Source organism: uncultured Thalassolituus sp., assembly GCF_950066645.1.
GTDB lineage: Bacteria > Pseudomonadota > Gammaproteobacteria > Pseudomonadales > Oceanobacteraceae > Thalassolituus.
On record NZ_CATMFB010000011.1, the window covers coordinates 114,660 to 162,303 of the forward strand.

At 51.8% G+C, this 47,644-nt stretch carries 38 protein-coding genes, 1 tRNA gene and 1 rRNA gene (1 of these 40 running past the window's edge); 12 read left to right on the plus strand and 28 right to left on the minus strand.

Features of this window, described 5'->3' with window-relative positions; genetic code table 11:
- The 3 genes in view from Q1L85_RS11480 to Q1L85_RS11490 are tightly spaced (at most 1 nt apart) and all read right to left on the minus strand, a layout consistent with a single transcriptional unit that may run on beyond the window.
- On the minus strand, positions 1–637 hold the 5' portion of the coding sequence (locus tag Q1L85_RS11480; protein WP_300427884.1) for a type 4a pilus biogenesis protein PilO. It extends 20 nt beyond the left edge of the window; only the first 637 of its 657 coding nucleotides appear in the window; its start codon is at positions 635–637; its stop codon lies off the left edge, out of view.
- A 1-nt stretch (position 638) separates the two neighbouring features.
- A complete protein-coding gene (locus Q1L85_RS11485) occupies positions 639–1,196 on the minus strand; it encodes a PilN domain-containing protein (RefSeq protein WP_300427885.1) in 558 nt (185 codons plus the stop codon).
- On the minus strand, positions 1,196–2,257 hold the full coding sequence (locus Q1L85_RS11490; RefSeq protein WP_300433202.1) for a pilus assembly protein PilM: 1,062 nt from the start codon (positions 2,255–2,257) through the stop codon (positions 1,196–1,198). The genes Q1L85_RS11485 and Q1L85_RS11490 overlap by 1 nt, the downstream gene beginning before the upstream one ends.
- Positions 2,258–2,493: 236 nt before the next feature.
- Between Q1L85_RS11490 and Q1L85_RS11495 the strand changes: the two genes are divergently transcribed.
- Positions 2,494–4,995 (plus strand): penicillin-binding protein 1A, encoded by a 2,502-nt coding sequence (locus Q1L85_RS11495; protein WP_300433183.1) that lies wholly within the window; start codon positions 2,494–2,496, stop codon positions 4,993–4,995.
- A 55-nt stretch (positions 4,996–5,050) separates the two neighbouring features.
- Here the strand turns inward: Q1L85_RS11495 and hisF are convergent, their stop codons facing one another.
- From hisF to hisB, 4 genes are read right to left on the minus strand one after another with little or no spacing between them, the layout of a single operon-like run.
- On the minus strand, positions 5,051–5,812 hold the full coding sequence (gene hisF / locus Q1L85_RS11500) for an imidazole glycerol phosphate synthase subunit HisF (RefSeq protein WP_300427635.1): 762 nt from the start codon (positions 5,810–5,812) through the stop codon (positions 5,051–5,053).
- 2 nt (positions 5,813–5,814) lie between these two features.
- Complete coding sequence (hisA, locus tag Q1L85_RS11505; RefSeq protein WP_300427633.1) at positions 5,815–6,555, minus strand: 1-(5-phosphoribosyl)-5-[(5-phosphoribosylamino)methylideneamino]imidazole-4-carboxamide isomerase; 741 nt, start codon at positions 6,553–6,555, stop codon at positions 5,815–5,817.
- Between the two features lie 48 nt (positions 6,556–6,603).
- Entirely contained in the window at positions 6,604–7,248 is a 645-nt protein-coding gene (gene hisH / locus Q1L85_RS11510) for an imidazole glycerol phosphate synthase subunit HisH (protein WP_300427630.1), read from the minus strand.
- A gap of 9 nt (positions 7,249–7,257) precedes the next feature.
- Complete coding sequence (hisB, locus tag Q1L85_RS11515; protein WP_300427629.1) at positions 7,258–7,848, minus strand: imidazoleglycerol-phosphate dehydratase HisB; 591 nt, start codon at positions 7,846–7,848, stop codon at positions 7,258–7,260.
- A 135-nt stretch (positions 7,849–7,983) separates the two neighbouring features.
- Here hisB and Q1L85_RS11520 point away from each other — a divergent pair, with 135 nt between their 5' ends.
- The 8 genes from Q1L85_RS11520 (at position 7,984) to Q1L85_RS11555 (ending at position 14,359) form a co-directional block, all read left to right on the plus strand.
- Entirely contained in the window at positions 7,984–8,379 is a 396-nt protein-coding gene (locus Q1L85_RS11520) for an acetyl-CoA sensor PanZ family protein (protein WP_300427627.1), read from the plus strand.
- 108 nt (positions 8,380–8,487) lie between these two features.
- Positions 8,488–9,126 carry an ABC transporter substrate-binding protein gene (locus Q1L85_RS11525; RefSeq protein WP_300427626.1) on the plus strand — a complete coding sequence of 213 codons (639 nt, stop codon included), beginning with the start codon at positions 8,488–8,490 and terminating at the stop codon, positions 9,124–9,126.
- 140 nt (positions 9,127–9,266) lie between these two features.
- Entirely contained in the window at positions 9,267–11,741 is a 2,475-nt protein-coding gene (locus Q1L85_RS11530) for an EAL domain-containing protein (RefSeq protein WP_300427624.1), read from the plus strand.
- 45 nt (positions 11,742–11,786) lie between these two features.
- Complete coding sequence (gene mutY, locus Q1L85_RS11535) at positions 11,787–12,845, plus strand: A/G-specific adenine glycosylase (RefSeq protein WP_300427622.1); 1,059 nt, start codon at positions 11,787–11,789, stop codon at positions 12,843–12,845.
- Positions 12,842–13,120, plus strand: a complete 279-nt coding sequence (locus Q1L85_RS11540) for an oxidative damage protection protein (protein WP_300427621.1) — start codon at positions 12,842–12,844, stop codon at positions 13,118–13,120. Before mutY ends, Q1L85_RS11540 begins: the two co-directional genes overlap by 4 nt.
- Positions 13,121–13,199: 79 nt before the next feature.
- Positions 13,200–13,275, plus strand: a tRNA-Phe gene (locus Q1L85_RS11545).
- Between the two features lie 382 nt (positions 13,276–13,657).
- Positions 13,658–13,960, plus strand: a complete 303-nt coding sequence (locus Q1L85_RS11550) for a hypothetical protein (protein ID WP_300433187.1) — start codon at positions 13,658–13,660, stop codon at positions 13,958–13,960.
- Between the two features lie 51 nt (positions 13,961–14,011).
- The gene (locus Q1L85_RS11555; protein ID WP_300427618.1) at positions 14,012–14,359 is read left to right on the plus strand and encodes a hypothetical protein; all 348 of its coding nucleotides are present in this window, start codon (positions 14,012–14,014) and stop codon (positions 14,357–14,359) included.
- A gap of 147 nt (positions 14,360–14,506) precedes the next feature.
- Here Q1L85_RS11555 and Q1L85_RS11560 read toward each other — a convergent pair whose 3' ends face one another.
- The 8 genes from Q1L85_RS11560 to Q1L85_RS11595 all read right to left on the minus strand — a co-directional run bounded on the left by Q1L85_RS11560 (position 14,507) and on the right by Q1L85_RS11595 (position 29,649).
- Positions 14,507–17,950: an SNF2-related protein gene (locus Q1L85_RS11560; protein WP_300433189.1), complete on the minus strand. Its 3,444-nt coding sequence runs from the start codon at positions 17,948–17,950 to the stop codon at positions 14,507–14,509.
- The gene (locus tag Q1L85_RS11565; protein WP_300433191.1) at positions 17,950–19,386 is read right to left on the minus strand and encodes an EH signature domain-containing protein; all 1,437 of its coding nucleotides are present in this window, start codon (positions 19,384–19,386) and stop codon (positions 17,950–17,952) included. The genes Q1L85_RS11560 and Q1L85_RS11565 overlap by 1 nt, the downstream gene beginning before the upstream one ends.
- The gene (locus tag Q1L85_RS11570; protein ID WP_300427773.1) at positions 19,383–20,144 is read right to left on the minus strand and encodes an OmpA family protein; all 762 of its coding nucleotides are present in this window, start codon (positions 20,142–20,144) and stop codon (positions 19,383–19,385) included. The genes Q1L85_RS11565 and Q1L85_RS11570 overlap by 4 nt, the downstream gene beginning before the upstream one ends.
- Positions 20,141–22,348 (minus strand): anti-phage ZorAB system protein ZorA, encoded by a 2,208-nt coding sequence (zorA, locus tag Q1L85_RS11575; RefSeq protein WP_300427771.1) that lies wholly within the window; start codon positions 22,346–22,348, stop codon positions 20,141–20,143. The genes Q1L85_RS11570 and zorA overlap by 4 nt, the downstream gene beginning before the upstream one ends.
- A 123-nt stretch (positions 22,349–22,471) precedes the next feature.
- The gene (locus Q1L85_RS11580; RefSeq protein ID WP_300427769.1) at positions 22,472–25,708 is read right to left on the minus strand and encodes a type I restriction endonuclease subunit R; all 3,237 of its coding nucleotides are present in this window, start codon (positions 25,706–25,708) and stop codon (positions 22,472–22,474) included.
- A gap of 50 nt (positions 25,709–25,758) precedes the next feature.
- Entirely contained in the window at positions 25,759–26,406 is a 648-nt protein-coding gene (locus Q1L85_RS11585) for a hypothetical protein (RefSeq protein ID WP_300427767.1), read from the minus strand.
- A gap of 101 nt (positions 26,407–26,507) precedes the next feature.
- The gene (locus Q1L85_RS11590; RefSeq protein WP_300427765.1) at positions 26,508–27,881 is read right to left on the minus strand and encodes a restriction endonuclease subunit S; all 1,374 of its coding nucleotides are present in this window, start codon (positions 27,879–27,881) and stop codon (positions 26,508–26,510) included.
- Entirely contained in the window at positions 27,871–29,649 is a 1,779-nt protein-coding gene (locus tag Q1L85_RS11595) for a class I SAM-dependent DNA methyltransferase (RefSeq protein WP_300427762.1), read from the minus strand. Before Q1L85_RS11595 ends, Q1L85_RS11590 begins: the two co-directional genes overlap by 11 nt.
- Before the next feature lie 289 nt (positions 29,650–29,938).
- On the opposite strand from Q1L85_RS11595, the gene Q1L85_RS11600 reads away from it, so the two are divergent.
- Positions 29,939–30,805, plus strand: a complete 867-nt coding sequence (locus Q1L85_RS11600) for a DUF4382 domain-containing protein (protein WP_300427759.1) — start codon at positions 29,939–29,941, stop codon at positions 30,803–30,805.
- 282 nt (positions 30,806–31,087) lie between these two features.
- On the opposite strand, the gene Q1L85_RS11605 is transcribed toward Q1L85_RS11600, so the two are convergent.
- From Q1L85_RS11605 to Q1L85_RS11620, 4 genes are all read right to left on the minus strand, one after another.
- A complete protein-coding gene (locus tag Q1L85_RS11605) occupies positions 31,088–31,954 on the minus strand; it encodes an alpha/beta hydrolase (protein ID WP_300427756.1) in 867 nt (288 codons plus the stop codon).
- 52 nt (positions 31,955–32,006) lie between these two features.
- Positions 32,007–32,552, minus strand: coding sequence for an SPOR domain-containing protein (locus tag Q1L85_RS11610; RefSeq protein WP_300427754.1), 546 nt, complete (start codon positions 32,550–32,552; stop codon positions 32,007–32,009).
- 23 nt (positions 32,553–32,575) lie between these two features.
- Positions 32,576–34,261, minus strand: coding sequence for an arginine--tRNA ligase (gene argS / locus Q1L85_RS11615; RefSeq protein ID WP_300433196.1), 1,686 nt, complete (start codon positions 34,259–34,261; stop codon positions 32,576–32,578).
- A gap of 78 nt (positions 34,262–34,339) precedes the next feature.
- Positions 34,340–35,344 carry a fatty acid desaturase gene (locus tag Q1L85_RS11620; RefSeq protein ID WP_300427866.1) on the minus strand — a complete coding sequence of 335 codons (1,005 nt, stop codon included), beginning with the start codon at positions 35,342–35,344 and terminating at the stop codon, positions 34,340–34,342.
- Between the two features lie 113 nt (positions 35,345–35,457).
- On the opposite strand from Q1L85_RS11620, the gene Q1L85_RS11625 reads away from it, so the two are divergent.
- Entirely contained in the window at positions 35,458–36,672 is a 1,215-nt protein-coding gene (locus tag Q1L85_RS11625) for an ATP-binding protein (protein ID WP_300427864.1), read from the plus strand.
- Entirely contained in the window at positions 36,669–37,181 is a 513-nt protein-coding gene (locus Q1L85_RS11630; protein WP_300427862.1) for a response regulator transcription factor, read from the plus strand. The genes Q1L85_RS11625 and Q1L85_RS11630 overlap by 4 nt, the downstream gene beginning before the upstream one ends.
- 4 nt (positions 37,182–37,185) lie before the next feature.
- On the opposite strand, the gene Q1L85_RS11635 is transcribed toward Q1L85_RS11630, so the two are convergent.
- From Q1L85_RS11635 to rrf, 9 genes are all read right to left on the minus strand, one after another.
- Entirely contained in the window at positions 37,186–37,848 is a 663-nt protein-coding gene (locus tag Q1L85_RS11635) for an energy-coupling factor ABC transporter permease (protein WP_300427860.1), read from the minus strand.
- A complete protein-coding gene (rimI, locus tag Q1L85_RS11640) occupies positions 37,848–38,294 on the minus strand; it encodes a ribosomal protein S18-alanine N-acetyltransferase (protein ID WP_300427858.1) in 447 nt (148 codons plus the stop codon). The genes Q1L85_RS11635 and rimI overlap by 1 nt, the downstream gene beginning before the upstream one ends.
- Entirely contained in the window at positions 38,294–39,037 is a 744-nt protein-coding gene (locus Q1L85_RS11645; protein ID WP_300427857.1) for a hypothetical protein, read from the minus strand. The genes rimI and Q1L85_RS11645 overlap by 1 nt, the downstream gene beginning before the upstream one ends.
- A 4-nt stretch (positions 39,038–39,041) precedes the next feature.
- On the minus strand, positions 39,042–40,592 hold the full coding sequence (locus Q1L85_RS11650) for a 2-isopropylmalate synthase (RefSeq protein ID WP_300427856.1): 1,551 nt from the start codon (positions 40,590–40,592) through the stop codon (positions 39,042–39,044).
- Positions 40,593–40,667: 75 nt separating this feature from the next.
- On the minus strand, positions 40,668–43,136 hold the full coding sequence (locus tag Q1L85_RS11655) for a DUF6160 family protein (RefSeq protein ID WP_300427855.1): 2,469 nt from the start codon (positions 43,134–43,136) through the stop codon (positions 40,668–40,670).
- Between the two features lie 2 nt (positions 43,137–43,138).
- On the minus strand, positions 43,139–43,771 hold the full coding sequence (locus Q1L85_RS11660) for a DUF6160 family protein (protein ID WP_300427853.1): 633 nt from the start codon (positions 43,769–43,771) through the stop codon (positions 43,139–43,141).
- Positions 43,772–43,803: 32 nt separating this feature from the next.
- A complete protein-coding gene (locus Q1L85_RS11665) occupies positions 43,804–45,477 on the minus strand; it encodes a hypothetical protein (RefSeq protein ID WP_300427852.1) in 1,674 nt (557 codons plus the stop codon).
- A gap of 2 nt (positions 45,478–45,479) precedes the next feature.
- Positions 45,480–46,622, minus strand: coding sequence for a hypothetical protein (locus Q1L85_RS11670; protein ID WP_300427850.1), 1,143 nt, complete (start codon positions 46,620–46,622; stop codon positions 45,480–45,482).
- A gap of 688 nt (positions 46,623–47,310) precedes the next feature.
- A 5S ribosomal RNA gene (gene rrf / locus Q1L85_RS11675) occupies positions 47,311–47,426 on the minus strand.
- Between the last annotated feature and the right edge of the window lie 218 nt (positions 47,427–47,644).

Sequence of the window (47,644 nt, forward strand, 5' to 3'; positions counted from 1 at the left end):
CACCAGGTGCAGCCGGTTTAGCATCGGCATCATACTGATAGGTTTTCGCAAGAATTTTCATAGACAGGCGATCAGACTTCCCGTCTTTTTTAATAGAAAAATCGTGCAGAGTTACGATACGGGGCAGAGCCGCGACTGCTGAAACAAACGCCCCCATCTCGTGGTATCCACCTACCACTTCGATATCAATCGGCAGCTCATTATAAAACTCAGTCGCAACGATTGCCCGAGGGTCGATCGCCCTCAGTTCGAGACCTGAATTCAAAGCAGCAGCACTGATATCATCAATCAACCCGGGAACTTCTGTATCTCGCGGAAGCTGTTTCAAGAGCGAACCAAACGTCGTCTCCATTTCGGTCATCTGAGCCTTGTACTCTTCCAGATTCGCTACCCGGAACGCTTTGGATTCGAAGTCTTTTTTCAGCTTCACTTCCTGGTTCTGTGCCGAAGCCAGTCGATCCCGCTCATCAAGCACAGCAAGAAAGTAGCCCATCGTACCAATAGCAGCCACAACTGAGACACAGAGAACGGCCTTACCGATAATCGGCCAGGACCCCATGTTATTCCAGTCGATGTCATTGGGATCAAAGCTGCGGATCTGCTCAAGAGTGTCTGCGAGGAAATTGTTATCAGCCATTTCAGCTCTCCCCCTCTTCTTCACTCTTAGGTTCAATACGGGTCATGATAATCTCGAACTCATTCACACCCTGCCCCTTAGCCTCGACCTTAAGAAGCGAGGGATTCATAAACCAGTCCGACCGATCGAAGTTACGCATCAGTGCTGACACCCGATTATTCGATCCTGCCACCCCTTTCACACGCACTTTATTACCGCTGACATTGACCTCGGTAAAATAGAGTTCATCGGGAACAGCACGGGCTACCTCATCAAAAACACGGACAATTACGGGGCGATTCCCCTGCAGATTCTGAATCAGTTCCATGCGTTCAATCAGCTGGTTACGCGTTTCGCGCAAGGCCAGAATTTCTGAAATCTGCGCATCCAGCACTTTGGTTTCTTTACGTAGGTAGTTATTACGGGTGTCCTGGGCCGAAACAGCACCACTGTAGAACTGCACCGCCATAAACACACCAACAAGAGAGAGCGCAACAACACCGCCCAGGACAACATAGAACGCTTTATTACGGGTTTCCCGCAGTTCTTCACGCCAGGGGAGAAGGTTAATATTTGCCATCAGTCAAAACTCCTCATTGCCAGGCCAGCAGCGATCATGAGTGATGGCGCATCATTTGCCAGCAAGCTCGCGTTCACTTTCTGCGACAGCGTCATGCTGATAAAAGGGTTCGCTACTGCCGCGGGCGTACCTATGGTCTGCTGAACCATTTCCGGAAGGCCTGGTATAGATGAGGTACCACCAGCCAGAATAATGTAATCCACATCATTGAACTGGCTTGAGGAATAGAAAAACTGCAGGGAACGACTGACCTGTTGAACAACCGCACGACGGAATGGATCAAGCACCTCCGCCTCATAGTCATCCGGCACACCGCCTTCCAGCTTTGCTCGCTGAGCATCTTCTTCGCTCAGACCATAGCGCCGCATAATATCTTCGGTCAGCTGACGTCCACCGAACAGCTGCTCGCGGGTATAGATAGACTTACCGTTGTGCATAACACTGAGTGTTGTCATGGTCGCACCGATATCGACAACAGCCACAGTTTCGACGTCGTCACCGGGAACCTGTGCCTCCAGCAATGAGAACGCACGTTCGGTACAGAAGGCTTCTACGTCAACGCAGCTGACTTCCAGACCAGCAATCTCGACAGAATCTTTGCGGCGCTCAACCGTTTCAGAGCGACACGCAGCAAGAAGTACGTCAATCATGTCCGGAGACTTCTCGCTCGGACCGGTCACTTCCCAATCGAGAGCAACTTCTTCCAGCGGATATGGAATATATTGATCAGCTTCGGCACGGATCTGCATATCAAGCTCATCCTCTTTCAGGCCTGAGCTCATCTGCACGGTTTTCGTGATCACCGCTGAGCCGGCAACAGCCAGCGCGACATGCTTAGTATTCGAACGCGAACGGGAAACTGCCTTCCGGATAGCTTCGCCAACGGCTTCTTCATTATTGATACTTTGCTCTACAACAGCATTCGGCGGCAGTGCTTCGGTTGCATATGCCTCGACCTGGTAGCGCTCCCCCTGGCGACTAAGCTCAAGCACTTTGACGGACGTTGAACTGATGTCCACTCCCAGAAGCGCCTTATTCTTCTTCTTAAACAGGCTGGCCAGCACGAGAAAATCCCCTTCTGTTTCGCGAACTTGCGGGCACAAGCTCACACAGATCCTATATAGTTGGAGTCATTATAAGCACAATCCTGCGAAAAGGACAAAAAACGCTTATAATGCTGCACCCCGCATAATAGCTGGGTTTTCACTAATATAACGATCTTTTTTATATGAATATGGCGTCACCATTCCTCAAGGTTATTTTTTGGCTGATATTGTCTATCACAGCGGGTACAGGAATGGCGATTTCTGCCGTATATCTTTATCTCGCTCCCACTTTACCTGATGCAGAAACGCTTAAAGAAGTAGATCTGCAGACTCCTTTGCGGATTTTCACCGCCGATGGGATGCTGATCACAGAATTCGGCGAGAAGCGGCGCAGCCCGATCAACTATGAGGACATTCCGCCGCGCTTTATCGACGCACTGCTGTCAGCGGAAGACGACGGCTTCTTCGAACACTCCGGCATTGATTTCATGGGATTGGCCCGAGCCGTCAAACAACTGGTCACCACCGGGCGCAAAAAGTCGGGTGGCAGCACCATCACCATGCAGGTCGCCAAGAACTATTACCTCTCCAGTGAGAAGACCTTCACACGTAAGTTCACAGAGATATTACTCGCCCTGAAAATCGAGCAGGTACTCAGCAAGGAAGAAATCCTGGAGCTTTACGTCAACAAGATATATCTGGGTAAACGGGCGTACGGCATTGAAGCCGCCAGTCAGGTCTATTACGGAAAGAACATCGACGAGCTGGATTTGGCACAGCTGGCGATGATTGCCGGATTACCTCAGGCACCCTCGGCAGCCAACCCCATCAATAATCCTCAGAGAGCTATATCCCGACGCAATCACGTGCTCGCACGCATGTACAACCTTGGCAAAATCTCTCAGGAAGAATTCGAAGTCGCGATACGCGAGCCTGTTGCAGCCCGCTACCATGGCGCCACGTCAGAAGTCAGCGCACCCTATGTCGCAGAAATGGTGCGCCAGGAGATGATCAGCAGGTACGGCCAGGAAGCCTACACCGCCGGGTTTAACGTTTACACCACCGTTACCAGCAAGCGTCAGTCGGCAGCGAATATGGCCCTCCAGAATGGACTCCTGCAGTACGACAGAGACCACGGTTATCGAGGCCCTTCGGGCCAGATCAAACCCGTCATCAGCAGCCCCGGCATCCCACCAGAAGATGTCACGCTGCTGGAGCAACTGGACGCTTCGGACGACATAAACTGGCCGGAAACACTGGAGCTGTGGGAAGACTTCGTGCTGCGCGAAGCCGGCTACGGCATGCTTCGTCCAGCCATCGTGGCGTCGGTTACGGAAGAGGGAGCCTGGTGCTTCACCGCGGAAGGTTTCACCTGGCTGAGTATGGATGGCATGCGCTGGGCCGCCCCATACCTGACGGTTAACTCAATCGGCGCCGCCCCCGAAACCCCGGCCGATGTGCTTTCTACCGGCGACAAAATCTGGCTGCAGGACCTGAAAGGCCAGACCCTGCTGGCTGAACCGCCGGAGGCCGAGGGCGCCCTGGTTTCGATCAACCCGCACGATGGCGCTATCCAGGCGCTGGTTGGTGGGTTTTCCGACGCCAACAACCAATTCAACCGCGTCCTTCAGGCAGAGCGCCAACCCGGCTCATCATTTAAGCCATTCATCTATAGCGCAGCACTTGAAAATGGCTTCACTACCGCCAGCATAATTAACGATGCGCCCGTGGTATTCCGCGATGCCAGCCTTGAGAGCACATGGCGACCTGAAAACTACAGCGGCAAGTTTTATGGCCCGACGCGACTACGTCAGGCTCTCTATCGCTCGCAGAATCTGGTATCTATCAGGATTCTCAAGCAGATGGGACCCGGATCTGCGGTCCGACACATCCGCAATTTCGGTTTTCCGGCAAACAAGCTGAACAAAGATCTGTCACTGGCCCTTGGCGCATCTGCCGTTACCCCTCTGGAGCTGGCAACGGGTTATGCTGTTTTCGCGAACGGTGGCTACTTAATTACTCCCTACGTAATTTCCCGGATAGAAACAGATCAGGGCGAACTGATTTATCAGGCCAACCCTGCTCTCGCAATGGATTGCCCGGACTGTATGACGGAAACCGCAGACACGGCCGATGCACTACTACCAGAGAACAATCTGGCGACACTGGTCGCAGCGTCTGAAGCAGCATTAGAGGAAGAGGCGCAGGACGATACAGCAGAGGACGATAACAAGATCGAACCCGTCTACGCCGAGCGCGTACTGAACGAGGAAAACCGCTTCCTGACCGTGAACATGATGCAGGACGTCATCCGCCGTGGCACAGGCCGCAAAGCCTTGAGCATCGGCCGTGACGACCTCGCAGGCAAGACAGGAACAACCAACGACCAGAAAGACGCCTGGTTCTCAGGCTTTAATCCTGAGCTCGTAACGACCGTCTGGGTAGGTTTCGATCAACCTCAGACACTGGGACGCTGGGCATCCGGTGGCGGGACCGCCCTGCCTATCTGGATTGAATACATGGAACAGGCGCTGCGCGGTGTTCCGCAACAGGGCTATGAACAACCGGAAGGAATCGTCACCGTGAGGATCGACCCAGAGACAGGATTACTGGCCGCCCCCGGGCAGACCGATGCCATTTTCGAATACTTCCGCTCATTCGAAGTGCCAAAAGAATATGCCCGTATCCGTCCTGAATTACCAACCGGGGATGATGGCACAGCAGCAGAAATCATCCCGGAACAACTCTTCTGAAGCAGACATAAAAAAGCCCGCAAACGCGGGCTTTTTTATCAGAAGGCAGACAAGGTCAGAGACGCATTTCTATCCCCGCGTCTGCCATAAACTTTTTCGCTTCCTGCACGGTATATTCACCAAAGTGAAAGATGCTTGCTGCCAGAACAGCATCTGCGCCCGCGACTTTCACGCCATCAACCAGGTGCTGAAGATTTCCAACACCACCCGAAGCGATGACGGGAATATTCACAGCGTCAGAGATTGCCTTGGTTACGCCCAGATCGAAGCCGGTTTTCACACCATCGCGATCCATACTGGTCAGCAGAATCTCACCCGCTCCGAATTCCGCCATTTTTACAGCCCACTCAACCGCATTAATGCCGGTCGGCTTACGACCACCGTGAGTGAAGATCTCCCAGTGATTATCTCCGACCTGCTTGGCATCAATCGCGACTACGATACATTGCGCGCCGAAGCGGTCTGACGCCGCCTTAACAAACTCGGGGTTATAAACCGCCGCCGAGTTTATCGATACTTTGTCCGCACCCGCGTTCAGCATTTTCCGGATATCCGCCAACTCGCGGATACCACCACCGACCGTCAGAGGGATAAATACCTGCTCGGCGATCGCTTCAACCATATGCACCGTGGTTTCACGCTCTTCATGACTGGCGGTAATATCAAGAAAAGTAATCTCATCTGCGCCCTGATCGTTGTAGCGTTTGGCGATCTCAACAGGGTCGCCAGCGTCACGGATACCGACAAAGTTCACGCCTTTTACGACACGACCTTTATCGACGTCCAGACAGGGAATGATTCGCTTCGCCAGTGCCATGATCAGTTACCTGTAAGTTTATCTGCCAATGCCTGAGCTTCAGCGACATTCAGGGTGCCTTCATAAATGGCGCGACCCGTAATCGCTCCGAGAATGCCCTGACCAGCAACCTCAGACAGCTTACGGATATCTTCAATATCCGTTACACCACCCGAGGCAATGACCGGAATACCACCCTCAACCGCCAACTGAACTGTCGCTTCGACGTTCACGCCCTGCATCATACCGTCGCGTGCAATATCGGTGTAAACGATGGCAGATACGCCGTCATTACGGAACTGCTTGGCCAGATCCACGGCCTTCACTTCAGAGACTTCAGCCCAGCCGTCAGTAGCAACATAGCCGTCCTGAGCATCCAGCCCAACAATGACAGTACCGGGAAATGCTTTGCATGCTTCCTTCACGAACTCAGGCTCTTTCACTGCCTTAGTGCCGATGATGACGTAGCTGACACCGGCCTTGATGTAGTGCTCGATGGTTTCCAGTGAGCGGATACCACCACCGATCTGAATAGGCAGACCCGGGAATTCCTTCGCAATGGCCGTCACTGCTTCGCCATTCACCGGTGTGCCGGCAAAGGCACCATTGAGATCCACCAGGTGCAGGCGACGGCAGCCGGCATCAACCCAGCGCTTCGCCATAGAAACCGGGTCATCGCCGAATACTGTTGAATCGTCCATACGGCCCTGACGCAGGCGCACACATTGGCCATCTTTCAGATCAATAGCAGGAATAACGAGCATTTGGATAACCCTTTAAATCAGTAATTCTTGAAAATTAATTGCGGACGATCAGGCCTGACCGTCCCAGTTAAGAAAGTTGCGCAACAACGCCAGACCCGCATTGTGGCTTTTCTCCGGGTGGAACTGCACAGCGAAGACATTGTCCTGCCCCATGGCAGCCGCGAAGTCGACACCGTACTGGCCATGGCCTTTCACCTGTTCAGGACGCACAGCATCCACGTAGTAGGAGTGTACGAAATAAAAACGACTTTCATCGTCTATCCCCTGCCAGAGCGGATGGTCGACCTGTCTGACAGTATTCCAGCCCATGTGCGGCACCTTCAGGCGCTCGCCGTTTTCCGTCAGGTCATCGCCAAAATAACGGACCTGCCCCGGGAACAGCCCGATGCAATCCACGCCGCCATTTTCTTCACTGCGGTCCATCAGAGCCTGCAGGCCAACACAGATGCCCAGCAGCGGTTTTGTCTTCGCGACTTCACGCACGACATCATCGATGCCCTGGTTCAGAATCTCCGCCATACAATCGCGGATGGCGCCGACACCAGGCAGAACAACATGATCCGCACGCTGAATCACTTCAGGATCGCCGGTCACCAGCACCTGAGTATCAGGCGCAACCGTCTGCAGAGCACCGTGCGCGGAATGCAGGTTGCCCATACCATAATCAATGACTGCACAGATTTTACTGGTCATACGGGCCTCTTACAGACTGCCTTTGGTGGAAGGCATTACGCCTGCCATCCGAGGGTCCAGTTCTGTTGCCATACGCAGAGCGCGACCAAATGCCTTAAAGATGGTCTCCGCCTGGTGATGCGCATTGAAACCCTTCAGGTTATCAATGTGCAGGGTGACCTTGGCATGATTCACAAAGCCCTGAAAAAACTCCCAGAACAGTTGCGTATCAAAACGCCCGATATTGCCGCGGGTGAAGTCAACTTTCATATCCAGACCCGGACGGCCAGAGAAATCGATAACAACCCGGGACAGCGCCTCATCGAGCGGCACGTAGGAGTGGCCGTATCGAACAATGCCCTTTTTATCACCAATGGCTTCTGCAAAGGCCTGGCCCAGGGTAATACCTATATCTTCGACCGTGTGGTGATCATCAATGTGAGTATCACCTTTACAGGTGATGTCGAGGTCAATCAGACCATGACGCGCAATCTGATCCAGCATGTGCTCCAGGAATGGAACACCGGTATCAAAACTGGCTTTACCAGTACCATCAAGATTGATGCTGACGGTAATCTGGGTCTCAAGCGTATTACGCTCGACTGATGCGGTGCGTGCCATGGACTTGCTCCGAACTCTCGCAAAACACAAAAGAAAGCATTATAAAGCAAAGCGCCGGAGAAAGTAGGCCGGTTCCGCCTGAATTACACGATTTCAGGCATCTAATCTGCCACCCGAATCAATCAGGAGAGCCTTGTGCCGGTAAAACTGGAACACATCACTCAGCCCACGCCCGATGACTGGAACGATCTGATCAAAATCCAGGGTGATACAAGCCCCGAAGGCCCCGTTGCCGATCCGTCAGAATGGCTCGGCGAAAACCAGTGGTATATCTGCGGACGCTTTAACGACCGGATCATCGGCGCACTGCAGGCACGCCGTTCAGGTGACCAGGTACATCTGATCCGCCCCGGCGTACGTACTATTACTCAGCGACGGGGAGTTCTGCATCAGATGATTCACTTTATGCAGACCTGGGCGACCAGCGAAAACCTCACCCTGACGGCAGAGGCAGACTGCGCACTCAGAACAGCGCTCGAAAGTCGTGGATTCCGCCTTAATGGGGAACTGTTAGAGTACAAAGCACTCTGAAATGTGCCGACTGTTGCGCAGTCGTAACAAATTTTTGTTATATCCGACCTTCCCGCGAAGGTACTCTGCAGCCATACTGAGCAAGTGACCGGATAAAGGATAAAAAATATGCGTCATTCATTTATACAGATCTCAGGGTATCTTCTCGGTCTCCTGCTGATACTCAGTTCAACCGTGACCAGGGCACAGGAAGCCCCTCTTAGCGTCGTAGCGAACGCAACCAATGGTGTGATTACCGAGCTCGTCAAAACCAAACCGGAACAACGCGACCAGGCAATGATCGAGAAACTCGTCGAAGCCTACATTCTGCCTGCGATTGATCAGCAGAAGATCGCGATGGGAGCCCTTGGCAAGTACTGGCGCCGCGCTACACCAGAAGAGCAGCAGAGATTTATTACGGTGTTCCGTGATCGCCAGCTGCGTACCTACGGCGGTGCTTTCAAGGCATTCAGCGGCGAAACCCTCACCTACAGTGACAATATCCGCTACAGCCCTGACGGTGGTCGGGCGATTGTCAGTGGCGAATTCAAACAGACCAGCGGTACCAAAGTTCCGGTAGACTTCAAGCTCTATAAAACCAAACAGGGTGAATGGCTGGTCTATGACGCTGTCATCTCTGGCCTGAGCATTGTTACCACCTACCGTACCCAGCTGAACGACAAACTTCAGAACATGTCGATTGCCGAACTTCTGACCGAACTGGAAGAGGCGCCGGTTGAACCAGTGGAACCAATCGCCCGCAACTGACCTCATAAAGCCCCGCCCGGGGCTTTTTTTGTGAATACATACCGGTAAAGTAGCCTACAAGCGTCTACAATCTAATAACCTGTGCTCGCAAGTTCCGCGGCCGGGTCACTTTAAACGATACCGGAGGGATGGTTCGGTCCATGCAGCAGGTGCCCCCAGCACAGACATCGGAAGACCAGAGGGCAGAAGAAGGAAGTCCGGGTATAAAACTGTTTGCGTCACAATCGCTGAGACGCAGGCTGGTGCTTATCTCGCTGATGACCACAGGGCTGACCCTGATTCTGGCGAACCTTGCCTATATTTCACTCGAATACTATCTCGCCCGACAGGATACTGAGAATAAACTCCAGGTCCTTGGTGAAGTAATCTCTGAGCGGGTGACGGCCGCTCTGACGTTCAATGACAAAGCCCTGCTTGAGAGCAACCTGAATACTCTGCAGGCAGATGCTTCCATCGTCCGTGGCTGTATTTACGGCGAAGATCAGACTCTCGCCGCCAGTTATCATTCCAGAACCTACGCCAGGGACGATTGCCCGCAGTATGTGCCCAGAGTAGACACACTGCAGACCTACAACTTCGCCCGTTTTTTCACGGTTACCCGTGATCAGACGCCGATTGGCACGCTCTACATAGAAAGTAGCCGGCAGCTCCTTCTTGAGCGGTTTTACCAGTTCATGGGGTTCTCCGGGATTATCATGCTGACGGCCATTGGTCTTGCGCTGTTTCTCGCCAACAAGCTGAAAGACGTGATCTCACGCCCCATGCGCGAGTTGAGCAAAACGCTCACGCAGATTGTGAATGACAAAAATTATGGCCTCAGAGCCCGCAAAGACAGTAGCGATGAACTCGGTGACCTGGTTGATCTGTTCAACACACTGCTGAGCACCATCGACGAAGAAAACCTGTCACTGAAAGCGTCAGAGGAGCGTTTCCGTAAGCTTACCGCGCTCTCTCCGGTAGGTATTTTTCAGGTCGATCCGAATCAGAAGCTTCAGTATGTAAACCAGCGCTGGAGAGACATTCACGGATTACCAAGCGAACTGCCAGACCTCCAGGACTGGTTTGAAATGATCAATCCGAAAGATATGGTCATAGTCCAGGAAGCATGGAACCGCATGGTTTATGACCAGGAGAGTATCGCTCTGGAAATCCGCCTGGTGCGTCGTGACAACGCACATACCTGGATTCACCTGATGGCGAGTGCGCTGCACGACAGGGACGGTGTCCTGCTGGGCTACCTGGGTGCTATCTCTGACATCTCAGAACTGAAGGCCGCTCAGATCCAGATGGAGACCCTGGCCTTCTACGACCCGCTGACAGGGCTTGCTAACCGGCGTCTGTTTAAAAACCGCCTGGACAAATCCGTAAAAGCCGTGATGCGCTCGGGTAAATCCATGGCGCTGATGTTTCTGGATATGGACCAGTTCAAGCGCGTTAACGACACCCTGGGGCACGACGCTGGCGACATTCTGCTCAAAGAAGTCGCAAACCGCCTCAATAACACTGTTCGGGAAAACGACACGGTTTCCCGTATCGGCGGGGACGAATTTACCATCCTGCTGACCGATGTGAAGTCGACTCAGGACGTGCGGGTCGTCGCTGAGAAAATCCTCAAAGTCATGGCTAAACCCATCCGTGTGAAAGGACAGGACATCATCACATCGGTCAGTATCGGTATTACTTTAACGCCGGATGACTCGACAGATCTCAACACCCTGATGAAGAACGCTGACCTGGCCATGTATTCAGCCAAAGAACAGGGCCGGAATAACTTCCAGTTCTTCTCAGAAGAGATGAACCACTCCATTCTCGAGCACCTGGCACTGGAAAAGGAAATCAAAGAAGCGATCCAGCGCAACCAGTTCACCCTGCTCTTCCAGCCTAAAATCAGCCTCTTTGACTATCGTACAACCGGCGTAGAAACCCTGATCCGCTGGGAGCACCCGGACAAAGGCCTGATCACTCCGGATAACTTTATTCCGGTCGCAGAAGAAACCGGTCAGATTATTGATATCGGTAACTGGGTACTTGAGCAGGCCTGCCGCCAGATCAGTTCACTGATCCGTGAGAATGTTCTATCGTCGGAAGCTAAGGTCGCCGTCAACCTCTCGGCAAAACAGTTCGCCGATCCCCTGCTCGCGCAGCGCATCCGCAACGTGCTGGAAATCACCCGCATCCCACCACGATGCCTGGAGCTGGAGATTACCGAAAGCACACTGATGGAAGACGTAGAATCTGCGATCAAAATCATGCAGGAAATCAAAAGCACCGGCGTTTCTATCGCAATCGACGACTTCGGTACCGGATACTCTTCCCTGTCATACATCAAACGCTTCCCGATTGATGTGCTGAAAGTTGACCGTTCCTTCGTGATGGACATTCCCGAAGATAAGAACGACATGGCCATCACAGCGGCGGTCATTGCGATGGCGCACAAGCTCAGCCTGAATGTCGTCGCAGAAGGCGTCGAAACACAGGAGCAGCTGAAGTACCTGCGCCAGAATAACTGTGACGAAGGCCAGGGCTATCTGTTCAGCCGACCATTGTCCCTCGGGCAACTGCATCAGTTCCTGGTCGTTAACGACAAGCGCAGAAGCAACAGCTACGAAATCTGAGCCCATTGCGGCATACTGCGGTCAGTTTTATTGACCGCAGTTTCTATGACCAAGCAAGACACCGCCTTCAGCGACAGCGTACTCGACTGGTACCACAGTCACGGACGCAAACACCTCCCATGGCAGCAGGACATAACGCCCTATCGCGTCTGGGTCTCCGAGATCATGCTACAACAAACTCAGGTAGCGACAGTGATCCCATATTACGAACGCTTCATGACCAGCTTTCCCGATGTGTTCGCGTTAGCAGCAGCGTCACAGGACGAAGTACTGCATCACTGGACCGGACTTGGGTATTACGCCCGGGGCAGGAATCTGCACAAGTGCGCACAGACCCTTGTTGAGCATTTTAACGGCAAATTTCCCGACTCAGTTGAAGCACTGTCTGATCTGCCGGGCATTGGCCGCTCAACGGCGGGGGCCATCGCATCAATCAGCATGGGAATCCGGGCGCCCATTCTCGATGGCAACGTCAAACGCGTACTGACCCGCTTTTTTGCTGTCGAAGGCTGGCCCGGAACAACCGCCACAGAGAAACACCTCTGGTCGCTCGCAGAGCGGCTGACACCCGATCACAGCCACCAGCAATACACCCAGGCCATGATGGACATGGGGGCGACACTCTGTACCCGAAGTAAGCCTGCGTGCGGCATCTGTCCGCTCCAACCTGGCTGCGCAGGCTTTGCGACGGGCAATCCGACACAGTACCCGAACAGCAAACCAAAAAAAGAGAAACCGGTCCGCTCAACTGTCATGCTGCTGATTGAAGACCAACAGGGGCGGATTCTGTTACAGCAACGCCCTCAGAGCGGCATCTGGGGAGGGCTCTGGAGCTTCCCGGAAGTGAACAGCGCTGAAGAAGCAGAGCCCTGGCTCAACGCCAGAGGCATTACGCGCTCTGAAAGCCTGAGTCTCGCCAGCTTCAGACATACGTTCTCGCATTACCATCTGGACATCACGCCCATACATATCCAGCTGCAGCAGCCTGTACACACGGTACAGGACAGCACAGACCACTGGTACAATACCGACGCTCCCGAAAGCCTCGGACTGGCCGCACCGGTACAGAAACTGATCTCCTTACTGACTCAGGAAAGCCTATGACCCGCACCGTACAATGCCGTAAATACCAGCAGGAACTCCCCGGCCTTGCGACACCGCCCTTCCCTGGGCCTGCCGGAGAAGAAGTCTTCAGAACCGTCTCAGCGAAAGCCTGGGCGGAGTGGACTGAGCACCAGACCCGCCTGATCAACGAAAAACACCTGAACGTGATGGACCCAGACGCACGGAAATACCTGACGGAGCAGCGAGAGAAGTTCCTCAGTGGCAGCGATTTCGATCAGGCAGAGGGCTATGTTCCTGAAAACAAAGAAAAATAGTTTCAGGAAGTGTTGACAGCCTGAAGCCTTCGCGGTTTAATACGCGCCACTCGACGGACACAAGTAGTCACGTAGAGATGCCCAGATAGCTCAGTCGGTAGAGCAGGGGATTGAAAATCCCCGTGTCGGTGGTTCGATTCCGCCTCTGGGCACCACTTATTCCTATAAAGAGCCTCGCTATATGCGGGGCTTTTTATTGCCTAAGGAAAAACCACCACCACCCGTGCCGGTGAGCTGGGCGCCCCCGTTCGATTGCGCCACTGGGCACCATTTATTCCTATAAAGAGCCTCGCTTCATGCGGGGCTTTTTATTGCCTGAAAGAAACTTGAACACACCGCCACCCGTGCCGGTGAGCTGGTTCATACTGACAATAATGTCCTATCGACCCAATCCGCAGCAAAACACTTGCTAAGCAACATTTCTAGCCCTACCTTTGTATTTGTATATACATTTGATCGAACTTTTGTATATACACACTATCCAAGCACCTATAAGATACTCCTCCCCTTAAAATGGACTTGAGGAGCTTCTGACGAGTGGCGATTGAGATATCAGATGCCGTCTTACACAAGCTAAGGCTTAAGCATGGCGGCATAACCAGAAAAGATATTATGGAGTGCTTTGCAAACCGCGATCCTTCCGATGGAATGCTGAAAGACACGCGGGAAGATCACCAGACTGATCCACCTACTTTGTGGTTCGTTGGTAACACAAACAACTCCAGGCGGCTGAAAGTCGTTTTTATTTATTTCGAAGATGAAGGCAGGATCCAGATAAAAACCTGCTACGAAGCCAATGCCGAAGAGCTTCGCATCTATGAAAAATATCGCAGAGAGTGAAATCACTTTCTGGCAGATGATACAGACCCCATTATCGATAGGGTGAACGTTATGACAAAAATCAAAGGAAACGCTGAAGCTTGGGAAAGTGGCAAGCTGGGGCGTGATGAAAAATTTGTATCCAGAGTAGAAATCGACGCTAGCCTGCTGGATGAGGCGGCTGGATTGAAATCGATTTCGGTGCGGATGCCAACAAGCCTGATTGAGGACTTGAAAAACATCGGCCAGATACACGGCCTTGGTTATCAGCCACTTATGAAGCAGATACTGAGTCGATTTGTCGAAGCCGAAAAAAAGCGTCTGCTCAAAGAAGCCGCCTGCAAATCCATGCAGCAAGACGGTGACGACACCACCTGCTCATCTGATTCACCAGATGAACCCAAAGCTTCGTACGGTTAATTTGTTAAAAGTTATCCAATCACAGCCTCGCAACCGCGAGGCTTTTTTATAGCCGTTAACCAGCCCGGAACCGCTTAACAATGAGTGGCAAAAAGCCATGCTCTCAGTTCAATTTGGATATGGTTGCCTAGCTTCAGGCATCACTAATCAAATCTTTCTTCGCTTTGCATGTAACCGAGCAAGAACCTTAGAGAACGGAATCCTCGCCTGATCAACCATCAGCTCCAGATCAGCACCAGAGATAATCTCCACGACATAATCTTTGGCAACCTTCCTGGTTTCAGCCCCGAGCCGACTGGCGTTGGTTACAAACACAAGTTTACTCACTCGCTTATTCAATGCGTTCTCATATGCGACTCGTGCGCCATGAACTTCTTTTACTGCATTGTAGCCAGAGTAGATGCCACCACCTGTGTATTTACACTGCAAGAGGGCAAGCCCCTCGTCTAACTCCAGAACCGCATCGGCGCCGTGATCTGATCCAGAAGCAGTAAGCTCGACACTTTTTGGTCGCCAATGATGAGCAAACACTTCGGCGACTAACGCCTCAAACTGCTGCCAATCAATGTGTTTCAGGTCATCGGAAGTAATGATCTTCGCATTGCTGAACGTTGTTCGGGTAAACCCTTCTGGATCTGGCATAACCTGCTCAGGTGTCACAACCGCATCTCGGAGAAGCGTCTTCTTACTCAATAACTGGTGCAGATTTTCGTCAAATGACATCAACTCCGGATGGCTCACAATAGGGATATATACATTCACATCTTTTGTCTGGCCAATCCGATAAACCCGGTCTGTGGCCTGAGCTTCCTTCGCGGGGTTCCAGTGGCGCTCAAGATGAATGACATTGTTAGCGCCGACAACTGTTAAACCTACACCCGCGGCCACAGGGGACATAATGATAACGTTAAAACCTGGCTTGGATTCGAAGTCCTCAATCAATGATTTCCGGGTTACACCACCGCTGGTCTTGGCGACACCTTTCACGTCACCATTAATCACTGGGAGAGTCATCAAGTCGAAATAGCGAGCCAACGCTAACGATAGAAACCCTTGAAGACGCTTATTCACACAGAAAATAATCGCCTTCTCTTCTCTCTTCTTAATGTCGTTCAGAAGAGACAGCAGACTTCTGAACTTACCGGACTCCCCCATCAGCTCTTTCAGCGCCCGTCCAGTCGGAACCTCAAGGCGTCCTCCTAATAACAACCGGTGATGAAGAGAAACATCTCGTAGTTGCTGCAAGCCAGTCAATGCGGCGTTCTGTTCTGATTGCGCCGTTGCTTGCAGTACCGAATCGTAGCTGTCGAGCTGTCCGCCGCTCATGACAGATGACAAAGTATCAAGATATTCCCAGTCAGAATCAGAAACACCCACGAACAGGCGCTTCTGCGGAAGCCCCTCAAGATTATCCTCTTTCAAACGGCGCAACATGAGTGCACCCACGGTATCACGCAGTGTCCTGCCAACCCGCGCACGTATCTCTTCAACCTCATCGCCAGCGGCACGCAGAATAGGCGCAACGTATCGTTCCCGGAAAGCCTGGTAACTACCCAGATAACCCGGACAAGCGGTATCCATGATGCACCAGAAATCAGCGAGGCTGTTCTCAACCGGCGTGCCGGTAGCCAGAAGTCTGAATTCGGCCTTCAACCCCTTCGCTGCACGGGTCTGCAGAGCGTTAGGATTTTTAATATTCTGAGCTTCATCGAAAGCCACCACTCCCCAATCTATAGCGCAAAGCGAAAACTGATAATCTCTCAACGTCTGATACGTGGTGATGACCAAACGTTTAGGCACATCAAGACGATCCGAAATAAAATCATCTCCAACCTTTAATGAATAGCGGATAGCCGCCTCTTCATCATCAATTCTCTGGTTTCGCGTTTCTACGCCACTCACCCGGAATTTGTTCAGATCCGCATCGGACTGTAGGATAACAATGTCTTTGAAAGGAGACCTATGAAAGGTCTTCTCAACTTCATCCTTCCAGTTCTGAAGCAGACTCAATGGGGCAACAATCAAGCAGGGCTTAACGGTTTTACCATGTTCTTCCCACTCACGATACAGATGCTCAATTGCAGCCAATGACATAAAGGTCTTACCAAGCCCCATATCATCAGCTAACAAACCACCGCCAAGTCCATCTTCCTGACCCGCTAAACCTAACAGCCACCGCACACCTTCTATCTGATGGGGAAACGGCCTACGCTGGTAATTATCCCAGCAAAGCTGTTCTTCAGGTACATAGACATCACGTAACTGACGTTCAACGACTTCTGACGGGGTTTCAAGATCGTCATCATTCAGCGCGATATCAACGACGACTGGCGTCGTATCTTCATCCAATTCGGGCAGATCACAGTTATCTTCACCCTCGTTACAGTCGCCATCTATATCGTTATTGGCAAAGCCGCGATTGCGAAGATCATTGATCGCAGAACGAACCTGTTCGTCATCTGATATATCGACAACTTTGCCGTTAAATTCAACTTCGTCAGCCCCGGTCGCTCTAGCCTCATGTACGATAGCTTCAAAAGCCAGAAGCTGCTCTTCATCTTCGATGGCTTCAAGCACCTTACTGACGGGATGAACATTAACTGCCGAGAACTGACGACCAAACCAATCTATACCCGACTCATCAGTCTCACCAAAGTACGCATGACGGAAACGAGCAGCGCCTCTAACCCGCGCAGAAAAACCAAGTTCCAGATTGACCAGAGAGCCATCAATAAAAGCCGTAGGGTTACGATAGAAATCATCCAGTTTATCTTTGGTAACCACCCTGTTCCTGAGAATCTCCTGAATCCCTGCCATCTTGTGCTCATCGATCAGGATGATCTCATCATTTACACGTAGCGATGAACTACCTTCACGAAGCTGCCCCAGTACTCGCTGCATTTCTTCATGAGTAGCGTCCTGCCCCAACTGTGGAGTAAGAATCAGATTACCGTTTGCGTCCAATTCGGCTTCTATCGAGACCGATTCCGGCGTATGAATTTTCAATTTTTTAAAGTGGCCTAGCTCCATAGGCACACCGCATTCCTGAGCGTTCTGAAGAGCTGCAACCACAACGAGGTTGTCGTACTCAGAGTGCGCCGACTCTCTATGTGTTTCGAGGGCTTCAAACACCTCTAACTGAGTTCCCGAAAGTAAATACTGCTTCTCTTCAGAGAAGCGGATAACAGGTCCCTTCAGCTGATAAGCATGGGTAAACTGTCCGCCGGGGTAACTTGCTTCAACATCTAAGGCGAAAATTGTACGCCCTGTCGTTCCCTTGAAATCCGCTTTTATTGACCCAACCCAAGCTTCAGGTAGTTCAAGTAACTCGCGAGAGTCCTGGTCAAGAGACACAACTATGTCTGAGGGAATACGAAAACCATTTGGCAACTCAAAAGCATTGCCTTCCTCAACCAGCATGCGTAGCAAGATGTGCTGCTGCGTAATTAAATCGTCCGCCTTACCGAGTTTAATGACCGAAAGCTGCTCCTGAGTACAGACGAAATTAGCTCCTTGAAAGTCGTAACTCTTTCGATATCTCTGTGCCTCGGCGTCTCCTACAAGCCGTCGGATAAAGGTTCGCAATCCCATCACAAGTATCCTGAATCTCTGTATTTGATATAGTCATGGCGAAGCAACAGCGGCTCTGGGTCAAACTCAACACCGACCTTATGAAGTTCTTTCAACACCTTCACCTGCCAACTGCCATTATGTGTAACAGCTGCAAGCGCCTTTCCAACTTTTTGCTTAACCATGCTCAAGTTCATGCCATTGGTAAGTTCTGAATAGACAAAACGATTTCGGTTGTAGTTGAAGACGGCGGCACTATCTGACAATTTTCTATAGATCCAGAATTTACACATATGTGTTCCTTCAACAATGTGTACTCCCGGCATAGAGAAATAAATGATCGATTTATCACCATCAACTATTGAAAATGATGGCAGATGCTCCTTTTTGTAATGACGATAAAGATAATCTCTTGCACCCTCTGTTAGAAAAAGGCGCGTACTTATTATCAACTCCTGCTTTAGCAAACCCTCCAGAAACTTTTTCCTGGATGGGTACATCCTACTAAGATCCTGATCATTAGAAACAACGGCATAGTTTTTCAACGCCTCTAAGAACAGCCGGAGATCTAATTTCGATAGCCAACCACGCACCTTACGAATTAAGCTTTCAGGCATCTGAGACCACCAACGAATATAGCGTTCGTTCTGCTTCGACACCCTTGGATCTCCAGCAATTGCCATAATTACGTTCATCCACTTATCTGAAATGTGCCCCTCTTCGGCTCGGGATATCAGTATCTTCAGAACTTCATGCCCCAGCAGAAAACCATCTTCGTATAACGAATCATAAACAGCTGATTTCTGCACTTCCTTAAGAACCCTGTGATCCTCACCCGGCTTAAGGCTACGTAAGGTAGCAAGATAGTGAATATTTTTAGCGACAGCCAAAAATCGACCTGACGTGTAGTTAAGCAAGCCCACCTGTTCTACACGTGTATCGAACTCGATCTGCCGTTCTTCGCATCCCTCCGCCAACCACTTTGGTCCTTTTCCACTAAGTATATGAGTGATATTTTCATCAATCTCTCCTCGAGCTTCCTTAGCCCGGATTAGCCATCGCTCGATACAAGCCAGATCATCAAGGTGATCGTAGAAACGAAGGTAATGACTATATACCGCCTCAACCAGCAGGCTACCCGGCCTAGACCGCACTGAGTCGATTTTATGAAACAGTCGGGCATCCAGGACAATCTGAATAGCATTCTTACTATTCAGTTCGACAGCCAATGCCCGCAGATCAATCGGATCATTAAGGGCATCAGCAAGATGTCCTTTTGAACCCAAAGCAGCCTGAAACGTCACCAATGCTTTCTGAAATTTATCACTGCCTGTACCCGCTGTTCTTGCGATCTCACGAACTTCTGCTGTAAGCCTTTCTATAGAGCTCCTGGACTTATCCAGTCGAAGATTGGGTAGCGAAAAACGCAACTGCTTGACTTCAATTTTGACGCTCATTTTTTGGTCTGTTCCGAAACAGCCTGATAATCAGCCAGTTCTGGCCGTTTCACAGTAAAACGAATATCAATTCTGCGATTAGCCCGGCGATCATCCCCTGTCGTCTCTTCTTCGTTCACTCTTCGCGTCGCTGCGTAACCACTCACTGAAAACAGAACCTTACCATACCCGTTTCTTAGTTCTCCAAGCGGTGGGGCCACATCCAAAGAGGTATTCCAAAATTCCCAAAGACTGATTGCTCGAAAGGTAGATAGCCCCCAATTTCCTTTATCCCGATAACTACGCAAACTATCCGTGTGGCCTTCGATAAACACCGTATCGAGATACTCGAATCTTTTAATTTGTTGATCTCCAGCATCTACAGGCTGGCTAATCGCTTTGTGCAGTACCTCACCGATTAAAGTGACAGCTTTCTCAACATTGTCATTGTCGGGTATTTCATCACGATCAGAATCAAACGACAGCGTACTTTCTGGAATACGGAGCACGGTGTCGTTATCAGCAATCAATACCGTCACATTCTGCTTGGCCAGCTCATCTCGAATATCATGAAGAATGTCACGACGCGCCTGTTCAGCTTGCTTAAGCTTCTCAATTTCTTGATCAAACTCATTCTGCTTTTGAGTCAGCTCAATGATCAAAGCTACTGCAGCAAGAATAAACACCACCAACAAAGCTGACATCAGGTCAGAGAAAGAGACCCAATAGGGATTCTCTTCGTCAACGTTTCGCGACGCCCTGCGTGAGAGCGCCCTCATACGCTAGCTACCTTTGTCTCGATCTCATCAACCACATTAGATATCGCGTTCATTGCCCCTCGTAATTGCTCCGCAAATTCACTGGTGCTTTGCGCCCATACTTTTAAGTGTTCCTTAGTCTGCCCATTCGCCTGCTCTGCATAATCGCTCAGTAATCTGGTTCCCTGATCAGCAAGTTCCTGAATATTCTCTTTCAGAGTGGCAAGGTAACTGTTCTGGTGCTGTTCCATGTTTTGGAATGCCCCGTCGGCGAGCACAACCATCCGATCCAGGTCGCGAACGGTCTTCTCCATAGTGCCGATGGCAGTCTGAATCTGATCACGAACAACACCCACAGACTCTGCAGCCTTGCGGTTCTCATCAGCCAGCCCGGCAGTAGATTGAGAGGCTTCGGTAATAGAAGCACTGAGTTTCGTTGATGCCTGCTGAAGCATCGCGCCGTACTCCTTCAGGGAGTTGGTCGAACGTGAGAGCTCATTTGCTCCCTCAAAGATGCTTGAAGACAACTTCTGTAGATTCTGGCTATTGCTTGCAAGGTCAACCTGTAACTGCTTGCTGCCATCAAGCAAGCTCTGAGTTGCCGCAACCTGATTCTGCATGGCGGCTTTAATATCCGCGATGGTCTGCTCAAACTGGTTACCAAGCGCCGCATCCCGCTCTGATTGCTTCGCCTGAGCCTGCTGAATCAAACCATTGATATTGGTTAACTGGTCCCCTGTTGCCTGGGTTATCTTTTCAGCTTGCTGTTGAGCATGGGCTACGAGTGAATCAACCTGGCGAGAGATATGACCAATCAACTCCTGTTCCCGCTGCCCGGATGCCGCCTGGTGCTGAGAAAGCGTTTCTTGCATTGACTGCAACTGCGCCTTCGTTGAAGCAACAAACTGTTCCTGTTGTTCGCGGTTCTGCTCGGCCATGCCGGTAATCTGATCTTTGATGCTAGCGGTCAGGTTGTTTTGTAAAGCAACTGAGGTCTGAGCCTGCTTCTTAAACATTTCGCCAAAATTCTGCATCTGTTCTTCGGCAGCTTCACTTGTACGCTTCTGAAATTCACTCGTTCGGGCTACTAATGCATCAACCTGTTCTGCAATGTGGCGCACTAAACCTTCTTCGCGTTCGGAAGCAGCCTGCTGGTTCTGATTGAGATTACTGATAAAACCAGACAGCGCCTGATTCATAGATTCAACGGCATCACTCACCCCCTGTGACGCCTGATTCATCGATGCCCGCTGTTCTGCACCTTGTTGTCCAAACTTTTCCATAAACGAATTGATCAGGCTATCCAACGCCGCCTGGCTTTGATCTGATGCTCCCGAAACCAGCTTATCCAACGCTGGGGCCATAATGTTGTTAAGGCTCTTTTCAAGACCGCTCTGAATGTCGCCAGTCACCCGTTCGAGTGATTCCTGCATCTTTTCGCCTATCTTCTCAGCAAGCCCCTGCAGAACTTCACGTGACTCACCGCCATCGTCAGCGATTCGCTTCAGCTGCATTTCGGCGCTGAAGCGAGGAAACAGTTCATCAATTCTTACTTGTAGCGAACTAATGCCCTCCCGGACATTATTCTCGATCGCCTTTTCTACGAAGTTAAACAGAACACTGAGGAGTACCCCCCAGACGGAAGTCATAAACGCGAGTTTGGCTCCGCTAATCACATGAGCGAGCCCGTCCTTCATCTCATCAACCCGAACATCATTGCCGATATTCAGCTCTGACAGGCCGAGCTGTAAACCAATAAAAGTACCGACCACACCAATCGCAGTCAGAAAGCCAGGAACCGCTGCCAACATGCGGCTTTCTGTAATGCCCGGTGCCAGCGTTGCAGGATTAAAGAAATAATCCGCATCGTAGACATTATGAAGACGTAACCCGTCATCAGATTTTGATTCAACGAGCGTCTCATCAAACTCAGACCAAAGATGGCTTACACGCCGGCCAGACTGCGCAGACTTCTCTCGGAGCGTTTCACGCTCTATCGCAACAGTCTCTGGAGTCAACTCTTTGAGTAACTCCTTCAAAGCAGCTGTACGCTTTCTAGCCTTGAAGGCTGATCGAACTGCTAGAGATAAAAAAGTTGCGAATAGAACAATTAATAAAAGTACAAAATTGGCACTAAGCGCCTCAGCAGTACTGACACTAAAAGCCAACGAAAAGTCGGGGAGAAGACCACTAAGGTCTAGCAGCTGCTGTGAATTAGGCTCCATACAGGATTACCGCTCCATTAAAATATAAAATCGTTCGTGGGGAAAAATATTGTCGATGACAAAAATTTCAACCCCTATCTAAATCATCTGATTACGCCGGTTCTGGTGGCCCCAAAGGAGGCCCTAGGCCCTGAACCTCTTAAAATTCTCTGCCTGCTCAAAGATTTCTTTGTACACTTCGTCTTTATCAACTGGCGGATAACCATGGTGTGCCAGTAAAAGAATCAGGCCAACTTTGAGTTCCGCTTTAATGTCTTCCCGCTGGCTCCAGTCCGTATATCGGGCCTTGTCATCGACCAGATCTTTCACTGCCTTCGACAGATCCAGAAGTTTGTCTTCTGGGTAAGTGAAGTCGTATTTGATCGCCAGTTTTAGCAGGATGTCGTAGAAAGCTTTTTCTTCAAGATCAATGCCCAAGTCTGCGAATGATTCCTTCTCTTTCTTTAACGCCTGTAGCAGATCAATAATCTCATCTGAGAAGTCTTCGAGTACGTCACTGACCAATACACTGTCTTCTTTGCGCTCATTGTACTGGTCTACTAAGCGGCGGAACTTCTCGCTGAAGTCGAGGCCTTTGGTTTTGTTAACCTTCTTGAAGTCTTCAATCGCACGGGCAAGCAGCTGCTGTAAAAGCTTGATACGGGTATTCGGCAGTTTGATCTTTTCGATGCGGGCCAGGTAGTCATCATCAAAGATGTCGACTTCACCTTCGTTTTCTTCGCCCATTTTGAAGATTTCTTCGACGCCATCGGCTTTCAAGGCTTCGGCGATCATTTCACGCACACGGGCGTTCATCTGCGCGGTATCGGGTGCGTTGCCTTTGGTGAGCTTAAACACAATAGAGCGCACCGCGAGGTAGAAGTGAATGCGGTCGCGGTCGTCCTGCGTGATGGATTCTGAACCACTGCAGATATCAAAGGCGGCTTTAAGGCGTTTTACTAAGGCCATAAAGCGCTTTTCGATCTTGTCTGTTACCTGCGCATATTCGGCGGCTCTGTTGAGGCAGTTCAGCTGCTCCAGCGGGCTGCCGGTGAAGTACGGCGTGGTATCAAAGCCGTGGAAGAGTTTGTTCAGCAGGTCGATGTGGTCTTTCACCACGATCACCGACTGGGCGATTTCTTCAAAGTTCTGCTGGTCTGCTTTGTTGTAGTGCGCCAGTGCCAAATTCATCTGCTTTTTGATGCCGATGTAATCGACGACGAGGCCTTTCTCTTTGCCTTCAAACTTGCGGTTTACCCTTGAGATGGTCTGAATCAGGTTATGGCGCTGAATCGGCTTGTCGATGTAAATGGTATCGAGAAACGGCACATCAAAACCGGTAAGCCACATATCCACCACAATGGCGATCTTGAAGTTCGATTTTTCGTTTTTGAATTGGCCATCCAGCGTTTTGCGATATTCTTTGGTGCCCAACATATCGTAGAGTTCAGCCGGGTCATCTTTGCCGCGGGTCATGATCATCTTGATCCTCTCCATCGGCTTAATCTCTTTTTGTTCCTGCTCTGATAACTCACTGCCCTCTTCGGCCACCAGCACTTCGTTCCACTGCGGGCGTAACCCAACAACCTCCTGCCAGAAGCGGTAAGCAATCTCGCGACTGCTGCATACGAACATGGCTTTACCTTTTAAGGTCGCACCTTCGGCTACGCGCTGTTCGTAGTGATGCACAAAGTCGATGGCCAGCGCACGGATGCGATCCGGGTCACCGAGAATCGCATTCATATTGGCACTGGCTTTTTTGCTCTCTTCAATCTGGTAATCGCTGGCGCCCTGATCGGCACAGTCGCTGTAGTAGTCTTCGATTTCTTTCAGCTTATCGTTATCCAGCACGACCTTGGCGGCACGGCCTTCATACACGATACGCACCGTGATTTCGTCTTTGACTGACTCGGTCATGGTGTAGCTGTCTACGACTTCACCAAACACATCCAGTGTGGCGTCAATCGGTGTACCGGTGAAGCCTACAAAGGTGGCGTTGGGTAATGAGTCGTGCAGATACTTAGCAAAGCCATAAGTGCGCTTTACACCCTTTTCGGTGATACGTACCTTCTGCTCAAGATTGATCTGGCTGCGGTGCGCTTCGTCAGAAATACAGATCACATTGCTGCGCTCGGTCAGCAACTCGGTATCTTCGGTGAATTTATGAATCGTGGTGAGGAACACCCCACCACTGTTGCGGCCTTTCAACAGCTCGCGCAGGTGCGTGCGGCTTTCGACACTGATTACATGCTGATCGCCGATATAGCCCTTAGCCCCCGTAAACTGGCCCGAGAGCTGATCATCCAGATCGGTACGGTCAGTAATCAGCACAATGGTCGGGCTTTCAAACTCGACGCTTTTCATCAGCAGCCGGGTTAAAAACATCATGGTGTAGCTTTTGCCGCAACCGGTAGCCCCAAAGTAGGTGCCGCCTTTACCGTCCCCCTCAGGTTTACGGTGGCGCAGAATATTCTGGTAGAGCTTGTTGGCCGCATAAAACTGCGGATAACGGCAGACGATTTTCTCCTGCCGTTTTGAGGTATCCGGGAAGTAAATAAAGTGGCGGATCACCTCACGCAGGCGGGTGTGATCAAACAGCCCCTCAATCATGGTATGCAGCGAGTTAATGCCATCCTGCTCGATGGTTTCGTCGCCCGTGACTTTACGCCAGGTATAGAAAAACTCGTAAGGAGCAAACAGCGAGCCCATACGCGAGTTCACGCCATCGCTGATGATGCAGAGGGCGTTGTACTTCATCAGCTCCGGGATATCACGGGCATACCGGGTCGTCAGCTGAACATAGGCATCGTGAATCGTCGCTTCTTCACGAATGGCACTCTTAAACTCAAACACCACCAGCGGCAGGCCGTTGATATACAGAATCGCATCCGGAATACGCAGCTCTTTGCCTTCAATCTCAAGCTGGTTCACCACCTTATAGATATTGGCGGTGCCATAAGCAGCGGTGTTATCAGTAACCTGATATTTAGGGTCATTGGCATCAATCGACTCGACCTCGCCTTCTACAGGTAGTCGCTGCTCCGGCAAACCGGCGTAGTCAATTAACTGAACATAGAGGTCTTTTTTCGAGCGGTCTTCGCGCTTGAGCAAAAAGCCATCGGCCACCAGCTTATGAATGCTGCGGTTAGAGTCGTACAGGTCAGCGGCAGGCAAGCGATCAAGGCGGTTGATCACCGAGACGATTTCGGCCTCGGTAATGCCATCGGCCTGATAGCGTTTGTTCAGGTAGGCACGCAGATCCTCTTTGATCAGCACCTCATGCGGGGCGCGGTCGAGGGTGCTACCCAAGACATGCGGGTAACCCTGCTCTGCGAGTAAATCAATAATTGCCTGTTCCAGTCTGGCCTCGGTAAAGCTCATTCCCTGCCTCTACTTCTACGTTGCTGTTACTTCTATAAAGACGTTTCTACTTACTTCGTTTGTCTGAACCTGTCTAACATTACCACATTGTCGGCTATTGGCTCGGATGGGGAATCTAAGAGCGCCCGCTGGTCATCTGTCTGGCTGCTATTGAGGTCGACCTCTCCGCTCAAACGGTCGAGCAACTCAAGAAACGCGTCCTTCGGCCAGATATAGTCCTTCTGCCCCTTCACATGACACGGGCGGTCGGCCAACGACGAACTCAGAGCATACCCTGCCATCTCTGAAACGTTCAGTGAATCTACATAAAGAATGTGGTCAATGTCCTGCCCAAGCTGGTTAAGCGTGCCCAGCACCGAGCGATCAGTACCACCCACAAATGCCAATGGCTGTAACAATACTGCGGCGGTATCCAGTTGTTCTTGTGTTGCATCGCATTTCAGCAGGGTGTTCATCAGGGCATCGTCAAAAAACCGGTCGATAATAGCGAAATGCGGTTTGGTTAACGCCGGAATAAATACCGGAAAGCGCGTCTGGTCGTGCACAAACAGCAGGCAGTTGCGGCGCTGAATGGTCAGCAGGTTGGCGTGCCAACTGCCCAGCTTGCTTTGCGGAGCTGCCAGAATGTCCTCCGTCCCAGGTGTCGTCTGGGAAGGCATTTTGGCGAGTAGTTTTTTGGTGGCGTGTATCTGGATCATGGTTTTACCTACCGGGCTAACTCGCCCAAATAAACTGTCGCAAATTTTGCGACAATTGTCCGGGCATTCCAGATAGCTGAAACAACAACCCGCCCGACACCTTACAACACCTCAGCCAGTTGTTGCTCGGCGTCCGGGATAGTGATCTGGCCGGACAGGAGCTTAGGGAGAAGCGAGTCGCGGAGGTTAGTTAGCGACACTGTTTCTTCAGCAAGTAAAAGTAATTTTTGTTGAATAGCTTTTGCCTGCTCATTAAACGCCTTCGCCACGTCATACGATGGAATCAAAAATGGTATCGGGCGAAAGTTCTTCTTGCTGATCTCAAGAAAGGTACTCCCATTTGCCCGGTCCATAATTGCGCCTAAGTTAGCGTGCAGCCAATTCAGCAAATACAGTGGGCCAAAAACTGTGTTGGGTAGCAACGCAATCACTCCCTGATTGACCGACACAGGTACATCACTTATCGCCAGATAACCAATAGGTGCACGCGAAGACATCAGCACAGTTCCTTTGGGCAATTGCCCCGAAGAAATTTTATTTACACCATCATCTGTGAGATGTCGTTCGGTATCCATAAGCACCCATGACGTCAGTTGCGACATGTCTTTTGGAGTGCAGAATGGGTGAACTCCACCCTCCCAGAAGTCAGGATTTTTAGTACTCGGAGTTCCACCACCGGTAGTCTCGACTGCATCGCCAATGGTTGTGATCTCACACCCCTCCGGCACCCAGCCCATTTCTTCGGTCAATACAAACCGGTCGGGGAAGAGTTGTTGTATCTCGGGTGGCAGGCGCTGCTCTGATAGACCAGTTTCAGGCAGGGCCTCTTCTGAGCTGGCGGCGTCGGTGGCCCCTGTGGTTTTGTTGGTCTGCTGGCGCAGTGCTTCGCGTCTGGCGGCGCGGGCGGCCAGCTCGTCCGGGATTTCGTTACCGGCGGCCAGGGCGTTGTCGATCACCGGGTCAAAATCCACAAACCAGCTTTTAAATAATGCCTGCGCCATGGATTCGAGGGTGGTGTTGATCTGGCGATTAAGGGCGATTTTGTTGTCGATTGTGCCGAGGATTTCAGCAATTTTCTTCTGAGTTGCAACGTCCTCTGGGAAGAAAACTTCAGCCATATGCAAGTGGTTGCGATTAACCCCTGGCACAGCTGCCTTATCGCTGTATTGAAGGTAATCAATAGTTTTCAAAAAATAGTAGATGAATTTCTCATCATTCCCTTTGAAGTCCCGAACATAAAGAGTTGTATTTAACGGCCAAAAATCTTCCTCACTATAAAAGACTTCACCGATCGTTCCATATCGACCCGTTACAACACCAGGGCCTTTCACTTTTGCTTCATTATGGAAATCGGAAACTCCCGCTGACGAAACTAACGGGATACTGCCTGCGACTCTGCTCTTTTTAGGCAGGTCGTAACCACGCTTAAGCTCTATAACATCGCCTAAAGTTTTACGCCCCCACTCACTCCCCATAACCCAGCCCCTTCAGGTTCTGTTTAATCACGGCATCCAGCTCCTGCGCTTCAGCCATTTGCTGGAACAGGGTTTGGGTGAGTTGCTGCATTTTTTCTTCGAACAGTTCGCCGTCGTCTTCAATTTCCGCCGCGCCCACGTAACGGCCCGGTGTGAGGACGTAGTCGTTGGCTTTGATGTCGTCTAATGAGGCACTGCGGCAGAAGCCGGGAATGTCGGTGTAGTGGCTGGATGTTTCTGCACTCGCTGGATTCCCGCCTGCGCGGGAATGACAGGTTGGGGTCTCGGCTGGATTCCCGCCTGTTTCTGGGTTCCCGCCTGCGCGGGAATGACTGGCGACTGGCTCACCGCGCCACGCATGGTAGGTATTAGCGATGTCGGCGATATCGTCGGCGGTCAGTTCTTTGTGTATGCGGCTGATCATGCTGCCCATGTTGCGGGCGTCGATAAACAGGGTTTCGCCTTCGCGGTTGCGGTGTTGCTTCCGCCCGTCGCTGAAGGTCTGGGCTTTTTTGTTTTTGGTTAAAAACCACAGGCACACGGGTATCTGGGTGGTGTAGAACAGCTGCCCCGGCAGGGCGATCATGCAGTCGACGAGGTCGTTTTCAATGATCTGTTTGCGGATTTCACCTTCGCCTTTGGTGTTGGTGCTCATGGAGCCATTGGCCAGTACAAAGCCCGCGACGCCGTTGTCGCTGAGCTTGCTGATCATGTGCAGTATCCAGCCGTAGTTGGCGTTGCCGGTGGGTGGGGCTTCGTATCCGGCCCAGCGTGGGTCGTTGGTGAGTTCATCCGGGCCGCGCCATTCTTTTAAGTTGAACGGTGGGTTGGCGATGATGAAGTCGGCTTTTAAGTCCGGGTGCTGGTCTTTAAAGAAGGTGTCGGCGGGTACGTCGCCGAGATTGGCGCTGATGCCGCGAATCGCCAGGTTCATTTTGGCCAGCTTGTAGGTGGTGCTGGTCTGTTCCTGGCCGTAGATGGAGATGTCTTTTTTGTTGCCCTGATGGTTTTCAACAAATTTCACAGACTGCACGAACATACCGCCGGAGCCGCAACAGGGGTCGTAAATTTTGCCGTGATAGGGTTCGATCATTTCGGCCAGCAGGTTGACCACGCACTTGGGCGTGTAGAACTCGCCACCGCCTTTGCCTTCGGTGGCGGCAAAGTTGCCGAGGAAGTATTCATAAACACGACCGACTATGTCCTCTTCGCTCGTACCTCGCTTCGTTGCGCTGTGGGCACCATCTGTCTCGCTTTCTGAACTCTCACTGTCGCTTTCTTCAACATCACCTGCAACTTTAACGATGGTGTCGATGTTGTTGATGGCGTCGATCAGGGCCGCGAGTTTGCTGGCATCCAGCCCTAAGCGTGAAAAGTAGTTATCTGGCAGTGCGCCGCGCAGGGCTTTGTTGTTTTTCTCGACCGTGTGTAGGGCGGTGTCGATCTTAACGGCGATGTCGTCCTGTTTGGCGTTTTTGGCAATAAAGTCCCAACGCGCGTCTTCAGGCAGGTAGAAGGTGTTGGCCATGGTATAGAACTCGACCATGTCAGTGTATGCGCCCTTCCCTTCGGCTTCGAGCTGGCTTTTGCGCTCGGCAAACTTGTCACTGATGAATTTTAAGAAGATCAGCGACAGCACCACGTGCTTGTACTCTGAGGATTCTACGCTGCCGCGCAGTTTGTCGGCGGTGGCCCAGAGGGTCTGTTCGAAGGATTGCTTCTTGGTATTGCTTTTGGCTTTAGTATCTTTGGCTGCCTTAGATGCCATGGGCGTTGTCCTTTAACCTGAGGGGAGTTACACGCGCTGTAACTCTGTTTTGCCAGTCTGGCGTCTGAGTCAGAATTTACCAGATAGCGTCTGCTGACACTACGCGCAGGAGTGTGACGACAGGAGGCACCTGTCTGATTTTCAGACAGGTGCAGACCTTCAGTTTCTATGGTTATACCTTGCGGTCAGAAAAATAGTTGGAACCTTTCGCACGCACTCCCTCTCCGATTAATGACATTTTTTTACTTTTTCTGAGGTACTTATGGTCAATTTTTCACGAGCATTGCTTTTGGCATCTGCAGTTTCGGCAATGGCGCTCACTGGCTGCGGTGGTGATGATTCCAGCTCTGATGGTAAAGCAAAGCTGTCGCTCGGTATGACTGATGCACCGGTCGATGGTGCGGCGGAGGTATGGGTGCAGTTTTCTGGTGTCACTCTTATCCGTGCTGATGGCGAAGCAGAAACCACATTCACCTTCGACGAGCCAAAGCGCATCAACCTGCTGGCTTATCAGCATGGCGAAATTTATCCACTTCTGGAAAATGAAGAAATTGATGCAGGTGAATATAGTCAGATCCGTCTTCTGGTCGATACCGAGGGTGATCTCGATACAGTCATTGTTCTGGACGGTGGTGCGACCTTTGAGCTGACCATTCCAAGTGGCGCTCAGACGGGTCTGAAGCTCGTGAATGGTTTTACCGCAACCGCCGGTGGCGAAGTGAGTTTCACTCTGGATTTTGATCTGCGTAAGTCGGTGACACTGACCGGCAATGGCGAATTCAAACTGCGTCCGACCATCCGTATCATCGACAATATCGAAGCCGGTCATATCGCTGGCACGGTGGCATCGGATGCCTGCCCTGCAGAGTCAGAAATGGCGATCTATGTGTATGAAGGCGCAGTCACTGAGCCTGAAGACCTGGGGGCCGATGCGGAGCCGCTGGTGACTACCTACGTTAAAACCGATCTGAGCTATCAGGCGTCTTTCCTGGCTGCGGGTGAGTATACTCTGGCACTGACCTGCATTGCAGATGAGGATGACCCCGAGGTGGATGATGACGCATTCGGCTCAGGCGCTGGCTTTGTCACTGTCAGCGGTTCGTTAATAGTCACTGCGGATCAGACAACCGGGTGGAACCCAGCAGTTGGAGGTTGATCTGTCAGCGAGAAAGGCGCAACAAAAAAGAGAGCCCGAGGCTCTCTTTTTATCTGAATACACGGACTGTTCAGCCGGCAAGTAACATTACCGTCAACAACAGACAGGCAGATGCAAAAGCCCCAAGAATGTGGGTGTGCAGCTCAACGGGTTTGCTCAGTTCCTGTTCTTCCATGGTGTCCGCCAGAAGTGGTTCTTGAATATCTATAGTAAGGACCACAGGCGGCTAATCTGCCATCTAAACAATGTCGACTTTTTGTTAGCCAATCAGTTAACACTTGTTTACATGACAAGAAAGTCACGAACACACTGAATCTGGTCGTCAGACATCAGTGCCGGGGCATGGCCACACTGTGCAAATGCCCGGGATAATACCGAGGGTTTTTCGCACATTCTGGCCACCGTTCCGGAATCCAGAAGATCCGATTCTTCCCCCCGCAGAACGAGTACCGGGCAAGACACCGCGTCCCAGACGGCCCAGAGGTCAACATCTTCACTAAGCCCATTGAATGCCGAGGCAATCGCCGGGTCGTATCTCAATCTGAGATAACCATCCGCGCCTGTCGCGACGCTATAGCGCGCCATGTGTCGCCACTGCTCTTCAGTCAGGCGACCAAAACCCGAGAGTATCAGGCGCAGGTATTCTTCAGCTTCCGCCATCGTAGAGAACGCAGGATCCCGCCCGACATAGTCACTCAGGCGGGTAAGCCCTTTTAACGGGATAAAAGGCCCGATGTCGTTCATGATCAGCCTCTCAATCGGGCTGCCCGGACTTGCTGCGATCATCATACCGATCAGCCCGCCCATCGACGTCCCCAGCCAGTCGAAACGCTGCTCGCCTGTTGCCTCTGCGATGTGCTTAAGTAACTGCAGCATCTGACTGATATACAAGGGATAGCCATAATGTTCAGGTGCTGTCAGCCTGTCGCTGTCTCCACGGCCCAGAATATCGACCGTCACCACCCGGTAGTGGTCAGACATGGCTTTGGCAATCAGATCAAAATCGTGGCGGTTACGCGTCAGGCCATGGACGCAGATAAGGACGGGAGCCTGTTCCATGCCGTGCGCATGCCAGCACTCCCAGGCGATCCGGCGTGGACCTTCCGGGGTTTCAACGTTGAGAAAGTGAGTGTGAGCCTCAAGTGTCATAGCCGCCTCCTGTGCCGAGTATTCTTACTTTGGCACAGGGAGCACTGACAGGCTACTGGTCGCGCTTCTGCTTCAGCACCAGAGGACTGATATTCTGACTCGCCAGGATGTCCTGGGCTTTGTTAAGACGGGAACGATCGGTGTAAGGACCAACAAATACCCGATGCCAGACGGAGCCATTCACACTGCTGCTTTCTGTGTATGCCGGAAGGCCACCCAGCAGCAGCCCGGCACGCATACGGTCGGCATCTTCTGCAGAACGGAAGGAGCCCGCCTGCAAACGGTATTCGTAGGTTGTTGCCGCATCCTTTGGCGTAGACTTGTATTCTTTGACGTCAGGCACTTCAACCGTCTGCTTTTCCAGCAGGCGATAAAAATCGTAAGAAGGTTTGGCGGCATTACCAATTTTCTCAGCATCTTTGCGCGCCTGTTCTGCGCTCGCCTCAATAACGCTTCGGGCGTCCTTACCGACCGCTCCCGCCTCATCGCCCGCGGGCACGGTCGACAGGTACATAATAAATGCACCGAATGCGACCGCGATCGAAGGAATAATGACCCACACCCACCCCGGAGTATTGCGGCCTGAATCTGCCATCATCAGCTCCTGTTGTGCCTGCGGGCTTACATTTCTTCCGGAGCGCTGACGCCCAGAAGTTCAAGACCATTAGCCAGGACCTGACGGATGGCTTCAGCAAGTGTCAGACGCCCATTACGCAGCGCATCGTCATCCACCAGCGTCTTTTCTGCGTTGTACCAGGTGTGAAAATCACCGGCCAGTTCACGCAGGTAGTTAGCCACCTGATGCGGTTCACTGTTGTTCGCTGCGTTTCTGACGACTTCAGGATAGCGCCCCAGCTTAACCATCAGCTCTTTTTCGGACTCCAGAGTCAGAGCCGGAAGAGCAGCCATGCCCGTCACTGCATCCCACGCCTGTCCCGCTTCGCTGAGCTTACGGAAGATTGAGCACACGCGAGCGTGAGCATACTGAATGTAGTACACCGGGTTGTCAGATGACTGCGAGCGGGCCAGGTCGATATCAAACGTCAGCTGACCATCGGCCTTACGCGCTGCCAGGAAATAACGCGTGGCATCACGCCCCACTTCGTCGATCAGATCACGCAGCGTGACGTAGCTACCGGCACGCTTAGAAATTTTCACTTCTTCGCCACCACGCATCACTGTCACCATCTGGTGCAGCACGTAATCTGGCCAGCCTTCTGGAATACCTACGTTCAGCGCCTGCAGGCCAGCGCGTACACGGGTGATTGTTGAGTGATGATCAGCACCCTGCTCGTTAATCACCTTAGTGAAGCCGCGTTGCCACTTGTTCAGATGGTATGCAACATCAGGTACAAAGTAGGTATAACCACCGTCTGTTTTGCGCATCACACGGTCTTTATCGTCACCGAAGTCGGTGGTGCGCAGCCATAATGCACCACCGTCTTCATAGGTGTAGCCATTGGCGATCAGCGACTGCACAGCTTCTTCGACCTTACCTTCGGTATAGAGCGAAGACTCCAGGAAATACACATCAAAATCGACCCCGAATGCTTTCAGATCGAGGTCCTGCTCATGACGAAGGTAGGCAACCGCAAAATGTCTGATCGCGTCCAGGTCATCGGCATCGCCGGTACCGGTAAAGCTCTGGTCTTCAGAATGCACGGTGTCGCCACGCATAAAGCTCTCAGCCAGTTCGACGATATAATCACCGCGGTAGCCGTCTTCCGGCCAGCTCGGATCGTCTGGTGTCAGGCCTTTGCAGCGGGCCTGAACGGAGAGCGCCAGATTATTAATCTGCTGACCTGCGTCGTTGTAGTAAAACTCACGAGTCACATCCCAGCCGGTCGCTTCCAGCAGGCGACAAAGACAGTCACCGACCGCCGCACCACGACCGTGGCCAATATGTAATGGCCCCGTCGGGTTCGCCGAAACAAACTCAACCTGAACCTTGCGACCTTCACCATCGTTATTACGGCCATAGGCGCCCTTCTGTTGAAGAACAGCCCCGACCAGAGACGAGGTGGACTCATCGCTCAGAAAGAAGTTAATAAAGCCAGGGCCAGCAATTTCAGTCTTATCGACCAGTGACGTTTCCGGCAGTGAATCCACCAGCAGCTGTGCCAGCTCACGAGGATTTTTACCTGCCGGCTTCGCCAGCATCATGGCGAGGTTGGTGGCCAGATCACCATGAGACTTGTCACGGGTATTCTCTATCTGGATACGGGGCTCAAGATCAGCAGGAACAATATTCTGTTGTTTCAGTACGTCGACAGCGGCGTTCAGGAGTTCTGCGATTTGCGGTTTCATAGCGACTTATCCGGACCCGGGAATGTATTCAGAAAAGGGCCGGGATTATCGCAAAAATGCCCCTTCGGGTGAAGCAGATTACAGAGTCGTCAGAAAAGACACCCCATAAAGTCCACCGAAGCCAGGACGTCCGTCCGTCTTATCGGGGCCTCCCATCACCCGCGCTACGCGATAGCGATGCAGATTTCGCAGTACATCGGCCAGAGCAAAGGTCTGCTCCTGCGGACCGGCTAACTCACGATGCAGTGCGGGCAGCCGATACCAGGGCGCCGTCGGGCGTTCGTGATGCGCGTTATGGTAACCAAAATTGAGGACCAGCAGGTTAGCCAGTACTGACTCACCCAGCGGATTAGAAAAGGTATGCTGGCGCTCATACTCAGCGTCTGGCCGTTCATGCCCCTCTACCGAGCCATACACCACATCGTAGGTATGCTGGTGCATATCCATCAACCGCAACACATGAATCATCAACAACTGAGCACCCACGTATCCGGCCGCTACGGCTGGCTGATAGACGATCAGGAGCGCAAAAATACTTAAGCGCAGGATCAGCATCGTCCCCGTGTAAACGCGCAGGTGACGGTAGTCACTGAACACAAAAGGGGCCACCATCACCAGTCCGTGCATGATGAGATCAACCGCCGGGATATAACACCACTCAAGGCTCTCGACGATTCTGCGAACCAACGGGTATCTTTCTAACCAGGCGCGATAGTCGACAGCAACCACGTCGGTGCGCTCAACATGATGACGCATGTGTTTCCGTCGCAACTCGTTGTATTCGCCGTAACAGGCTCCGGTGAGAAAGGCCAGACACCGACCCAACCTGGCGTTATGACCCGGATGACGGAACAGAGTCTGATGCGTCAGATCATGGATAAGGTAAGCACTGACTATCAGGCTATGCCCCATCATGAGAACACCCAGGCACCAGCCTGCCCAGCCGCTTGTCGCCATCAGCAACACTGAGACCACCAGAGACATCAGTATGTAAAAAAGCAGCAGGAGGTTAGGCCAGAAAGCATCTGCGTGACGCAGAGCCGACCATTGAACGGGGGGTAACAACGCCAGCGGATTCCTCATAAACCCTCCACGGTGTGTCACAGCGTGATTCACATCAGCACTTACTCTCAGAATACCCCCAAACGCTCAGCTTTGGTGTAAAGTCAGCGAAAATGCCACTTTGTCCGTAAACCGTGAACCGTTTCGTTACCCATAAACGCCTTGGCCTGCTGCGGCTGTCGATGGCGATCGTCTGGCTGCTCTTTCTGCTCTGGCTGCCGCTCGCTGATTTTCTCGTTCCAGCGGGCGCCTGGTGGACGCTTGCCGGCTATCTGCCTGTACTTGCACTGACACTCTGGCAGGTGCGAAGCTCCGGCGTGCATCAGGATCTCCTTCTTGCCAGCCTGCTGGCCGAAGCACAGCTGTTTACGCTACTGCTGTATTTCACGGGTGGCGCCACCAATCCGCTGATTTCTTACTTTATGGTCCTGATGGTGGTTGCAGCCTACTGTCTCAAGGGCTGGAAAGTCGGCGTCGTGGCGATGCTGCTGGTTATCGATTACAGCCTGCTGACGCAGTGGCATCTGCCACTTGCGACCTCAACGCACACGGGTGACGCCCTGTTTGACTGGCACCTTGCTGGCATGTGGCTGACCTTCGTCATCAGTACGCTGATCATCGCCGTCATCGTGCCGGTACTGATGCGCGACCGGCACCTGCATCAGCAGGAGATTCAGGATCTGCGTGAACGTCAGTTAAAAAACGAACAGCTGATCGGTATCGCGACACTGGCGGCAGGCACTGCTCATGAAATGGGCACACCCCTGATGACACTCGGCATGCTTCTGGATGAGCTGGAGCTACAGAATGGCAACGCGGACGCCGAAGACGTCGCTATGATGCAGACTCAGGTTGAGCGCTGTCGACAGAGCCTGCAGCAGCTGGCCATGGCAGGCCGGCATGCGTACCAGCATTCAGAACATGACGCTGGCGAGTGGCTGAACAGGCAGCTGCACCGTTGGCGACTGAGTAAACCTCAGGCACTCTGGGAGGCCGTTGAAGAGAACGGACAAGCGCAGATAGCAGCCTCACCCTTGCTTGATCAGGCGCTTCTTAATTTACTGGACAACGCAGCGGAGGCCGGTGATCGTCCCGTCCGCCTGTGCTGCCGCACGACAGACACGCACTGGGAGCTGGATATCATCCAACCGGACCCTCAGGCGTCAGCACATATCGATGACGAAGCTCTGTTTGCCAGCGCCAAAGAACACGGCTTAGGCATCGGCATGTACCTGAGTAACGCCAGTATCGAACAATTTGGAGGAACACTTCACCTGCGGGCTCAGGAAGACGGTAGCAGCGTCTGTCATCTGGTTCTGCCAAGGCGGAAAGAAGGATCTCAACAATGACACTCTGCTATCTGATCATCGACGATGATGAACACTTCGGGCAGGTGCTGAAGCGCAGCCTGGAAAGGGCCGGGCATACCTGTCATCACATCTCCCACCCGGAGTCTCTGGCAAGTATCACTGATACGCCGGATCGCATTGTGCTGGATCTGCGTCTGGCGGACAGCTCGGGACTCGATCTTATTGCAACCCTGAAACAGCATTGGCCAGACAGCTCCATCGTGATGCTGACAGGATACGCCTCGATACCGACAGCGGTTGAAGCGGTCAAAGCGGGGGCAGATAACTATCTGCACAAGCCCGCCACTCTGACCGACCTGCAACGCGCATTTGAAGACTCCTCAGTGGATCAGACGACGGGCAGCGTCATGTCTGTCGACCGCATGGAGTGGGAGCACATACAGAGGGTTCTGAATGAGCATGATGGCAATATCTCTGCCACGGCACGGGCACTCAATATGCACCGGCGGACTCTGCAGAGAAAACTGCAGAAGTACGCACCACGTTAACGGCTCAGCTTTGCCCGAAGTAGGAATCCTGATCGAAGGTACTTAACCAACGGGGGTGAAAGCTGACCATACCGGCGATAAACATTCCGTTGACCACACCTTCGGGAAACATCATCAGAGGCAGATACCGCAGCAGGTCTTCCCAGACGGTATTCAGATCCCACAACCCCATATGTACATACCAGCCGCTCAGAATCAGAGCGTAGGCAGCCTGAGTGATACCCGCATTCAGAAAACCGGCCACCAGAATATATACGAACGGATTGTGTGCCATGCGCCGGTATACCTGCAGGTAAAACTGCCACGTAATGAATACAGGCAGTGCGCAGCCAAACAACAGGGAAACGCCGAGATCTTCCAGGGAGACCTTCCCCAGCAGATAAACTCCCGTCAGGATAAACCCGCAGGCGAGTATCGCCAGACGCCATCCCATCAGAAGTGTCATACCTGTAACACCCAGAATGTGGAAATGCAGACCCGGTTTTATTCCAGCGTGCATCAGCCACAGCCCCGTCACGATAAGAACAGCACCAGCGAAGAAATGATGAGTGCCGGGACGACGACGGAGTGCCTGCCAGTTGATCGTGGAGATCACATAAATAAGCAGGCCGATGGCAGCAACACTGGCTATCAGCCCAAGGAATGGCTGATTTCCCAGAAACAGCATCAGTCGATCAGCTCGATGGAGAATAACAGTGCGTCTTCACGACCTGAAGGCGTCGGATAATAACCTCGACGGCGTCCTGTTTCAGCGAAACCCAGACCTTCATACAGCAGAATAGCGGGCGTATTTGACGCTCGCACTTCGAGAAACAGGCAGGTCGCTCCGGCGGCCTGAAGCTTGTTCATCATCATGCTGAGCAATTGCTTTCCGAATCCACGACGCTGAAATTCAGGCGCGACGGTAATCATCAGTAACTCTGCTTCATCGAGGACAAGAGACACCACCGCATGAGCAAGATGCTGGTTACCCTCTTCCAGAATCCAGACCGCGTCTTTCTTCTGCAGATATCGCAACATGATTTTTTCTGACCAGGGGTACGCATGCGCAGCCCGCTCAATCTTCATAACTGCTGCCAGGTCGTCGGTATCAGCAACTCGAACGTCAGCCATCAAAGCTCCGGAAGATGTCTCAGTACCTGCCACAAGGCTCGCTTATTGTTCGCGGACGTCAGAATGGCCTCGACGCCCTCGGCGTGAAAAGCCGGAGTTACCCCGGCTCTTTCCATCCAGACCTTAGCTTCCCGTCCCAGCGTAATCACGTAGCTGACACCCTGATCTTTCAGGAACTGCCATTGCGCCCCCAATGCCTGCAGTGCAACCGGCGTACTCTGATCTTCATGGCGGGATTCAATAAAAGGCCAGCGGAAACTCACAGGCTGAGGAATAAAATCCTGAGGCTGGCGCATGCCCGACATCACCCGATAAATCAGTCGCTGAACCGCCTCGGTGTTCTGAGCACCATCCACTACCCAGATACCCTGAGAAGAAACACGCATAAACTCCAGCCTGAAGCGCGGAGGTGTCATATCTGCAGGCATTATAGGTTCTGGCGGCGCCTCCGGCGAAAGAGGAGCCGCCTCTGCAGCAGTATGCGGCTCTTTCTGTACGGGAGCTATGGTTGTTGCAGGTACGTCTGGCTGCTCATGATGAACCATTGGCTGGCCAACCCGCATCAGATCAGATGCAGCAACAGGCCGGGCGTGTTCAGAGCTCGCCAGTGAGATATGCTCGTGACGTTCTGTCCCCTGCTCGGGCAACCAACGAGGGGCAGGCGCATGAGGCAGCGGAGATCTGGGCACCCAGACTCCGATACCCATGGATCTCAGATAATCGACACGGCGTTGCTCAAGCACTCAGTCAGACACCGTCATTCTGTGGGTGGGTGCGCTCAGAGGCAGAAACGAGCATGTTCAGCGCGTGGATATACGCCTTGGCAGATGCCACTACGATATCGGTATCCGCGCCATTGCCATTAACGATGCGCCCTGCTTTTTCCAGACGAACCGTCACTTCACCCTGAGAGTCTGTCCCCTGAGTAATCGCATTAACGGAATAAAGAAGCAGGCTGGCGCCTGACTGGGCGATGTTCTCGATCGCTTTCAGCGCAGCATCGACAGGGCCACTCCCCTCTGCACGGCTGCGATGCTCTTCTCCCTTACGGGAGACCACCAGTTCTGCAACAGGTGTCTCACCCGTCGCTGAATGGCACTCCAACGACACAAGTCGATAGACATCAGGAACAGACGCACTGACGGTTTCACTGACCAGAGCCTGAAGATCTTCGTCGAATATCTCATGCTTCTTATCTGCGAGGTCTTTAAAGCGGGCAAAAGCCTCATTCAGCGCCGCATCGGTATCAAAAGTGACACCGAGCTCCTGCAGGCGACTGCGGAAGGCTGCACGGCCAGAGTGTTTACCCATGACCATTTTATTTGCGCCCCAGCCGACGTCTTCCGCCTTCATGATTTCGTAGGTTTCACGGTGTTTCAGAACGCCATCCTGGTGAATGCCGGACTCGTGGGCAAACGCATTGGCACCGACAATGGCTTTGTTAGGCTGAACAGGAAAGCCGGTGATGCCGGACACCAGACGGGACGTCGGCACGATATGCGTGGTGTCGATCCCCGTCTCAATATTAAACAGATCCTGACGGGTACGCGTAGCCATCACAATTTCTTCGAGCGACGCATTACCGGCACGTTCACCAAGGCCGTTGATGGTGCACTCTACCTGGCGGGCACCGTTCTGAACCGCAGCCAGAGAATTAGCAACGGCAAGGCCAAGGTCGTTATGACAATGCACTGAGAAGATTGCTTTATCGGCATTCGGAATGCGTTGAATCAGAGTGCTGATTGTCTGTCCAAACTGCTCTGGTATGGCATAACCGACGGTATCCGGAATGTTAATCGTCCGGGCACCCGCATTAATGGCTGCCTCGATGATGCGGCAGAGAAAATCAATCTCAGAACGGCCCGCATCCTCACAGGAAAACTCCACGTCTTCGACCAGATTACGTGCTTTCGTAACCGCCCTTACTGCCTGTTCGATAACAGCATCCGGCTCCATGCGAAGCTTGTACTGCATATGGATTGGAGAGGTGGCGATAAACGTGTGAATACGCGCGCGTTCAGCCAGCTTCAGCGCCGCAGCCGCCTGTTCAATATCGCGATCAACAGCACGGGCAAGGCTACAAACGGTACTCTCTCGAACGGCAGCAGCCACCGCCTGAATCGCCTCAAAGTCACCTGGACTGGCCGCAGCAAATCCTGCCTCCATGACATCCACGCGCATCTTTTCCAGCGCCTTACCGATGCGTACTTTTTCTTCTTTAGTCATAGACGCGCCAGGGCTCTGCTCGCCATCGCGCATGGTGGTGTCAAAAATAACCAGACGGTTGTTCTGGCTCATGGGAGGTACTCCGGTGCCGGTGAATCAGGCCTTTAGTATACGCCTGATCACCGGACATCGCAGCAAGAGGAGAGATTAACGGATAGGTGTTGCAGTCAGGTTAGCCTGGATATCAGCGTTCTGAACAACAATCCCCTGAATCAGAGTTTGTGGAGTACTCTCTGGCGTCGCTGCCAGAGACAGGCCGTCAATATTCAGCTGTTTGAAGTGCAGGCGGCCGTATACTGCGAAGCCAAGTGCATCATCCTGTACAAGGTTGCCAGCCTGATCACGAACAATGGTCGGCGCAACGTCAACAGCGATATCGATATTCAGGCCATACTCGTTGGTCTGCGATCCGTTAGTGCCGGAACCCGGACCATCACTTGTGCTGAAATTCTCAAGCGCGATAGTCGTGCCGTTAGGCTGAGTCCACGAGAAACGGTTACCTTTACCGGCATAACGAGCGTCAGTGCCATCATCTTCAGCAAAAATAGCTTTTACTTTAATGTTCAGGCCCTGCTCACCGCGGTCAATGAACACACCATCTTCTGAGTTAATAATTCCATCGCCGTTGCTATCAGCACACCCTGTACCGCCGCCATTCAGGCTACCGTCAATACACACCTGACCGGCACCACCAGACGCCACAGACAGAGTAGTGCCATCTTCGAGACGCTCAAGCGTAAACGAACCGAGGCTCTTACTGTCATCCGCATATTTGCTTCCGAAGCGTACATCACCGACTTCAATACGTGACCATGTCAGGCCCTTATTAAAGGTCAGACCATCTTCTGTCACCGTCAGGGAGGCATCACGCATGTGAATGTCGTAATTGGTTTCTGTCAACCACACACCACGCCCGTACTCATCAACGGTGACCGCCGCATTAGCGTCCGAAATATACAGGTCACCATTAAGGGTAATACCCTGGCGATCGTTAGGGTCGGTTGCGTTCACATCGCCCGGGGTCAATGTAATGGCACCATTGAGTGTAAAGTCATACGACGGGAATACTTCCAGCGCGAGCAACAGCTCTGTACCACCCATCAGTGGGGCTTCCTCAGCTTCGTTGCCAATAACGTTGCCTTCAGCGTCCTTAATATCACGTCCGACGGTCACACCAGAAAAGCTGTAAGAGCCTTTGACGTTCTGGAATGTAATGCGAAGACCATCGAAGTAACCATCGTAGTCGTTACTATAAAGACCGTTAGTACCCGGGTTATCAGACTGCTTGGTGATATCAACGTAAGCGCGGCCTGAGCCATAACTATTAAAGCCATTGAAATACACCCAGTTACCATCATCATTCATTGCGATAAAGGTATTCAGGTCACCCGGGCGGTTGTAACTACCGATATCATCGGTTTCCATAACAGGATCGTCGGATACGATATTCCAGCTTATATCAGCAGTAATACCATCACCATCCAGACCGCCTGCACGGAACTTCATGTAGTTTTCACGATATTCCCCGTCAGCGATACCATCACGAAAATGAATTTCCCCGCGGAAGCTACCCATCGTACGAGAAAGCCCATTCAGATAGTCTTCCTCAGTGCCACCAAGGATGAAGTTGTCCAGACTGAACGCCAGGTCAAAGTCCTGATACCGAAGAGCGAGAAGTGAACCTTCGTCGTCGCTCTCGAGGTCGAGTGTGAAGCCATTCTCAGAGCTGAATGTTCCGGAGAAATCTTCAGCAAGAATAATGAAACCATCGTCAGTGTATTTGAACGCTGGCGTATCGTTTGATGCATCTGCATCCGCGTTGTCATCATTAATCAGAGTCAGACCCGGAATAAAGGTGATACCTTCACTGCCAGTCGCGCCGCCACCGCGTAAAGTAATTGAGCCGTAAGCGTCCAGGCTGATATCCAGGCTACCGAATGCTTTGTTCAGAGAACCATCTGCAGCGAAAGGATCGTTACCCAATCCGAGGCCTACACCGCCAACGCTGTAATCAAAATGAAGACCTCGGTTGGTCTCGTCGCCAAGATCAAGCATGACGCCCTGATCGGTATTGATCAGACGGCCATAATTAATGAGAACTGACAAACCGAAGTCAGTCAGAATCCAGTCATAATCGCCGTCTTTAAAGAACAGTCTCGAGAATTCTGTCTGATACTCAGTGCCAGAGAGGTCAATATTACCTTCGTCATCGCTACCAATTACCAGCTTCAGGTGATCGGAATAGGTGCCTTCAAGACCAAAGAAGTTGTCATCATCGCCAGAAAGACTGATACCGGCCATGTTGAAGGTCCGCTCATCGCCAGTCACTTCGTAGATGAAATCACCATCTTCGTTCACGTCAATAGTGCTCAGCGTGTGAAACGTGCTGGCGCCATTTGCCGCCGTATATTCAGGCTGGATAAACTGCAGAGACACTCCATCATCGGTGTATGAAATTTCACTGGCTGAGAATGACTCGGTATCCTGCTCAATGGTGATACCAGCCTGGCCTGTCACCTGAGCCATATGATCATCATTCAGGGCCTGGAGGGCCGATACGTTAGACGCCGCTACTGCCAGCGCAAGAGCGCTTACTTCAGGTATAAATTTTTTCATAATCAATCCACCGGAAACAGTAACAGATTGCCTTTCAGGGTGATGTCGCCATCGAGCTGAACCCCGATGATATCCGTCTGGCGGAACGGTGTGCCGTCTGCCAGTGGAACCCCATACTCGCCATTGTTGGCTACGGCGTACTTAAACTTGAAGTTATTGAAGCTCACGGTACCTGGTAGCCCGATTACCACGACCTCATCGTCAACGTTTTCCAGACGCGGCTCATAGGTAGTGGAGCCATCAGGCATGTAATCATAATTCATCGCCTCGCCGGCAGGCTTAGTGCGGAGTGTCAGGCCTTCAAAAGCAAAACCACCCGAGAGATCATCGAGGACATACCAACCTTCGGAGCTCTCGTTAAGCTTGATCGCAAAGCGCAGACCACATACACCGTTATCACAAGCGTCGGTCTGAACAGGCGTCAGGTTGCCGTTGGCATCCCGCGTATAGCGATAGCGTTCACCATTTTCCCACAGTGGACCGCCATCTTTGTTGATAGCAAATTCGCCCGAAAGGTAAACCCCACCCTGACCAGAAACATCAGACATTTCCTGCTCGGCCATGGAGGTCATTTCAGCCTGGGCGCTTAAAGAAGCCCCCAGCAGAAGAGTGACAGCAAGTTTGGTTTTTAGCATTGTTATAACCCCATCAACTTTCTGAGCAGCAATCAGATATCACGGCTGGTGACTTTAAGGTACTGAGAGCGAAGCCCGTCTACGGTAATACTACCAAGATTTGAGCCCGCACCGGTACCTACCTGAACATTACCAACGTAGATAAAGCTCTTCGGCGCATTCTCATAATAACTGTTATAGAACTCCTGCATCGCAGCTGGATCAGACGTGTCTACACCGATCGCTGCCGCATCTGGTTTAACCAGTTCAAACTCGAAGTTACCGTCAGAGGTAACGCCGAATTTCATTGGTTGAATCTCGCCGTAGCCCAGATTAAGGCTCATAGCGAAGTTATCCAGATACAGGGTTGATTCCGCAGTCAGCGTGGCGTCGCCCTCACATGCTTCACCACACACATTGATATTCATTTCTTTTGCGTAAAGGTTAAGGCTCAGCTCACCATTCAGCTCTGATTGACCATTCTCATCAGGGCGGGACCAGAGACGGAAGTGCGAACCGTCGAAGTAAACGCCCTTCATATCGATATCGAGGAAATCGGTACGCTCAGTGACATTGCCGTCCTGATCCGTAGAGTTAAGGGTGAACGCAAACTTAGAACCGATATCCAGGCCACCACGGCGTGTTACACCGCTGCCAAGGGCTACCGATACAGAAGCAATACCGTCACGGGTCTCTTGCTTACGTGCAATAAGGCCTGCTGTACACTCAGAGGAACTAAGATCAGAACCACAAAGTACGCGGAAGCGACCGATATCGCGCACGCGCTGGATGTAGGAGACACCAGTTGAGCTGCGATCTGGGTCGTTATATGCCTCAGTCAATGCCTTGATCTTATCGACATAGGCATAAAAATCTTCATCATATTGATCAACGCTGGCATTATAAGTACGTTCATCTGAGGAACAGCTGGTATTGAATAAACCACAGTCCGCACGCTGACCTAACTTAATCTCCCCTCGCTCGTCGTCGTCGAGAGTATTGTTATAGTGAAACGCCATGTCATTGTAACTACCCTCAGAGACCGCCTTAGCATCATCACGCTCCTGTTCTGCCACACCGATATAACCAGTAGCACTGGCATCGTCAATAATCGTCTGATTAATCTGAACCAGATTTGTGTAGCGGTTATCAATTTCTGTGCGATCCGCCTGATAGCCTGCAATTTCGGCATCAATCTTCTGCACTGCAACGCCGTTAGCTCCAGCGCCCGTGGTACAGCCCGGCTGGCCCCATACACACCCCTGATACAGAGAGAACTGTGAATAAGGCACAATATTCTCTACCGGGTTGTCGTACTGATCAGTCGCGAGTTCGAGCAGTGCGATATCAGAACCAAAATTCAGGTAATCTGCATTGTAAGAAGCATCGGTGTCAGCAAGCCCGCGGCTGCCGCGCACAGACTGAAGTACCCATGGATGAAGTACACTACCAATCTGACCTGCTACTTCGGTAGTACCGTTGTTACTACCCTCGCCCATGATATAGAACTCGGTCCAGGCAACGTTCACTTCACTACCATCTGAGCTTTCAATACCCGTGACGGTAGTGACTGCGTCATCTACATTAAACACGAAATTTTCGAGCGCCATGCCCAGACCTTCGCCCGTGGTTTCGCTGAGTGATGCGTCATCCAGCGCCACCAGGTCTGCCTGAGCAGAAATTGCAGCGGCCAGTAAAGCAGGAGTTAAGAATAAAGCCTTGTTCATAATCAGCACCCCTTCAGCTGGCCAACACAGGTAGCAACGCGTTCCTGACCGTTTGTTGCTGTGTACAAGTCAAGGTAAAGTGGATAGCGAACATCCTCACCGCCTCCCGGGCCAGCATACTGAGCCATGTTCAGGTATGCGCCACGTTCTGTAAGGACGCGGTCTGCCGAATCAAGACCAGAAAGATCTTCCCAGGGCACCGCTTCCGTCTGCAATGACACGAAGGTACCGCTGGCAGCACCGCCTTCTTCAAAACCAACACCTTCCTGACCCACGTAGATACTTTGGTAGAGCGTAGTACGGAAACACGCTGGAGTGCCTGTCACTTCACAGTCATCGGCAACAGTCAGAGTTGGAATCAGACCTGCGATAAAGCCGCTGTCATCACTTTCGAAACTGCGACCATTTGGAACACCGGCCCACGATGCGCGCTTAAGATATGCCTCGCCGTTACCCGCAGTACCACTACCGTTAGATGCATCCAGCAGATCGATCTGCGTATAAATTTCTGTGCTCTGAGCAAGCGAAAGCTCAAGACAGTTAAAGCCATCGAGCCAGCTATCACAGTTCTGCTCATATACAGTGGCGACAAGACCACGAATCTCACCCTGGAAGCGACCAGTCAGAGAAACGATCTCGCCAGAGAGCCAGCCTTGAGCCTGAGCAAAACCAATACGTACACCGGCTACTCGACGAACGCCGTCTTCGACCTTATAGGCAAGCTCGATATAAGGATCGCGAATCATGAAAGGATCGATTGTTGCCTCAGCTGCGTTGCGATAGTTCTCAACACGACCAAGCGCAAAATCGTTGATGATGATGTCAGCTTCGTGAACGACGGGATTGCCATTGGCATCGTAAATGATGGTGCGATCGTCATTCAGCACAGGAACAGTACCGTCCTGATATGCCGTACGCTCAAACTCACCGACTTTCAGAGTATCTGCCGTGGTGAGCGTCTCGATATCCAGGCCGAGGTTCACCTTAGTAAATTCGTATTGACCAGCCCAGTCACCAGTACCCTGGTTGTAGGACGTAGCGTCAACCTTAATGAACGCCTGACCATTGATCTCCGACATCTCACGATCGGAAATCGCTTCAAGGGCAGAAACCTGCACTGCAGCGGCCAGAGTGGCAAAAGCCATTGGATACATCATTCTCTTGAACACTTCAGGACCTCGCTTTGTCTCGAAGGCAAGTAGCACCAGAACATTCGTTCATTATAAGGCGGAATCGCCAATGGGGCGGTGACAACTTGTTTTTATTATTAAGTACTTGTTACAGGACAGCATATTCACCTGAGATTTTGCTTCAAGGACATTTGCGGCAACGCTGCCTGTCTTTACAGCAAACGGACATAAATGTCCGGCATCTCCTGGCTATCTGTTGCTATCCGGTCTAATCGACTGCCAGAGGGTAAAGATACCAAGCCTGATTGACCATGTCAGTCGCATGGGGGCTCTATTACGTTTCATTTACTTTGAGATATCAGGGCTGGCACGAGATGTTGTAAGGTGAGAGCAGTTTGATGACAGATCCGCTCGGGATAACCCCCTTGTTCCGGTTCGCCGGGGGCCTGAATATTCAGGCACTGAAAGGTTTATGGCCTTAGAAATGTTTCGATCAGACAACGAAAAACCCCAGCAGGTCACCCTGCTGGGGTTTTGAATAGACTGGGGTCGCAGGCGAGCTTGACGTGTTCGGTAAGCTCGCAATGACTGATCGGCAGGACAGCCGATCAGCACAGCGAAGCTACCCGAAGGGTTGGGCACAGGGATGTGGCCAAACGAAAAAACCCCCGACTGCGTGAGCAATTGGGGGTTTTGAATAAGAGCTTGACGATGACCTACTCTCACATGGGGAAGCCCCACACTACCATCGGCGATGCTGCGTTTCACTTCTGAGTTCGGGATGGATTCAGGTGGTTCCACAGCTCTGTTGTCGTCAAGCAAACTTGTTGTGCATCAGCCTCTTACGCGTTTTGCCGGGCCTTGAAGCATTTTCATACTTCGCACAATTAGGTTGGATACATGAGTTTTTAAGAGATTCTCTCGCGAACCGGCGGTTGCCTGTTCGTATTCATCAGTGTCTATACACCAGTTTGGGTGTTATATGGTCAAGCCTCACGGGCAATTAGTATCAGTTAGCTCAACGCCTCACAACGCTT

Excerpts from the sequence above, each read along its gene's own strand:
- Q1L85_RS11605 (WP_300427756.1), bottom strand. The coding sequence starts at position 31,954 with ATGACACTTGAGGCTCACACTCACTTTCTCAACGTTGAAACCCCGGAA.
- Q1L85_RS11585 (WP_300427767.1), bottom strand. The coding sequence starts at position 26,406 with ATGATCCAGATACACGCCACCAAAAAACTACTCGCCAAAATGCCTTCC.
- rimI (WP_300427858.1), bottom strand. The coding sequence starts at position 38,294 with ATGGCTGACGTTCGAGTTGCTGATACCGACGACCTGGCAGCAGTTATG.
- Q1L85_RS11655 (WP_300427855.1), bottom strand. The coding sequence starts at position 43,136 with ATGAAAAAATTTATACCTGAAGTAAGCGCTCTTGCGCTGGCAGTAGCG.
- argS (WP_300433196.1), bottom strand. The coding sequence starts at position 34,261 with ATGAAACCGCAAATCGCAGAACTCCTGAACGCCGCTGTCGACGTACTG.
- Q1L85_RS11590 (WP_300427765.1), bottom strand. The coding sequence starts at position 27,881 with ATGGGGAGTGAGTGGGGGCGTAAAACTTTAGGCGATGTTATAGAGCTT.
- Q1L85_RS11570 (WP_300427773.1), bottom strand. The coding sequence starts at position 20,144 with ATGAGGGCGCTCTCACGCAGGGCGTCGCGAAACGTTGACGAAGAGAAT.
- Q1L85_RS11595 (WP_300427762.1), bottom strand. The coding sequence starts at position 29,649 with ATGGCATCTAAGGCAGCCAAAGATACTAAAGCCAAAAGCAATACCAAG.
- Q1L85_RS11630 (WP_300427862.1), top strand. The coding sequence starts at position 36,669 with ATGACACTCTGCTATCTGATCATCGACGATGATGAACACTTCGGGCAG.
- mutY (WP_300427622.1), top strand. The coding sequence starts at position 11,787 with ATGACCAAGCAAGACACCGCCTTCAGCGACAGCGTACTCGACTGGTAC.
- Q1L85_RS11495 (WP_300433183.1), top strand. The coding sequence starts at position 2,494 with ATGGCGATTTCTGCCGTATATCTTTATCTCGCTCCCACTTTACCTGAT.
- Q1L85_RS11525 (WP_300427626.1), top strand. The coding sequence starts at position 8,488 with ATGCGTCATTCATTTATACAGATCTCAGGGTATCTTCTCGGTCTCCTG.
- hisH (WP_300427630.1), bottom strand. The coding sequence starts at position 7,248 with ATGACCAGTAAAATCTGTGCAGTCATTGATTATGGTATGGGCAACCTG.
- hisB (WP_300427629.1), bottom strand. The coding sequence starts at position 7,848 with ATGGCACGCACCGCATCAGTCGAGCGTAATACGCTTGAGACCCAGATT.
- Q1L85_RS11485 (WP_300427885.1), bottom strand. The coding sequence starts at position 1,196 with ATGGCAAATATTAACCTTCTCCCCTGGCGTGAAGAACTGCGGGAAACC.
- Q1L85_RS11620 (WP_300427866.1), bottom strand. The coding sequence starts at position 35,344 with ATGAGGAATCCGCTGGCGTTGTTACCCCCCGTTCAATGGTCGGCTCTG.
- Q1L85_RS11560 (WP_300433189.1), bottom strand. The coding sequence starts at position 17,950 with ATGGGATTGCGAACCTTTATCCGACGGCTTGTAGGAGACGCCGAGGCA.
- Q1L85_RS11665 (WP_300427852.1), bottom strand. The coding sequence starts at position 45,477 with ATGAACAAGGCTTTATTCTTAACTCCTGCTTTACTGGCCGCTGCAATT.
- Q1L85_RS11635 (WP_300427860.1), bottom strand. The coding sequence starts at position 37,848 with ATGCTGTTTCTGGGAAATCAGCCATTCCTTGGGCTGATAGCCAGTGTT.
- Q1L85_RS11660 (WP_300427853.1), bottom strand. The coding sequence starts at position 43,771 with ATGCTAAAAACCAAACTTGCTGTCACTCTTCTGCTGGGGGCTTCTTTA.
- hisF (WP_300427635.1), bottom strand. The coding sequence starts at position 5,812 with ATGGCACTGGCGAAGCGAATCATTCCCTGTCTGGACGTCGATAAAGGT.
- Q1L85_RS11670 (WP_300427850.1), bottom strand. The coding sequence starts at position 46,622 with ATGGCTTTTGCCACTCTGGCCGCTGCAGTGCAGGTTTCTGCCCTTGAA.
- Q1L85_RS11650 (WP_300427856.1), bottom strand. The coding sequence starts at position 40,592 with ATGAGCCAGAACAACCGTCTGGTTATTTTTGACACCACCATGCGCGAT.
- Q1L85_RS11565 (WP_300433191.1), bottom strand. The coding sequence starts at position 19,386 with ATGAGCGTCAAAATTGAAGTCAAGCAGTTGCGTTTTTCGCTACCCAAT.
- zorA (WP_300427771.1), bottom strand. The coding sequence starts at position 22,348 with ATGGAGCCTAATTCACAGCAGCTGCTAGACCTTAGTGGTCTTCTCCCC.
- hisA (WP_300427633.1), bottom strand. The coding sequence starts at position 6,555 with ATGCTCGTTATTCCTGCTATTGATCTGAAAGATGGCCAATGTGTGCGC.
- Q1L85_RS11530 (WP_300427624.1), top strand. The coding sequence starts at position 9,267 with ATGCAGCAGGTGCCCCCAGCACAGACATCGGAAGACCAGAGGGCAGAA.
- Q1L85_RS11555 (WP_300427618.1), top strand. The coding sequence starts at position 14,012 with ATGACAAAAATCAAAGGAAACGCTGAAGCTTGGGAAAGTGGCAAGCTG.
- Q1L85_RS11580 (WP_300427769.1), bottom strand. The coding sequence starts at position 25,708 with ATGAGCTTTACCGAGGCCAGACTGGAACAGGCAATTATTGATTTACTC.
- Q1L85_RS11610 (WP_300427754.1), bottom strand. The coding sequence starts at position 32,552 with ATGATGGCAGATTCAGGCCGCAATACTCCGGGGTGGGTGTGGGTCATT.
- Q1L85_RS11540 (WP_300427621.1), top strand. The coding sequence starts at position 12,842 with ATGACCCGCACCGTACAATGCCGTAAATACCAGCAGGAACTCCCCGGC.